Origin of the sequence: Dinghuibacter sp. (assembly GCF_035492835.1) — a bacterium.
Classification (GTDB): Bacteria; Bacteroidota; Bacteroidia; order Chitinophagales; family Chitinophagaceae; genus Dinghuibacter.
The window spans coordinates 1-57,671 of record NZ_DATJIY010000125.1; the positions used below are offsets into that span (position 1 = coordinate 1).

The window sequence follows — 57,671 nt, forward strand, 5'->3', positions numbered from 1 at the left end:
CCCGAACGCATTTTGTCCATTTGCCGGTTATCAAAAGAAGAAGAAACACGCGTCCGCCGGCATATCGATGAATTGGGATCCCAGGGCTACCGGGTTTTAGGCGTGTGCTCCGCCCCGTTCCATGGCGACGTCTATCCCTCGGATCAAGACGCCTTCGACTGGCAATTCAAAGGCCTGCTTGCCCTGTATGATCCCCCCAAGCCCGAAGTCCGCGAAGAACTGGCCCGCTGGCTGGACGCCGGCATAGACGTCAAGCTGGTTACAGGCGACTTCCCGGAAACAGCCCGTACCATAGCCACCCTGGTGGGTTTACCCACGACCGGCGCCGTCCTCAAAGGCGACGATGTCATGGCCATGCCCCCTGCCGCCCTGAAAATCGCGGCTCGCAGCACGCACTTGTTCACCCGGATGTTTCCCGAAGCCAAATTGAAACTCATCGATGCGTTGAAGGCCAGTGGCGAGATCGTAGCCATGATGGGCGACGGCGTCAACGATGGTCCGGCCCTTCGCTCCGCCCAGATCGGCATCGCCATGGGCGGCAGGGGGACCGAGATAGCCCGCCGGGCGGCGGACCTCATCCTCACCGACGACAACCTCGCAAAAGTCACCGAAGCCATCCGACAGGGTCGGAAGATCTACTATAACCTAAAAAAGGCTATCCGCTACATCATTTCCATCCACGTACCCATCATGATCATCGCGTCCGTCCCCCTTCTGCTCAACTGGAAATACCCAAACGTCTTCACCCCTATTCACATCATATTCCTCGAATTAATCATGGGTCCCACGTGCTCCGTTTTCTTCGAAAAAGAACCCGTCGAATCCCACATCATGGAAAAGAGGCCCCGCAGGCACACCGGCGGCATTTTCACAATGAAAGAACTGGCCGTCAGCTTCCTACAGGGGGCCGCCATCGCGGCGGGCATCCTGATCGTATACTTCCATTATATGCAAACAAACCACACCCTTCCCTACGTACGCACCCTGGTATTCATCACCCTTGTCACGGCCAACGTTTTCCTCACCTTCATCAACCGTTCCTTCGAACATTCCATGCTGACGACGTTCCGCTACAAAAATCCCCTCGCCTGGTGGCTTCTTGCCGTATCCGCCCTTTTCCTGGTAATCCTCGTATTCTTTCCTCCCATCCAGCGCGTTTTTGGCCTCGTCAGGCTCAGCGGCAACGACTATCTGCTTTGCCTGTTGACCGCCATCGGAACAACGTGGTGGCTCGATTTATACAAAATCCTCGTTAAACAACATTCTCTCGAAATCCCAACTCCATGACCAAAACTGCCCTCCATACCGTCAATGGAATTACCCTCTACCGCATCTTCATCGTGCCGATGCTCCTTGTCCTGATCGTCTGGCACCATTGGACGGTTTTCCGCTGGCTCCTCATCCTCAGTTTTCTAACCGACGCCATCGACGGTTACCTCGCCAGGAAGTACCGCGTCGTCACCAAAGCCGGCGCTACCCTGGATTCCATAGGAGACGACCTAACGGTACTTGTGGCCATTATCGGGTTATTCATATTCAGACCATCCTTTATCCGTCAGCAGACCGCGATCATCATCGTGCTGGTGGCGCTTTATCTCTTAACGGTCATCACGGCCCTGGTCAAATATGGTAAACTGACGGCATACCATACCTGGCTTGCCAAGATCGCCGCTTTCCTTCAAGCTACCTTTCTCATGCTTTTCTTCTTTTTGCCGTACACTCCGATAACCCTATTCCTGATCGCCTCGATCTTCACTGCCGCGGACCTGATCGAAGAATTCGCAATGACCCTGCTCCTGCCCCGCTGGCGGCCCGATGTACGAGGAATCTATTCCCTGCTAAGAAAAGCAAAATCGGCGACTTAAAGCCGTTCACACCGGGCGGCGACAGATTTATTCGTCGTTCCATCCGTTATTTTTTATATTATGCAGGAAATTCCCCTATAGGGTTATCGATTAATCATGCAGTTATATGACGTCCTTGCTTTATTAACCGTTCTCGCCGCCCTTTTCGGATACATCAATTTCAAGTTCCTGCGGCTACCCGACACCATTGGCGTCATGTTGATTTCCCTCGTCGTGTCGCTGGCCGTCATATCGATCGGCGTCATTAAACCCGCGCTGTTTGACCAAGCCACCCAACTGATCCGGGGTATAGACTTTTATACCATCCTCGTCCGGTTTATGCTCGGTTTTTTACTTTTTGCCGGCGCTATCCACATCGACGGGCGCCAACTGAAGAAGCAAAGCGCCTACGTCCTCACCTTCTCCACCATTAGCGTCCTCGTCTCAACTGCGCTGATAGCCGTGCTGCTGTTTGCCCTTTGCCAAATGCTAGCGCAGCCGGTCGCCTTTATCTATTGCCTCCTGTTTGGCGCCCTTATCTCCCCGACCGATCCAATAGCCATCCTTAGCATCCTTCGCAAAGCCGGGATACCGGCCTCACTGGAGGTGCGGGTCACCGGTGAATCCCTTTTTAATGATGGCGTGGGCATTGTCGTTTTCCTTTGCGTCTACCAAGTCGCCAAAGCCGGCGCCGGCCATCTCCATCCAGGGGATGTATTGCTGCTGTTCACCCGGGAAGCCGGCGGTGGTATCCTGCTGGGGACCCTATTGGGTTATGCCGGTTTTTACCTGTTACGGACCATCGACTACTACCAGGTCGAATTGATGATCACGATCGCCATCGTCATGGGCGGCAACCTCCTTGCGGAATATTTGCATGTCAGCAGTCCGCTGGCCATGGTCATGGCGGGCCTTATCACGGGTAACAAAACCCGTTTTCATGGCATGACCGACTCCTCGAGGGACTACATCGACAAGTTCTGGGGCATGGCGGACAACCTCCTGAATGCGTTACTTTTTTTGCTGATAGGTCTGGAAATGATCGCCATTCCATTCAAATGGCCCCTCCTGCTCACCGGTTGCCTGGCGATCCCCATCGCTCTTTTGGCCCGCTATATCTCCGTCCTCATACCCATCAGGTTGTTACACTTCCGATCCGGCTTTGAGAAAAATGCCATCGGCATCCTTACCTGGGGAGGCCTCCGCGGCGGTCTGTCTGTCGCGCTCGCCCTTTCCGTGCCCGCTGTCATGCAAGGTCAGTTCCTGGTCGCCATAACCTATATCGTCGTCCTGTTTTCCATCCTCGTCCAAGGGCTCACGATTGGGAAATACGCCCGTCGCCTTACCGCGAACAGCCCGAACGCCGCGAAGGCCCCCGGCGCCCCAGACGCCCCATAGAAACCCTACTCCTTCACTATCTTCCTCCGATACACCCCCTCCCCCGTTTTCAAAACCATCACATAAATCCCCGGAGAGAGCCGCTCCAATCCATTCACATGGACGGTTTGGGGACCTTTGGCCAGGGCAAGCTCCTGCCGCAGCGCCACCTGTCCCCGGGTGTCCACGAGGAGCAGGACCGCCCCCTCTGCCCTGTCTTGGGCGATGTTGAAAATGACTTCCCCCTTGACTGGATTTGGCGCTACGTTAAAGGCGTCGCCTGTATGGATGGGGATGACGTCGCTGTAGGTGACGGCGCCCGTTGCCTGGTGTAATTTCAGCCGGTAAAAGAGCTGCCCGGATGACGCGTTGTCCCGGTACGTCAGGACATCACCGTCTACGGTTCCGATATCGGCAAAGGTCTTGCCGTCAGTGGATCGCAGGATGAAGATGGTATCCACCTTGCTGTCCGGTTCGAGCAACCAGTCCAGCTGCACGCCCGTCCCCTCGAAATTACCGCTAAAGCTGGCCAGGGGACCCACCGGCAGGACGATGTTGCTGTTGGGGTAGGTAAACGGTCTGAAATAAAGACTGGCTACCCGCGACGGCGGAACCTCGTTGATGTTGTTGATCACCCCAGTCCGGTATACCATCGTGGTCATACTGGGGCTGATATCGGTAAACATGACCGCGGTCGCCGCCGCGGTGGTGTCTATCCCCGGGTAGTTAGCGCCCGTGTGGGTCTGGGCGGTATACGCGGTCCCGCTTTGGGTGATCGTCAACTGGCCGCCCAGGGTATTATAATTTATATAGGATCCGGCCCCCATGTCCAGCATATCGAACTCGAACAGCGAGTCCTTACCCACGATAAGCCCGTCGATGTCCAGGGCGGTTGCGGCGATATTGGTTTGGGTCTGGGGTGTCGACGTCCCCGTGGCGACAAAGGTGATCTGGAATTCCACATACCCATTCGACAGGGCGGGGACGACGAGCGTCGGTTGAAAAGCGCTGTCCCAGCCGGTTGTCGTTTGATCCAGGGGAGTGCCCAGGCTGATGGTACCGGTGATCTTGTTGATGGTGACCAGGGCGTCCGTAGTGGGTCTTACCTTGGAGAACCGATAAACGGCGCCGGCCTTTAACGCCGTCCCCGACACCAGCGTCGGATTGGCAAAATAGTAGGTCTGGGCATATGTTCGGGCAAAACAAAAAAGCAGGCATAGATAGATCGATAGGATTCTTATCTGTTTCATAGAAGTAGGATTGTCGTAAAGATATATTTGATTTTCCCTATGCGAAATAGCCACGCCGCTACAGATCGGAGGCTTTGTAGCCGCCGTTTGTCATTGCGCAAGGATCACCTTCACGCAAATATTCCTGCCCATCTCATAGATCCCCAGCCGTCCATTGGGTGACGCCGTATAGTACTCGAAATACTGCAAACGGCTCAGGTGCGACTGGTACGCCGTATTGAACAGGTTATTTACCTGTGCCTGTAGTTGTATAGTCCGGCGCTTGCCGCGCTGCACGTCCGTATGCGCCGACACATTGAACAACGTATAAGCCGCCGTCGGCGTCTCCGTGCCATACAACCCCAGGTAACGGCCCTGCGCCCAGTTGTGGTCCATCTCCACCCGGAATGTCACCGACCGGAAAGAATACGCCACCCCACCTAGCAACCGTGGCGGCGGAATAAAAGGCAGGTACTCCCCTTGATCGCCCGCATCCTTATACCTTGCATTCCGGTTAAACCCATACACACAGGTGAACACCGCATCCGCGTACAACCCATTCCACCGCCGCGGATGCAGCCTTAGCTCGCCGTCCCCGCCATGCAACGCCGCATTGGTTTGCTGGAACTGGAACGTCTTATTCCCCGGCACGATCACCAGCGGGTTACCCGAGGCATCCAGCGCCTGGTCCTCGTATATATAGCCCCGGATCGAATTATTGAACACATTCACCCCGAACGAAACGTCGTCGAAGTCCCCGTTCACCCCCACATCCTCCTGCAGGCTGAATTCCGGGGAAAAACGCAGGTTGCCCAGGTAATAGATATGCGCCCCGGGATCCAGCCCGTTCGATGCGATCTCCGTTATGTTTGGCGAGCGGTATCCCCGGGCGATATTCGCCTTCATGCTCACGTGCTCGCTAACCCGATACGTAGCCCCCACGCTTCCCGTCCATCCCTGGAAGTGCAGCGTGAATGCCGAAAACGGCTTACTACCCGCGGACGCCTGCTGCGCAAACCCCGTTACCCTGTCCGTATCGGCATACATATCCGCGCCCCGTTCAGTCCGGTGGTCATACCGCAACCCCCCGGCGACGGTCCACCGGCCCTGTTTCCATTTGCCATAGGCATAGGACCCGACATCGAACAGGCGGTAATCCGGGATCGGGAAGTCCGTTGCCGTGCGGTCGTTGTTATTGGCCTGGTACATGCCGTTCACTCCGAACGATGGCTCGATGGCCCCCCATGACGGCGCATTGTACCGCAGCCCATAGTCCAGCGTCCGCAGGATGATATATTCCCCAGGCTGTGCCGGCGCCGTCGGGTGGTCGAACTCCCGCCTCCGGTTCTCTTCATACCCCAGCGATGCCTTGATCTCACCTGCGCCAATGCCATACGAATTATCCGTGTACAACCGGTAGTCCTGGATATGCTGCGACAACGGCGACAACCTATACGAATCCAACACCCGCCGGGACGCCACCGGCCGCTCCTTGATGTCATCGTACACCGTTTGTCCCGCCCGTTCCCCCAACGTCTCATACACCTGGTACGTAAACTCCCGCGTCAGCGAATCCCGGCTGCCGTCCGGGATACCCTGGTGGTTGTCATACCACGTCGCATTTAGGTGCGAATACCCCCGCCGCCAAACACGCCCTAAAAAAGCCGACGCATTCCCCATCTTAAAACCGGTATTATACACCCTTCCATCCACCGGGTCCGTATAGTTGCGGGCGACGCGCTCCGATCCCCGCAACGCCCAGCTCCAGTGCGTCCCGCCCCGCCACAGCATCAGGCTATTGCCGATCAGCCCGTTGTTCCCCTGATATTCCGACAGCCACCGGGTATGCAGCACTCCATCCCGTATGTGCGGCGTCGCCGGAAACAGGCTCAACACCCCTGCGATCGCATCCGACCCGTACATCAGGCTCGCCGGACCTTTGATCACCTCCGCCCGCTCGATGATATAATCGTCCATCGGCACCCCATGCTCGTCACCCCATTGCTGCGTTTCCACCCGTAGCCCATCATACAGCGTCAACACCCGGTTGTAGCCCATCCCGTTAATAAACGGCTTAGATACGTTGGGCCCGGTTTTCACCGCCGCAAAACCCGGCGCGTAGGCTGCGATGGCGTCGATCACGTTGGGGGCCGAGGTCTGCGAGAGCTGCTTATTGGTCACCGCCTCCATCGCCAGCGGGTTCTCCCGGATCGCCGTCGCCCGCGATACCCCCGTCACGATCACTTCACCCAGCTGGGCCACCGTATCGATGCCCCCCCGCTGGGCATCCACCCGCTCCCTCGCAGCCATACAAAGAATAAAAGCCAAAATGATCCGCATACGCTGTTTTTTCGACAAAACTATATTGTTAGATTATTCTAACAAAATAATTTAATGATATCGTGTCGTATCTTCATATTGATGAACTCTTTGACGGAAGAAAACTACCTGAAGGCCCTTTTCAACCTCGCCGGTGAAAAAGGGGAGGTCGGCGTGAACGATCTGTCCCGCCACCTGGACATCAAGATGCCCACCGTCACCAGCATGATGAAAAAGCTGGCGGAAAAAAAACTCGTCCATTATGAAACATATAAGCCCCTGCGCCTCACGGAAAAAGGCCGCAAGGAAGCGGCGTTGATCATCCGCAAGCACCGCCTCACCGAAATGTACCTCGTCCAAAAAATGGGTTTCGGATGGGAAGACGTCCACGAGATCGCCGAGCAGATAGAACACATCCATTCTCCCGCCTTTTTTGACAAGATGGACGAGCTCCTTGGCTATCCGAAGGCCGACCCGCACGGCGCCCCCATCCCCGATAAGAATGGCAAATTCGCCTGGATCGCCTATGACCGCCTCTGCGACTGCCATCCCGGCGACACCGTCCGATTGCTGGCGGTCGTCCACAGCGCTTCGGACTTCCTCAAATTCCTCAACCAACGCCACATCCACCTCGGGCTCCGGATAAAGGTCCACTCCGTCGAGCCTTTCGACGGCTCGATGGTCGTTGCTTACGACAACCGCCATGAAACCCTCAGCCGCATGGTCTGCGAACGCCTTCTCGTGGAAAAACAGTGAAATTCACTAAATTGGACCATGAAGAAAATTAGCCTGGTCCTTCACCTTTGCTGCCTTACCCTACTCTCGACCGCGCAATCCGCCAGAAAGTTTGCCATCATCCCGGAACCGGTTCAGCTAACGGAGATGCAGGGGGTCTATGTCTTTCCCAAAATCATTGTCGTGAGCGCCCCCGCTCAGCCCGAGGTAAAATATATAGTAAGCTATCTGCAAAAAAAACTCCCCACGGTGGTCGATCGCCCGTCCTCCGACGTGTATAGCATCAAAATGAAGCTGAACACCACTGCCGACACGGCGATCGGTGACGAAGGCTACCGCCTCAAGGTATCACCGCAACACGTTATCATCACCGCCAACAAACCCGCCGGTTTGTTTTATGGCGTGCAAACGCTGCTACAACTTTTCCCCAAGGAAATCGAAAGCCGGACCCTGGTGCGTAAAAGCTGGACAATACCTTGTGTCGACATTACCGATTATCCCCGCTTCCAGTGGCGCGGTCTGATGTTCGACGTATCACGCCACTTTTTTACAAAGGATGAGGTAAAGCAGTACATCGACTATATGGTGCGCTACAAGTTCAACCTCCTGCACCTGCACCTGACCGATGACGAAGGCTGGCGCGTCGAAATCAAAAGCCTGCCCCGCCTCACCCAGGTGGGCGCCTGGAACGTAAAGAAGGTGGGGTATTTCGGCACCTTTTCCCCGCCGGCGCCCAACGAGCCTCGCGATTACGGCGGATTCTACACGCAGGACGACATCCGGGAGCTGGTACGATATGCCAAAGACAACTTCGTAAACATCCTCCCGGAAATCGACGTCCCCGGTCATAGCCTCGCGGCCGTCGTGGCGTATCCGGAACTCTCCTGTACGCCCGGCGCCGATAGATATTCCGTCCGCTCCGGCGAACCGATTGCCGACTGGAGCAAACCCGGGGGCCCCATTGCCTTAATCGACAATACGCTGAACCCCGCCAGCGATAAGGTATACGACTTTTTGGACAAGGTGGTGACTGAAGTCGCCCAGCTATTCCCGTTCCCTTATATCCACATGGGTGGAGACGAGTGTATGAAGAACTTCTGGGCCCAAAGCGATGAGGTAAAGGCGCTGATGCAACGGGAGGGGTTGAAGACCCTGGAAGAAGTACAAAGCTATTTTGAAAAACGCGTCGAGAAGATCGTGGAGTCGAAGGGTAAGCGGTTCATGGGCTGGGATGAGATATTGGAAGGCGGTCTGGCCCCGGACGCGGCTGTAATGAGCTGGCGCGGTATGTCCGGCGGAAAAGCGGCGGCCAAAATGCACCACGACGTCATCATGAGCCCCACGACCTTTGCCTACCTGGACTATATGCAAGGCGACGAGGCCCTCGAGCCTCATATTTACGCATCGCTCTTCCTGTCGAAAGCCTACCAGTTCGAGCCCGTGCCGGACAGCGTCGACAGCAGCTACATCAAAGGCGGCCAGGCCAATTTGTGGACGGAACAGGTCTACAACATGCGCCATGCGGAGTACATGACCTATCCACGCGCCTTTGCGATCGCGGAGACCCTATGGTCGCCAAAATCGAAGAAAAATTGGGAAGACTTCACGCGCCGCGTCGAGCAACACTTCGCGCGCTTTAAGGAAGCCGATATTAACTACTCACCCGCCCTGTACGATCCCGTCATTACGGCCTCGCTCCAACCGGACAGTACCGTAGTGGTCAACGGGACGACGGAAATCCAGGGACTGGATATATACTACACATTTGACAACAGTTTTCCCGATAGCCACTATCCAAAGCTGACCGGGGCGGTGGCCATCCCCAGGGATGCGGCGCAGCTGCGCGTCATCACCTACCGCGGCGACACGCCGATAGGCAGGCTGATTACCATCCAGGTATCCGACTTAAACAAACGGGCGGGTAAAAAATGACGGACATCAATCAAAAAACACCCCGCTCATTGCCGCATTGTCCCCCCGCACCTGGTCGATCCGGAGCCTGATGCTCCCATGAAACCTGAAAACGAGGTATTTCCCGCGCCGGTAGTTACGGATCATTTGGACGGGAGCGATCAAATTCAGCGACCCAAGGTCAAAAACCTCTACGGCGCTCCGCCTGCCCTTGCCATCCCAATCCAGGAAATACAGGGCGATCCGGTGTTCCGCCGTATCGGTTGTGCCAATATCCATGGTCATGGTCTGCTGACAGGCAGTTGGATCGCGCGTGACGATGGCGCCTAAGGTATCGCCTTGCTTGTTCAACCTGATCCGCGAGACAAAGGACGGTATCCGTTCAAGATTTTTACCCTTGTCATAATAATTGAATAAGACATACCCCTCCTGGCCATATTTGCCTTTCCAATTCCCTTTGGTAAGGCTGTCCTGTTTGAATTTGGTAATCGTATAGTCCCAGCCGGCGGGTGAAGCTTTAACGGGTTTGTTCAGGGAACCATAGATCAGTTTCCAGTGATAGCGGCCGGGCGGCAATGCCCTGAGGACAAGACCGCCATCCTCCTGTCCGGCGCCGCCCAGGAGCTTGCCGTTCAACCAGGCGGCCTTTAACCTGCCGGCGAGCGGTATGACTACGGTCTCCGCCTCGGTCCCGTCCGGCACCACGAGGCTACCCGTGCCGGCAGCGACGTTCACGTCGACACAAATCAACCCATTACCCGTCGGTGTGGCGCCCCGGACAAACGTCAGGCCCGATCCGACATGCGGGATCACCTGGAACTTCTTGAATCCGGGACTCAACGCCTTTATACCCAGCACCTCTTCGGACAGCCATGGCACGACCCCCGCGCTCCACGGATGGGTAAGGCTGGTGTAACCGCACTGGTTGTTCACGGGGGCGCCGTTCCTGCCGAGGATGGCATTCCAGCTGGGTCTGTACACCTCGAAAAAGGTGGTGCCTCCGTAGGCGATCTGACCGCCCCAGCAATCCCTTATGGCGCCGAGGGCGTCATCGTACCTGCCCATATTCGCCAGCGCCTGGATGACAAAGAACTCGTTGAAGGGCGAATAGGATAACCGGTTGACCCTGCTGTCGAAGCCGCGCCGGTATAAAGCATCGTTTTCCGCGGGGGAGCACATCCCGGTATTGACCGCATCCGCGGCGGCGTGCAAACCGAATCCGCTCACCCAGGCCTTTTCGGAACGGATTTCTTCAAACTTCCGGTCCGCCCAGCGATCGTACTTCTCCCGGGAATCATCCCTCCCCAGCGCCGCCGCCAACCGGCCGAAGGCTTTCCAGCAACGGATGGCCAGCATTTGATAGGCGTGGGTGGTCTCCGGGTTGTCCGGGTTTTCAAAACCGGCGCCCAGTCGCTCATCCCATCCATAAAATCCCAAATTTCCAGGCTGTTCAAATCTCTCGTAAGCTTTGGCCAGCTTCGCTTCGGCATTCCCGAAATAGGCCCTGGCAAACGCCGTATCGCCGGAATAGCCGACATAGTCGACAAGGCTCAATACCCAGTACAGCGCATAGCTGGCAATACCATTGTCAAGGGTAGCCGTATGGGCGAGGTTCTTCTTCACCACGTCAAAATTCCCAAAGGCCACCAGCGAAGCGGCCTGTGACGGGTAGGCGTCACCCGTCCATGAGATACGGTCGCTTCTTTCCATCAATATCGCCCCGAGGTAGTCTTTCATGATGTTGAGCTTGACCGTATAGGCGCCGGTATACCAGATCCTGTTCAATATACTGTCGCTACAATCAAAGCTGCCCTGGTAGTTCGTCGGCTTGACCTGGCACACCAATCGAAAATCCCGGAGCGTCCACCGCCGCCGGTGGGTCACGACGTGCAACCAGCCAAACCGGACGCCCTCGTATAGCTCCGGATTCAGTTCTAGCCGGTAGGTATTTCCGTGCCGGACGGGCGCTAGGGTCTTGAAACGATGTACCGCCCCTTCATTGACGACCGCGGGCTCGTTGTACTCGCTGATACTAAGCTCGATACTATCGGGGACGCCGGTCGACTCGAATTCGAGCCAGCCGGCATTGGTTTGTCCAAAATCAAACCGGATGTCACCGGCGCCGTTGACGACGATGACCCGCCCGCGCTTGAAATGCTCCATATCGAAACTACCGGGCGAACCGGTATAATAGGACTTAGGCAGCAGCCAATAGTGTTCAAGGCTGTCGTCCGCCGTCGGATGGGCCCAATGGCGGTTGAAAATAGGATCGGGGGACTGCGCAAAAACACCGCCGGCACAGCCTGTCGCCCATAAAAGGAAAAAGGAAAATCGGTACATGGTATAAAATCCCAAGATAATACCCCGTTACCCGGCCAAGCTCTCCAAACCGACCAATTTATTGCATTTTTTGACATATCCGGACCCAGGAACTCGTAAATTCCGCTCATGAAAAAGATCCTGTATCTCGCGATTGTCTCCCTCGCAATGGTCTCGGCGAAAGCCCAGCAAACCGTCATCCCCCTGTACACCGGCGCCGCCCCCGGCTCCGAAAAATGGACATGGACCGAGGCCGAGAACGACAGCAATATGTACCACGCCCACACCATCTATAACGTCAGCAAACCCACGCTCACCCTCTACCCGGCCGACAGCACCGTATGGCCGACCGGAACGGCCGTGATCGTTTGCCCCGGCGGCGGTTTCCAGTCGCTATCCATCATGCAGGAAGGCTACGCCGTGGTAAAGTGGCTGCAACACAAAGGGATTACGGCTTTCCTGCTGAAATACAGGCTGAATCATACCATCGGTCATGATCCATACAAACAGGAAAACGAGGAGCGCGGTAAAAATGAACCCGAAAGGGCCAAAATCATCCAGATGGCGATAGCCGACGCCCGGCAAGCCATTGCCTATGTCCGTAGGCACGCCTCGGAATACGGCGTACGGCCCGATCGTATCGGGATCATCGGTTTTTCAGCCGGGGGTACCCTGGCAGCGTCCTGCGCATACGGCTACACGGCGGACACCAGGCCCGACTTCGCAGCGCCCGTCTATGCTTATTTCCCGCCGGAAATGCAACAAACCCCACCCGTCGACGCTCCGCCGGTGTTTATCGCTGCCGCGAGCGATGACGGTTTTAATTTGGAGACACACAGTACTGCGCTATATGACACCTGGATCAAGTCAAAACATTCCGCCGAGCTTCATATTTATGCCAAGGGCGGTCATGGGTTTGGCATGAACGAGCAGGGGTTGCCATCGGATAGCTGGAAAGACCGGTTTGCCGATTGGCTCGATCTGAAAGGATACCTGAAACCGATCACCGATAAGAAACCCAAAGCGATGGAACGGGCGGAGAATTTCGCCAATTTCCAGAAATACTTCGAGAACCTGCTCCATACCGACTGGCCCTGGCTCACCAAATATGCCGATGCCAACGCCAAAGTCCCCCCACCCACGCCCGGCGAAAAACGCGTAGTGTTCATGGGTAACTCCATCACCGAAAACTGGGGTAGTATGGATTCTTCCTTCTTTAAGGACAACGGCTATATCTGTCGCGGTATCGGCGGACAGGTATCGGCGCAGATGCTGGTCCGCTTCCGCGAAGACGTGATCGACCTGCATCCGGTAGCCGTTGTCATAGAAGCCGGGACCAACGACATCGCCGAAAACAGGGGCCCCGTTCCGCTGGAAGACGTATTTGGCAACATCGTCTCCATGTGTGAATTGGCCAGGGCCAACGGTATCAAGGTAGTCATCGGTGCGGTGCTACCCGCAAGCGACTTCAACTGGCACCACGGTCTCGACCCCGCCGAAAAGATAAAGACCCTGAATGCCATGCTGAAAAACTATGCGGAGAAAAACCACATCGTATACGTCGATTACTGGTCCGCCGTCGTCATGGACGACAAAAAAGGCATGAAACCCGAGCTGACCTTGGACGGGACGGTACATCCCAACCTCAGCGGGTATAAGATAATGGAGCCATTGGTCAAAGAGGGCATCAGGACAGCGCTACAATAACTTATCCAGTCCGAGCCTTGACCGAAGGGCCTCGCGATAAGTGCTACCAATGGGGATCTTCACCCCCGCGACCGTCACCTGGTGCACCTCGATCGTCGTAATGTGCCTGATCGCCACCACGAAGGACTTATGAACCCGTACAAAATCCGCTGCCGGCACCAGGTCGAAGACGTCGACCATGTTTTCCCGGACGAGGATATCCCTGTCCGCTAAATGGACGGTGATGTAGTTCCCCTCCTTCTCCAGAAAAAGGATATCCCGCACCCTGACCTGGTACGTCTGCGGCCCGCTTTTGATAAAAAGAGCCGGGGGCTCGCCCAGCGCGACGGCAACGCTCGCAACCGCTTTGTTTACCGCCGCCAGGAACCGCTCGAATGTAATGGGCTTTAACAAATAGTCCACCGCATGGAGGGTATAGCTCTCCACCGCATAGTGGCTATACGCGGTCGTAAAAATGACCATCGGCCTGGGGGAGAGGGTTTGCAACAGCTGCATCCCGCTCAAATCGGGCATATTGATATCCAGGAAAACGAGATCGACCTTTTCCAGGCCGAGGTATTCGACGGCCTTGACCGGTTCGCGGAAAACCGCTTTCAGATCCACGAGATCGCTCTTGGAGCAATACCGTCCGATCACCTCCAGGGCCATGGGCTCGTCATCGACGGCGATACAGGTAATCAAGCTAAATCAATTTGCAGGTTCACGGAATATTCTCTCTCCCGCGGCGCGGCCGTCAGCGTATATCTACCGGGATACACCAGCTCCAGCCTGCGCCGTACATTGTCGAGGCCGATGCCGCCCTCTTCGTCCGAAAGCCTTTTAACGACGCCGTGATCGGTATTCTCACAGGTAAAGACCAGTTTATTCCCTTCCACCATTATACCCACGTCGATCCGCGAATGGCGGCCGATCGACACGCCATGTTTGAAAGCGTTTTCCAGGAAGGGGACAAACAACATCGGGGCGACAGCGACCCCTGCGGCGAGGGCCGGCGCGGGATGACGGAACACGACGGCGACTTCACTGTCCGCATAACGCAGCTTGTGGAGCGCGATGCAGTCCTTGAGGTACGCGATTTCCCGTTGAAGGGAAACCGTCTCCGTATTGCTTTCATAGATCATGTACCGCATCATACCCGATAAAGTTGAGATGCCGTCGGCCAGATCGTCATTCCCTTTTCTTTGCGCCATCGAGAACAGGTTGTTCAGCGTGTTGAAAAGGAAATGCGGGTTGATCTGGGACCTCAGGAACCTGATCTCCGTGCTGAGCTGCTGCGCTTCGGCGTGGCTGCGACGCAAGTCGTTCCGTATCCATTCCTTGATAAAAAAATAGGCCACGGTGATCCCCAATATCGACAGAAAAACGGCTGCCATAGCCAACTGCATCCCCGTCCAGTCGCCGGCCGATAAGACCGGCGGCGCCGGGAACGGGGTACCGTCCGGAAGATAATGCACCGGCTTGGGCAGCCCCGGCGGATAACCGGCATGACCGATCAACAGCCGGATCACGATATAATTCCCGCCAAACAATAGCATAGCCCAACCGGCGACGATCGCTACGCCCGGCCCCCTGCTTTTTAGCCGAATGACCCTGGGGAACAAGAAGAGGACATTGCCATAGAATAACAGCATCAATGCAGTCAGGACCACCCACAGGTGGGGAAAGGATGTGCGACCGTCTATGCCCAGCAGGCTGCCGGATGACTTCCCGACAAGGATTTTAAAAGAGTACATCGTAAGCGCCTTCAACGCATAGTAGACCCCCGCCCAGAAAAGGGCGTGGATAACCGCCTCGATAAGGCCCCGGACTCTTTTACCGTTCATGGAGACAAATATATCATATGGCGTCAGACCCGCCTACGCAAAGATGCGAACGGCCGGTTTTTGACATCCCGGCAAAGGATAACAAAAACCCCCTATTCGCCCCGACGGCTTTTTAACGCCGGGACCATCCCGTAGACTTGCTTCAAAAAAACATGAAACTACTACTCCCCCTCGTCCTATCGCTCGCGGCCGTCAGCGCCTCCGCGCAGCGACCCGACGCCGCGCGCATCGCCATCCGTTACAAATTCCTGCACGTCCGGGACACGACCCACCGGGACAGACCCTATACCGAAAATATGATCCTGCTCGTCGGGAGCACATCGGGCGTGTATAAATCCAACGAAGGCCCCGCGCAACAACAGGTGTCGAACAATCCCGACGGTACGACCCGGACTAACATGCATTTTTTCGGGACGCACGTCGAGTACTATCAATTCCCCCACGAAAAGAAACTGATCAGGGCAGACTGGATCCCAATGACCACCTTTATCATCACCGACGCGCTGCCGGCAATCGACTGGCATATCATGAAAGACACCGCCTCCTTTGGCGGTCTCCATTGCCAAAAAGCAACGGCGCATGTCAAGGGAAGGGACTATACGGTGTGGTTCTGTCCCGACCTGCCCCTGCACATCGGCCCCTGGAAACTAAACGGTTTGCCCGGCGTCATCGTCGAGGCCTATGACGCAAAGAACGAAGTCAGGTTCACCTTTGACGGCGTCGTTACACCGGCCCAGACGGCCATCCTGCCACCGGCAAAGGGCGTTAAAACCACCGACAAGGACTTCGCCAATTTGCAGGAAACAGCCAGGAAAGACCCCGAGGCCTATTCAAAGCTGATGGCGCAGTACAACGTCGGTAACGGACCCAAAGTCGATATCAAACCCGGCTCGGGACCCGTCATCAACAACCCTATCGAGCTACCCGAGTACAAATGAAAATGATCTTGATCGCCGTGGCAATCTCGGTCTGCGCGTCCTCTTTTGGCCAGGCGATAAAGGGCACGATAAAAGACAGTACCGGCCTCGGCATCCCCAATGCCAGCATAAACCTCCGGTCGCAGGGCGTCATCGTCGCCTATACGGCCACCGACACCGGGGGTGCATACACGTTGCACCCCCCTTCCGGTCTGACGCCAAACGATCTCGCACTGGAGGTACGCTGTATCGGCTACCAGGAACAAACCATTCCCGTAAGAGCGCTACCCGCCACGATCGATTGTACGCTGGCCATGTCGGCCAGCGAGCTGGCGCCGTTGGTCATCCGGGATAACCGGCCGGTGCTGCACTCCCATGGCGACACCCTCGACTACAAGGTCACCGACTTCAGGAGCGTCCAGGACAGGGTGATAGGAGACGTGATCAAACGGCTGCCGGGCATTTCGGTCACTTCGGACGGAACCATCTATTACAATGGCAGGGCCATCTCCGGCGTATACATCGGAGGAGACAACCTCCTCGACGACAACTACAGCATCGCTACGACCTCCGTCCCGGCTGACAAGGTCGATAAGGTGCAGGTGATCGACAACATCCAGCCGATCAAGGTGCTGCAAAACAAAGTAAATACTAATGACGTGGCGCTCAACCTGGTCATGAATAAAACGGCCAGGTTGCACGTGATGGGCCAGGAAAGCATCGGCGCCGGGCTACCGGGCAACTACGATGCGGACCTGAAAGCCATGGCCTTCAAAAACGACTACAAGGCCATCAACTATCTGGAGGGTAACAATACGGGGTATGACCTCCGGCAGGAGCTGGTGTCGCACAACGCTTCGGCCGGTCAACAACGTCTGGGCGCCGATATACCCACCCCGTTACTTTCCCTCGGCGCCGCAAACGACCCGGCGCTCTCGCGCCAGCGGTATCTCTTTGACCGGTCCGGGATGTTGAACGCCAACGACCTGGTCGACCTGCGGCACGACTGGCAGCTCCGGCTGAACGCCTGGAACCTGCGGGACCGCGAGCGCCAGGACTATAGCCAGGTCACGAGCACATACCTGCCCGGCGACACCGTCCGCTATGCCGGGACGCAACACAACCAGCTAAATTCCGGTTGGCTCCGCGCACAATTCACCGCGACGCTCAACAGCAGTACATGCTACCTGAATAACGTCACGCTGGTGAATGACAACCGGTGGACTGATTATTCCCATGTCAACACCAATGGTTCGCCGATGGACCAGGCGCTCAGGGACAACGCCCTCGGCTTTTCCAATGAATTCAATTGGATGCGTACGGTCGAGTCGGACCATATCATCCAGGCCTACTCCTATGTCAGCCGCATGACCGAACCCGAAACCCGGTCGATCGGACCGTCGTACAACGACTCGCTGTTCAATCATGGCGCGCCCTACGCGCAGTTGATCCAGACCGTCGATGTACCTACCTGGTACACCAACGACTATGTCTCGTTCAAGGTCCCGGGCGATGTCATGACCCGGAGCTTTAGGGCGGGTTTCAGCGAACAATCGCAAATGCTCACCTCGAACCTGAACGCCGCCTTCGATAGCGCGGCCAACAACTTGTCCTGGGAAAAAAAGAAGGCATACGCCGAAGCCGCCTTTGACATCGTCGGCCAAAAACTCAGGGCCACCCTGACCCTGCCCTTCACCTACCAGCAGCTCCACTATGCCGATCCCGGTTATGCGCTTGACAAGAAGTTGACCCGCTGTTATTTCAATCCAGAGTTGATCGGCAAATACAAGGCCGGCCCCGAAAACTTCGTGACCTTCCGGTACGGTTACCGGAACCAGACGGGAAGTATCGAGGACGTGTATCAAGGCTACCTCCTCAAGGACTACAGGACCTTAAGCGCCAATAGTCCGGACCTCACGCTCCGCCAGAATCAGGAGGCCGCCACCGGTTATTACTACCGGAAAGCCATGAGGCTCTTTTTCTGGAGTCTGAGCCTGGCATACAATCGTATCGGCGCCAATAATATTGCCTCGGACATTATCACCGATAGCTACCAGCGGCTCGTGATGTTGCCATTCCGTAACCACACCGATTCGTGGACGGTGGATGGAACCATCAGCAAATATTCCTTTGCTTTGCAAACGACGTTTAGCGGTGAAGTCAGATGGCAGGACAACCGCTCCATACAGTTTCAGAATGGCGCCTTGCTACCCTTCAACACCACGGTCAGCGTTCTGAACCTTGGCATGGAAACGAAATGGAGCGACCCGCTCCGTTTCAGCTACCGCGTCACCGGGACCCGAACGGCGTCCACGACCCGTATAGACCAATGGCTCCAACAATCGACCATCTTCTACAACCCAAAACCAGACCTGCAGTTCAAGCTGTCCGGCGAATATTACTATACGCACAGCGGCGCGAACCCGGATCTGAATTATTTTTTCGCCGACGCCTCTCTCAGATACCACTGCACAAAACGGAATATCGACTGGGAGCTGGACGCCACCAACATCCTGGATGTGAGGACCTACAAGGCCGTTACCCTGGTAGCCAACACATTTACAGCCAGTTCATACGCCTTACCGGGGAGAATCATCCTCCTGAAAATCGTATTCACGCTGTAAACGTTTTTTGTATATTGATCACCAGTCACCTACCAGATTATCCCCCCGCCCCCTCACCTCCGCAACCTCGTCCAGTGCTTCTGGGCACCGGAGAGCACGAGTTCAGGCGGGCTTTTAACTGATCGCCTTTTGGCATTTTATCAGGTAAAACGGGAAATTCTCGGTCACCTCGGCGATCCCAAACAGGCCCACCTGGCCGAACTCCGCACTGATAGACTCTCTGTCATAAAAGTACATGTTAACCCCTTCGAATATTTCGTACCTGTCCTGGCTGACAAACCGCCCCTTTCCATAGGTGGGCGCCGTCTTTGAAATAGCGACAAAAAACATATAACCACCTTCGGCCAGTTGACTATAGCAGTCGCGTATCAATTTCTCCCGTTCCGCGCCATCCAGCAAATGGATCAACGCGTAGCAAAATATGCCATCGTACTGGCGGTCGTCGTAAGGCATATCGGCCACCGATCCATGATAGATGGTCATGGCCGGCCCATAATGTTGCCTTGCCATGTCGATGGCGGTTTGGGATATTTCAATCCCCGTTACCGCCATACCGCTGTCCCTGAAAACCTGCGCGTTTCTGCCGTAACCAATCCCGGGAATGAGCACATGCTGAACCGACTTGCCGACAAAAAAATCCCGTGTCGACACCGCGGACGCCGAAGGTTCAAAGCCCCACATTTCCTGTTTCCCGATAAAGCTCTTCTCCCAGAATTCCATACGACCGTTACCTTTGGAGCAAAGTTAGGTGTTTAACATCCCCAAACCATGCGTATAGCCATTGTACAATACGACGACGCCGTCCCCACCTGCGTAACCGGCCCCGCAGACATATGGAACGGCATGAGCCGGATGTATCCGCTGATCACCGGGAATCCCATGAAAATGCCCATCCAAACCGAATTTGTTTCCTCGTTCGAAACCAAAACCACCTACGACCTCGTCATCGTTCCCGCCATGCGTTTTGAAAAAATTGAAACCGTCCTGGCCCGCGAAACCGCCCTCGTCAAATGGCTGCAACGCCAATACGAGCAAGGCGCCGAGCTCGCCAGCATCTGTGTAGGCGCGTTCCTGCTGGCCTCCACCGGGCTGTTGACGGGAAAAAAGGCAACGACCAACTGGCTGTTTGCGGACAAGTTCCGCAAGCATTTCCCGGACGTGACCCTCGAGGACGACAAATTGATCGTCGACCAGGCGAGGCTGTATTCTTGTGGCGGGGCATTCGCCTTTACCAGCTTTATGATCTACCTGATCGAAAAGTTTTGCGGGCGCCCGGAAGCCATCATCGCCTCCAAAATTCTGATGATCAACGTACACGATCGCCCGCAAAGCAGTTTTTCCATCTTTCAGTTTCAATACGACCACGCCGACGAAGCCATCGCCAAAGTGCAGCAATACATAGAAAAGAACTACAAGCAGCCCCTGACCATGCAAGACCTGGCCGCCCGTTGCCACATGAGCGTGCGGAACCTCATCCGGCGATTCGAGCAGGCCACCGCCAACACCCCCCACGAATACCTCCAACGCGTCCGCATCGAAGCCGCCAAAAAATTCCTGGAAACCAAAAACGAAGGCATCGCCCAGATCGCTTCGCGCTGCGGCTACGAAGACGCCGACTACTTCCGGAAGGTCTTCCGTCGATACGTTTCGATGACCCCTCGCGTCTACCAGCAGCGCTACGGAAAAACCACCGGCCTGCACAGCAAATGATTTTGGCCCGCACAGCAAATAACGATCCCATTAAAATTCTAATTTTAAGGTATCGCCATGCGTCCCGTCATCCAGCAAATAGGAGATTCCTTTGTTTATTCCTGTACGTTCGACAAAGCGTACACGTATGAACAATTTGTCCCGGAACACGTACTGGCATACCAGATATCGGGACAAACGCGCATCTATCATCAGTCGGGCGAAATGGTGCTGGAAGAGGGCCACCTGTTGCTCGCCCGGAGAAACCAATTTGCCAAAAGCATCAAGATTCCCGCGGAAGGTAAAAAATACCAGTGCATCTCCGTAGTACTGAGCACTACCCGGTTGCGACAATTTTCAAAGGCAAACGGGATCGTGTGCGTTGAGAAGTATTCGGGGAAGAAAAATATCCTCTTGCGAAAGGACGACTTCTGGAAGGGCTACTTTCAATCCCTCCTCCCTTACGTAGATCGATGGAGCAATGTCAGCGCAGGACTCCTGAACCTGAAGGCCACCGAAGCCATCGAATTGCTCTTGCACCTAAACCCGGGTCTCGAGACCTTTCTATTCGACTTTGCGGACCCATATAAAGAGGACCTCGAGGCTTTCATGCTCAACAATTTCCAATATAATGCTCCCCTCGAATACTTTGCCAGGCTAAGCGGCAGAAGCCTGACGGGTTTCAAACGAGATTTCGCGGGGGTATTTAAGACTTCCCCCGCCACCTGGCTCAAAAACAAGCGCCTTTCCGAAGCGCTATACCTCATCCGGGAGAAAAAGCAAAAACCCCGGGACATCTATATCGACCTGGGCTTTGAGAACCTTTCCCATTTTTATACAGCCTTCAAGCAAAAGTATGGGAGGACCCCCGCCGAAGTAACCACCAAAAAATAATATACCATGACCATCGAGCAAAAAGTACAACACCTGGAGGACCGGACCGCCCTCCGGGAACTGATCGACGCCTACGCCTTTTGCGCGGATACCCGCGACGCCAGGGGCCAAATGGCTCTCTTCACCGAGGACACCCGTTTCGAAGTATATATGGATGAAAAACTGCCGGCGCCGACCCAGGTCGTTACCGGCAGGCAAAACCTGTTCCCCGTATTCGACGACCTGAACCAATACGCGTCCACCATGCACTTCAACGGCCAAAGCACCCTGCACGTCGACGGCGACCGGGCCACCGGCGTCACCTATTGCCGGGCCTACCACCTGAAAGTACCGGACGGCGTACAAAAGCTCATGATTGCCGGTATCCGGTATTACGACGACATGGTAAAACAAAACGGCGCCTGGTTGTTTGCCGGGCGCAAGCTAAAGGTATGTTGGATCGAGAATAGATAATTCCCTACCTTCGCCCCGCAAAGCTCTTTCTTATACTCATCAACGACGAAGGTCCCCGGTTCCGCGCCGGGGTTAATAGGGAATTGTGTGTAAATCGCAAGCTGTCCCGCAACTGTAAGTAACGCCCACCGTTTTTGCCCCGAGTTGTCCACTGCCTCCCCCGGAGGTGGGAAGGACGGCAAAAATGTTACAAGCCAGGAGACCTGCCTACGCCGAATGACAATGCTTCCGTGGATAGAAGCCGGTGTCGTGCGATGCAATACTCTCCCAACAGGGGACCCGTGCGTCCGTCAACTTCCTTTCACAGCAGCATTGTGCGTTGTAGCAAGAGCATTTTACACCATTAAAATGCAGCGAAATGCAAACACACAACCTAGGCTACCCGAGGATTGGCAGCCGACGTGAGCTCAAAAAAGCCGCCGAGCAGTACTGGGCCGGCAAGATTACCGCGACACAACTGATGGCGACGGGTAGATCCATCCGCGAACAAAACTGGAAACTTCAACAGGAGGCGGGTATCGACCTCGTACCCGTCGGCGATTTTTCCTACTACGACCAGGTGCTCGACACCAGCCTGATGGTCGGCGCCATCCCCGGGCGCTACCACGCGCTGACGACCGACAAACAGCTCCCGGACATCGACCTGCTCTTTGCCATGGCCAGGGGATACCAAAAAGACGACTACGACCTGACCGCCATGGAAATGACCAAATGGTTCGACACCAACTATCACTATATCGTACCTGAATTCACCGCCGGCCAGACCTTCCAATTGAACAGCAACAAGCTGATCAATGAATACCGTGAAGCCAAAGAAGCCGGTATCAACGCTAAGCCGGTATTGCTTGGCCCGGTATCCTATCTGCTGTTGGGAAAGGAGAAGGAAACCGGATTCGAAAAACTCGACTTGTTGAAACGCCTTCTCCCCGTCTACCTCGAGGTACTCAAAAAACTCGACGACGCCGGCGCCTACTACATTCAGTTCGATGAGCCCTGTTTGTCGCTGGACCTCACCCCCACCGAACAAAAGGCCTTCCAGAAGACCTACCAGGAGATCCACGCCAAATTCCCCGGCCTCCATATCATCCTGGCCAGTTATTTCGAATGCTACGGGGACAACCTCGACACCGCCCTCAGCCTCCCGGTGGGCACCCTTCACCTGGACCTGGTGCGCTGCCCGTCCCAGCTCGACGACATACTCACCAGGAAATTCACCACCGCAAAAACCCGCTTATCCCTGGGCGTAGTCGACGGCCGCAACATCTGGAAGAACGATACCCTTCAGAGCCTCGACCTCATAAAAAAAGCCACCGATGCCATCGGCCGGGAGCGCGTCTGGATCGCCCCGTCCTGCTCCCTCCTCCACGTCCCCTGCGACCTCGACCTGGAAACGGACCTGCACATCAAACAGTGGCTGGCCTTTGCCAAACAAAAGGTGCAGGAGATCAGCGCCCTTCGGAAGCTCGCAGAGAACCTCGCGGAGAACCCAGCCGACATAGAAATAGAAGCCGACACCCGCCGCACCTCGACACTTATCCATAACCCCGAGGTAAAAGCAAGGACCGCCGCCCTCACGGAGAGAGACGCCCGTCGGAATAACCCTTTCCCGGAACGCCGCAACCGCCAGCGCGAAACCCTGCGTCTGCCGCAATTCCCCACCACGACCATCGGCTCTTTCCCCCAAACCGCCGACATCAGGGCCCTTCGCGCTAAACTGAAAAAAGGCGAGCTGACGCAAACGGAATACGACAATAGCATCGCCAAAGAAACCGAGGAAGCTATCCGCTGGCAGGAATCCATCGGCATCGACGTACTCGTCCATGGCGAGTTCGAGCGGAACGATATGGTGGAATATTTCGGCGAACGGCTGGAGGGGTTTGCCTTTACCGGGAACGGTTGGGTCCAAAGCTACGGCAGCCGCTGTGTAAAGCCACCTATCATATATGGCGACGTTTACCGGAAGGAGCCCATGACGGTGCGCTGGTCCTCCTATGCCCAATCGCTGACTAAACGGTGGGTCAAGGGTATGCTCACCGGCCCCGTCACCATCCTGCAATGGTCTTTTGTCCGCAACGACCAGCCGCGCAGCCTGACCTGCGCCCAGATAGCCCTTGCCATCCGGGATGAGGTCGCCGACCTGGAAAAAGCCGGCATCCGGATCATCCAGATCGACGAGCCCGCGATCCGCGAAGGCCTGCCCCTGCGCAAGGCCAACTGGCAGGAATACCTCAACTGGGCCGTCCGCGCCTTCCGCATCGCTGCCAGCGGGGTCGCCGACGCGACGCAGATACACACCCATATGTGCTATTCGGAGTTCAATGACATCATCCAGGCGATCGCCGACATGGACGCCGACGTCATCACCATCGAGTGCTCCAGGTCCCAGATGGAGTTGCTCGATGCCTTCGCGACCTTCCGGTATCCCAACGAGATCGGCCCCGGCGTCTACGACATCCACTCCCCCCGCGTGCCATCTAAAACGGAAATGCTGACGCTCCTGAATAAGGCAAAGGACGTGGTACCCGCCGAACAACTCTGGGTCAACCCAGACTGCGGTCTGAAGACCCGGGCCTGGCCCGAGACAAAGGCAGCGCTGACCGCGATGGTCGAAGCCGCCGAAGCGCTCCGAAACGGCTAACTTTACCGGATGAAAATCACGCTCTTCGTCTCACTTATATGGCTCGCACAGGCATTGCATGCCCAACAGATATATAAGGACGTCCCCTACAAAGACACCCTGAAGCTCGACCTCTACGAGCCCGCTGGTACATCGCCCAGGCCCGTCGTCATCATCATACACGGCGGCGCCTGGGTGCGGGGGGACAAGTCCCTCGACGAGGGCTACTACCTGCCCCGGTTGCGCGACCAGCTCCTGCTCAACGGCTACGCCGTCGCCAGCATCGACTATACCCTCCTCAGCGCCACCGCTCACTTCCCCACGCCCATCGAAGATGGCGACGACGCAGTCCGCTGGCTAAAAACAAATGCCACGCAATACCGCCTCGACACCACCCACTTCGGTCTGTGGGGCGCCTCCGCCGGAGGACACCTCGCACTACTATGCGGCTATAAAGGCAAATTCGACTACATCATCGACAACTTCGGCCCCACTGACCTGAACATGCTTTTCAAAACCCATGCGAGTCCCATCACCACACTGATATTCAAAACCTTCCTTAGAAAGATCTACGACATCCGCAACCAGTTGATCATCGCCTTCACCAACCTCGACATCAGGCAAAAACGGGACCGTCCGGAAATAAGACGAACGCTCGCCGGCTGGTCGGTGTTAAATCAAAGCGGCCTCCACTACGTCCCTACCCTCATCCTCCACGGCACCCACGACAAGGTCGTCCCGCTGAAGCAATCGAGGAAGCTCCACAAACAGCTTGACGAAGCCTCCGCAGACAATGAATTCATCGAAGTCCCCAACGGCGACCATGGCTTCAACAACGTCGATCATCCCGGGATCGACACCATCGTCGCCAGAACAATCGTTTACATAAAGGCCCATACCAAATACTGAATTAAACATCTACTTTTGACGTCTGTCGCAAACGAATGCCTATGCTAGCCGAACTAGACACAGACGACGTCCGTATATTGAATCTCCTGCAGCACGACGCCCGCCTGACCAACAAAGAGATCGCGGCCAAGCTCGGCAAATCCGTGACGGCTATCCACGAGCGCATCCGGAAGCTGGAGGAAGCCCGGATCATCGAAGGCTATGTCGCGATCCTCAACCGTGAGCTCGTCGGCAAAAACCTCGTGGCGTATACCACCGTCCAGCTCAAGGAGCACGCACAACCAACCCTCGAGTGCTTCGCCCGGGATATTGCCCAGTTCCCAGAGGTGATGGAATGTCACCGTCTCGCCGGCCCGTTCGACTACCTGCTGAAGGTAGTCACCGGCAATATGAACGAATACAACACGTTTCTGATGAAGAAGCTGTCTACCCTGCCGAACCTCGGTTCCGTGCAGTCGTCCTTCGTCCTTAGCGAAGGACGGATGAAAACCGCCTACAGCCTACCCCTCCCCGTTAGCAAACGCAAGTAACCGCGTTTATCGCCCGGATGGTTTTGACCAGCGAATCGGGTGTCACCGAAATACTATCGATCCCTTCCTTCACCAGGAACTGGGCCAGCTCCGGGAAGTCCGAAGGCCCCTGGCCGCAGATCCCCACCTTAACCCCACATTCCTTAGCCGTACGGATGAGCTGCCGGAGCAACGCCTTCACCGCCGCGTTCCGCTCGTCGTACAAATGGGCGACCAGAGCCGAGTCCCGGTCCAGCCCCAGCGTTAGTTGGGTGAGGTCGTTACTCCCGATGGAAAACCCATGGATATGCTCCGCGAACTCGCGCGCCAGCAGGATATTTGACGGTAGTTCGGCCATCAGGAATAACTCCAGCTCGCCGTCGATACCCCGGCGTCCCGGAATTAACCCATATTCCTCCATCACGCCGCGGACCCGCAGCAGCTCCTCCACCGTCCGGCAGAACGGGATCATCACCGCCACATTGGAAAGCCCCATCACGTCCCGCACCAGTCGGATCGCCCGGCATTCGAGCCCGAACGCCTCTTTATAGGATTCGGAATAATACCGGGACGCGCCGCGCCAGCCTATCATCGGGTTCTCCTCGACCGGCTCGAAGTGCGCGCCACCCAGCAAATTCCGGTACTCGTTGCTCTTGAAATCCGAAAACCGCACGATCACCCGTTTCGGATAAAACGCCGCCGCGATCTTGCCGATCCCATACGACAGCTTTTGGATGAAATAAGTCTCCTCGTCCTTGAACCCGCGGATCAACTCCCCGATGGCCGAGCTCAACGCCGCGTCACCGGTGGAACGGTGCCGCAACAAGGCCAGCGGATGTGCCTGGATATAGTTGTTGATAATGAATTCTTCGCGGGCAAGCCCCACGCCGCTGTGCGGCAAATGCGCATACTGGAACGCCGACGCTGGCGACCCCACGTTCAACATAATGGGCGTCGACACCTCCGGCAAATCCGCCAGCTCCGTCGTCACGCACTCAAATGGCAGCGCCCCTTCATACACGTATCCATCCTCCCCCTCCGCACAAGACGCCGTCACCACCTGCCCATCCTTTAACCAATCCGTCGCATTCCCGCACCCCACAATCGCCGGCACGCCCATCTCCCGCGCCACGATCGCCGCATGACACGTCCTGCCGCCCTTATTCGTAACGATCGCGGACGCGATCTTCATAATCGGCTCCCAATCAGGGTCCGTCATATCCGTTACCAATACGTCCCCCTGCAGGAACTCCCGTCCCCCAACCCTTTTGTCCAGTGAATATAAAATATTCACCGACCCCGTCGCCACCTTATCGCCCACCGCAATCCCCTTCCCCAACAACCGCCGCTCCACGCCGGCAGCCAGCCGATACTCCGTCAAGCTCGTATCCGATCGCCGGCTGTGAACCGTCTCCGGCCGCGCCTGTACGACAAACAAACCGCCATGCAACCCATCTATCGCCCACTCCACATCCACCGGGCACCACCGGTCCTTGACCCGCGAATAATAGTCCTCGATCGCGATCACCCAGTCCGCCAGCTGCAATACCTGGGCGTCCGTCAGACAAAACCTGTACCGCTGTCCCTCTTCCGCCGGGATGATCCGCGTCCGCTGATCGCTCCGATCACCGTACACCATAATCTTATCCTTCGCGCCCAACCGACGCTCGATAATAGACGCAAATCCTTCCCGCCGCGTGGGCTTGAACACGAGGAACTCGTCCGGCGACACCGATCCCTGCACGACCATCTCACCCAGGCCATACGACCCGTTGATCACCACGAGGTCGCGGAAACCCGACTCCGTATCCAGCGAAAACGCCACCCCGCTCGACGCCAGGTCCGAGCGCACCATCTTCTGTACGCACACCGACAACCCGATCGTGGAGGCTTCGAACCCAAACTGTTTTCTATAGCTGATCGCCCGGTCCGTAAATAGCGAAGCGAAACAATTCCTCACCGCGTCGATCAACGCCGCCGGCCCCCGTACGTTCAGGTACGTCTCCTGCTGCCCTGCGAAGCTCGCCTCCGGCAAGTCCTCCGCCGTAGCGCTCGACCGCACCGCCACGTCCGTCGCCGTCTGATCATAGCGCCCCGACAACTCCTCATACGCGCCGATGATCTGTAGCGACAGCTCCTGTGGGAACCGCGCGTTCGAAATCGCCTGCCGGATCTTCAACCCGCCCCGTCTCAGCGACTCCACATTCCCATGATCGATCCCGGCCAGCTCCCGTTCCACGAACGGAAGCAACCCGCTCCCTTCCAAAAACTGCCAGTACGCCTGGGTCGTCACCACGAACCCGCCCGGGATCGCCACCCCCAAAGGCGTCAGGAACTGCAACATCTCACCCAGTGACGCACATTTACCCCCGACCAGCCCTATATCGCCCAGGCCCACCGTCTCCAGGGGAAGAATAATCCGACTCATACAACAAGCTATTTCGCTAAAACTCCAAAGAATGTCCGGATTTTCCCACGCTTCGCCCCAGCCCCGAAATCTTATCTAAATAGCCCGCTCCCCCCCGAACTTTTATAGCCCCCAGGACAAAATTTCAGTGCACCCCTGTAAATTTTTCGGGGGTAAGTCAATTTTTCAGCGGCGTCCCCGGCTGGCATTTCCTTTGTTTTGCAATTTTTATTCGTCCAACTTCCTGCAGCATGATCACCGCAACCTTCGACATCCGTTTCAACTTCGGGGTAGACGCCGCGCGGCTCAACATCCTCCTCGAAGCAACCGTCCGCGAGCACCACTCGGACGAGTATTATGTAGTCTCCGACTTCCATATTCCCGGCCACGCCAGCCGCTCGGTGTTGCCCACGATCACTATCCGGAAGCAGGGCCTCCTTTGGGTCCACACCGATAGCGGTAAGGCCACCGACCTCAGCACCGCGGTCGGGTATACCATCGAGGCAATAAAAAGGCCGCCTGGCAATACACCAGGCGGCCCAAACGAATAAACATCATTTTACAATACCAGCAACATCCCCGTCCCCACCTGGTCCGAAGTAGTAACCTTCACCACATATATACCCGCGCGTAACCCACTCAGGCTGATCGTATTGACCTGAGCATCGGGCGTCCCCGTCTGTTGCTTCAGCGTAGTCCCGCTCAGGTTCAGCACCTGGATGACATACGGTCCGTCGGCGTGGGCGACGATGGCCCTGGTCGACCCAAAGGCCGGATTGGGGCTGATCGTCAACGTAAGCGGCAGCGGGAAGGTCAGGCTGACGGTGTTGGACAGCGTCGAGTTCCCGATCGATTCGATCTCCTTGAGCCTATAGTAATCTGTGCCCGGCAACGGCAGCGGGTCCGTGAAATTATACGTCGTCGCGGTATCCGTAGCGTTGCTGGAACGAGCCGCAACCAGGCCGATCGGCAGGAAAACCCGTCCGTCGAGGCTCTTTTGCACTTCGAAAACCTTGGTGTCGTTATCGGGCGTGGTTATCCATGTCAACAACGCCGTGCTGCCCTGCTTTTGACCGGTAAAGATCAGCGGCGGCCGGATCGGCCCGGTCGCGGGTGGCGTGAACGAGAATTGGGTATATACCGGATAGTGGTCCGTCGTCGTGGTACCGTAGTTGGTCACCAGGCCCGCGACGTCCGAACGAACCGTGGCCGAAGCCGGCAGGTAGAACCGGTTCACCGTGTCGCTGATGATGACGTTGTCGATCACGCTGCTGTAATTGACGTCCGAGTGCTGGCCGGTGGGGCTCAGCGGCTGGGTCGGGAACTTGTACAGCGACGAGTCGCCGATCGTAAAGGCGCTCCAGGAAGTCACCGGCGGATTGACGCCCGCTGTGATGGTTTGGTTCAGGTCGTCGTTGAAGTCCCCCAGGATCACGACGTTATCGCTGGGGTACTGCGCTTTCAGCAGCGAATCGAGGGCCCGGGCGCCGTCGGCGCGGCGGGCATAGGCCGTCAGCACCGGCGAGGTGTTCGCCTTGGCGTGGACGTTGATAAAGCGGAAGGTCTGCGTATTGGTTCCACCCTGGTTGTCGCTCAGCGTCACGCTCGCGGTCAGCATATAGGGGAACCGGCCGCTCGACCAGTCGTTATAATAGGTAGTAGAAGGATCGAGCGGGTTGCTGGTGCCCAGGGTCAGCAACGAATCCGTCCGGATCGCGGTGATCTTAGCCGTGTTATAGACAAAGGCCAGCTTCTGGATCGTGTTGATCGGATCGGGGCCTCCGGGAATCGTCGGGTTGGAGAAAGACCCGAATTGCCCAACGATGACCGCATAACCCGGCATGGTGGCGACGATGGAGTCGAGGGCCGCCTCGTCGCATACTTCTTCCAGGGCGTAGAGATCCGCGTGCAGGCTTGGGAGGACCGTACCCACGTTCCTTTTCTGCAACGCCTTGTCGGTGGGTCCGAGCGTGGGATCGGGGGTGCCGAACCAGTTCAGGTTCCAGTCGATCACGCTCAGCGTGGAGGCGGGGTCTATGCTGTTTCCCTTGACGTTTACGACGGCCGTCGAATCGGAAATGAGGACCAGGACCGAGTCGATGAACTGCCGGTTGGATGCTTCCGGTATAAACCGGATATACACCGGCAGGGTCTTGTTGTTGGCTACCGCGGCGGTCAGGGACACCGAATCGCTGAAGTGTACGCTGTCGGTGGAGACCTGGAAGACCGACGAGCCGGTGATCGTTATCGGAGACGTAAGATCGTTCCCAGTCACCAGGAGCTTTTGCGTGGCCACGCTGCGGAAGGCCGTATAGCCGAACTCGAAGTTGTCCGTGCTCAGGGTGAGGCTCGGGGGCGGCGGGGTCAGCGAATTGACCAGGCTGACATCGTCCACCGTCCAGCGCGAGCCGTCCTGGTCGGACGATGTATAAACGAAGGCAAAGTAGACGGTGCTGTCCTTAAGGGTGGACAGGTCGATGTTGGAGGACAGGGTCCAGACATCGGAAGCCACGCTGGGGAACTTGCCGTTCAGCACGGCCCAGTGGGCCAAGGTGGGGTTGCCCGAACCGGTATAATCGGTTGAGACCTCCAGCGTCAGCGGCGCGCCGGTGAAGGCGTTGCGGCTCCAGAAGTTCAGCAGCGGGTAGGTCGTCCCTGCCAGGTTGAACCGGGGCGAGATCAGCCAATCCTGGTTGGGGTTGTTGACGCCGCCAGCAAAACCATTGATCTCAATGGCGTGGCCAAAAGCCGTCGTACCGGCCAGATTGCTGCTGTCTCGGCCAAAGGTGGTGCAGTCCCATACCTGGGCGCCCGTCACGCTAAAGGCGGTGAACCCATTGGGCAGCAGCCCGCTCCCGAGACAACTGTCAAAGCTGGTGGCGTAAGGCAGCGTTTGGGCGATGGTATTGTTATACGTACTGAAGCTCCAGCCACTGGAAAGACCGGCAAAAGCGTTACCAAAGGCATCCACGAAAGTGCCCGCGCCGATGCGGATTGCGTACGTATTCCCGCCCACCAGCGACACATGCAGCACGACCGAGTCGTTGCTCACCGCGATCCGGGTGTCGCTCACCGGGATGACGGTGCTATCGGTTCCGTTGACCACCAAAGTAATGTTACCGACGCCTTTGGCAACCGGTTTGGTAAACACCAGGACCGGAACGACGCTCGACGGTATCGATGCCGCGCCGTTGACCGGCACAAGGCTCTGCACCATCGGCGGCGCCGTGGTATACGTGCTGTTCCTCGGGTTGGGCGTATTGACCTGGAAGTCGGTGGCGTTGTTACCCGAGTCCCCACCGTCTGGGACGCGCACATCCGCAGTGGAGTTGGTCAGCACCGGCGCGGGAGCGCCTTCGAAGCCGGTGGCGCCCGGCCCATAGCCGACGAGGTCGATGACCGTCGCGCCCGAAGGATCGGCGCCCGTTTGGGCGGCGGCTGCGTTGCTCAAAAGGACCTTCCCCGTCGTCGCGCTCATGGCGATGGACCCGATAACGTCCGGTGCCGGCAACGGCGTGTTGGGGCTCGCGCCAACCGCTTCCTGTACCAGGAAAAACCCGTGCGGCGGAATCGTCCCGGTCAACGGCGTTACCTGCCAGGAAGTGCCCGCAGAAGAGGAATATTGAACCGACCAGCCGTTGAGGTTTACGGCCGTGTCCGCGTCATTAAAGAGCTCGATAAAGTCATTGGAAAAAACGGAGCCCGAATTCCCCCCGCCGCCATACACCTGGTTGACAACCACTTTCGCAGCGGGCGAGGTTACCGAACCCGTGAGTTGTACCAGGGTGGAGTCTGCGCCCGCCGAGCGGAGCGTGACCGTCCCGTTGACGACACCCGAGGGCGCACCGGCGGCCAGCCGTACCAGCAAGGCGGTATCCGCCACCGTCCCGCCCGTTTGGGCAAGTCCGACGGTAGCGCTGAAATTGCTCCCATCCCGGGAAAGTTCGAATCCCGCGGATGCCGTCGCCGAAATACCTGCCGTCAGGTTGACCCCACCGACGGTGATCGTTTGCGCCGGCGAGGCGCTCCCCGCCACCGCGGCAAAGCCCGATAGGGAGGCGGGAAAGACCGTTATCGCCGGGACCGGCACGTTGCCCGATGCCGTAGCCAGGACACTGAGGTCGTCGATCCGCCAGTTAGCGGTGTTCTTCGACGCGTTACCCGTGCCGTTATACGCGTAAATGCGGATAGTGATGGCTTGTCCCGGGGTGCCCGGGAGCGCCGTAGGACTACTGATAAGCGCCCACGCGCTGTTGTTGGCCAGCGACCCCGTGGCGGCCGGAGCGGCAAAATTGTCCAGGCTCGTACGGATGTCGTACGCCTGCGGCCCGGTCCCCGTGGAGCGGCTTCCGAAGCTAATCTGGGTGACGGTAACCGCCACACCCGCGGCGGGTGTCAGCGTCCATTCGAAATAAGTCGTAGTGTCCGGCCTGTACCCGCCAACGTTGGCGGCGGCCCCGGCGTTGTTACCGCCGGTAGCGCCCGGATACGCCGAAGACGCCGAAGTCGTCGTCAGCAACGTGGTCGTGCCGTTATTGTTTCCCTGCGACACAGCCGACACGGTGATCCCGGCCGGCACGCCCGACAGCGGCGTAGCCGTAGAAAAGTCCCAGACGATCTGGGCGTTACTGACAAAAGGCAATAAGAGGACGCAAAGGAGTGAGTAGAGTTTCCCCATGTTGAACGATTTGGTGGGAAACAAATGTAGCCGCAGTTCGCCGCTCCCGGTTTGAAGAAATTATTAAGTATTCCTCGCCTCCGGCCGCGTATCCGCCTAAGATAGCTCGTCTTTGTATTCCAGCAAATCCCCCGGCTGGCAATCAAGCGCCTTGCAAATCGCCTCCAGCGTACTGAAGCGCACCGCCTTGGCCTTCCCCGTTTTCAGGATCGACAAATTCGCCAGCGTCAGGTCCACCTTCTCCGCAAGCTCGCCGAGCGACATCTTCCGCCTGGCCATCATCACATCCAGGTTTACGATAATAGGCATCGGTTATACGGTTAGCTCGTTTTCGGTTTGCAACTCCACGCCTTTCTTAAAGATTTGCGCAAAGACAAAGACAATGCCGGCCGTAATAATAAAGTCCCCGGAAAATGTCGCGACCTTCAGACCCGGCACCCGATCTTCCAGCCAATGGCTATGGATATCCTTGAGCATCGCCACGACCCAGGTCGCCACCAGGAAATAGCTGATCCGTTCCAGTCGCAGGGCGATGTCCATAGTGAACGGGTTCGATAGTTTTATCCGCGACAATACCAGGATCACCAGGTAGGCGGTATATCCGGCAAAAAGCATCACCGCCGCCGTCAGGAAAACCGCCACGGAAAACTGCGCCAGGCTGAAATCCCGCAGCAAATGATAGTCCTGGTGCGGAAAAATATCGTTAGCCGCCAGGGGCTGCCAGAAACTATACACCCAGCCGAAAAGAACCCCGCCGGCCTCGACCATGCAGCCGATAAATACGATCCAGGCCAGTACGTTCATGACCGCCAGGATCCAATCTGTTCTTGTTTTTTTCATAAAATAATTTTAATCGATTTGTAAAAAAGCCAGCACATTCCCGTCCGGGTCCGCGATATAGAATTCCTTCCCATAGGGCATTTCCCGGAGTGGTTGCGCAATGGTCACGCCGTCCAGCGCCGCATAGGCGCCCTCCACATCCGGAACCGAAAAGGTCAGCTCGAAGTCCTTTCGCCCTTCCCCGCACTTCAGGTGTATCGAGACGCCGTCCTTGACAATGCCCGCATAAAAGTCTTCATACCGGAAGTCCAGCCGGAAACCCAGCTTCTCCGTATAAAAGGTTATAGCCCACTCCAGGTCGGCGACCAGCAACTGCGGGCTCATGGTTTTGATGGTAAACGTACTCATATTACAATATATGTTTCATGCTCAATTTTTCTCAAATATAGATAAATATTTATCGAAATACAATAAATATTTATTGACCCCCTTTTCGACTACTATAAACGTAGAATCGGTTAAGCGTACCGGAAACCGCCGGTGGACATTTGTAAAAAAAACAAATGAAGCTCATCCTCACCGGCTCCCTCGGCCACATCGGCCACCCCCTTACCACCCTCCTGACCCAACAGGGCCATACCGTTACCGTCATCACCACCAACCCCGCCAAACAAAAAGAGATCGAAGCCCTGGGCGCAACAGCCGCCATAGGCCGTATGGAAGACACCGGCTTCCTGACAACCACCTTCAGGGGCGCAGACGCCGTCTATTGCATGGTTCCTCCGGCCCAGCATACCGCCCCCGATCGGGTCGCGTACTACCGCGAGACCGCCCGGAACTATGCCCGGGCCATACAAGACGCCTCGATACAACGCGCCATCCACCTCAGCAGCATCGGCGCCGACCTGGACAAAGGGACCGGTATCATCCTCGGCGCTTACGAGGCGGAACAGGTATTCAATGCGCTCGACGGCGTATCCGTGACCCATATACGGCCCACGTATTTCAATTACAACCTATTGAACTTTGCGGGCATGATCCGCAAAACCGGCCGCATCATGGCGAACTACGGCGGAGACGACATCATCCCGCTGGTCGAACCGGCCGACATCGCCCCTGTCATCGCCGAAGAGCTCCAGAAAACCGGGAAAAGCATCCGCTACGTTGCCAGCGAAGAGCGGAGCGGCAATGAAATTGCGCGTACCTTAGGGGAAGCCATCGGAAAACCCGACCTGTCATGGACCGTCATCACCGACGACCAGATGCGTCAGGGAATGGAAGCAAACGGGATGCCCGCCGGGCTGGCCGCCGACCTCACCGAAATGTACTCCAGTATGCACAAGGGCGACCTGGGCAGGGACTTCCAGAAGCACAAGCCCCAAACCTGGGGAGCGACAAAGCTGGAAGCATTCTTACCCACCTTCGTCGAGGCCTACAATAATGCATAAGACATGCCAACAAAGATTAAATCCATTGCCGACTACCACCTGTTCAGGGGGCTCCCCAAACCGGAGCACCCCCTGATCAGCCTGATCAATTTCGCCAGCGCGCCCGTGATGCAGAACACCGACCAGGACATCAACCTCGATTTCTATATGATTTCGGTCAAAAGGAATTTCGAGGGCCGGATGAAATACGGCCAGCGGGAATACGACTTCGACAACGGCACAATGTTCTTCCTCGCCCCCGGCCAGGTTTTTTCCATTTATAAAAACAACGGCAAACCCGAGGGCTGGATACTCCTCGTCCATCCGGACTTCCTGTGGAATACGCCCCTGGCTAAAACCATTCGCCAGCACGAATACTTCGACTACGCCGTGCACGAAGCGCTGCACCTCTCCGAAAAGGAAGAATCCACGATCAACGACCTCATGCTCCACATCGAACAGGAATACCGCTCGAGCATCGACGCCTACAGCCAGGACGTCATCGTCGCCCAGCTCGGGCTCCTGCTCACCTACGCCGAAAGGTTCTACCACCGCCAGTTCATCACCCGGAAGATAGCCAACCACCGCGTCCTCGAACGTTTGGAAAAAATGCTCACGGACTGGTTCGACAGCGACGACCTCGTAACAAAAGGGCTCCCCTCCGTACAGCACATCGCCGCCGAATTGAACGTCTCCCCCAATTACCTCAGCGGTCTGCTGCGGGTATTGACCGGCCGGAGCACCCAGCAGCACATACACGACAAGCTCATCGAAAAGGCCAAGGAGAAACTATCCACCACCGCCCTTACGATCAGTGAGATTGCCTACGACCTGGGCTTCGAGCACCCGCAGTCCTTTACCAAGCTGTTCAAGACGAAGACCAGCCTTTCGCCACTTGCCTTCCGGCAAACCATCCTATCACCCCTAAAGGGATAATCATCAATATCCAGCCGCCCGGGCACCCAAACAAGGCCGTCAAAAGCCCCGCCATGGTACAGGCGCCGAGTACGCCCGGCATGCGCCAGGTTTTTATCTTTTTGCCCATAAGACTATTCCGCTGATTAAAACACCGATCGCGACCAGGTCGAAAACCGCCCAGATCACCTTGAGCGGCGTCCCGCCGTAGTCGCCGAAGTGTAATGGTCTCGACACTTCTATGGCCCTCAGGTAAAACGGCATGCGAACCACCACGTCGAGCTTCCCGGTTCCGGCATCCACCAGGGCCGGGCTGAACAGGCGGGAACTGAATGCCTCGCTGCCTTTTGCCCACAACAAGTAGTGATAGGGGCTGCCGTAGGGATTCCCGGGAAACACCACGCTCGTGACCCGCATGCCCGGCAATGCACGCTGCGCCTCGACGTAAGCCGAATCCACCGAAGACAATACAACCGGCGAAGACCGCCCTTTGTATCCATCCAGGAGCTTTTTCACATCCGTCACCTGCCAAAGCCCGAACAACGGCGTCGATAGTTCATTGAGCACGCCGGTCAACCCGACGACCAACAACCACACCGCCGTGGCGATCCCCAGCAGGTTGTGCAGGTCGAGCCACTTCAGCCGGCGGCGGACCGTTCCGAAGGCCGCCTTTTTCATAAAGGGCCCGTAGAGCACGATACCCGACACGATGGAGATCGCGAAAAGCGCCCCCATCACCCCCAGGAACAGCTCCCCGGGCAGGTCGAGGAACAGCCCGCGGTGCAGGTCGAGCATAACTTCGGTAAACGTTCGTTTTTTATGGACAAAAGGCGGTTCGTCCTCCAGTAACCGGCCCGTGCGAGCGTCATATTGGAGCGAATGCCGTAGCGGATCGTCCCAGCACCACGTGGGCGCCATATTCACCAGCACCTGCGGCTCATCGTCGTCGACAAAGACCGAAGTCACGCGCTGGTCCGGGTACAGGGTCAGCGACCGCTGCACCAGGGAATCCAGGTCCGTGAGCGGCGTCGAGGCCGGCAGGTCCTCGTAGTGCGTCGGGTTCAGCCAATGGTCGATTTCATCCCCGAAGATCAGCGGCAACCCGGTGACGCACAGCATCAACAGGAACAGCGTGCACACCAGGCTCGACCAACGGTGCCACCAGAACCAACGCTTAGAAACGGAACGCGATACTTCCATTGACGCTACGGGGTTGTTGAGGATTCACCGTATACCAGCCGATCCAGTACTTCTTGTCGGTCAGGTTGTTCACGCCGGCAGACAACCGGAACCGGCCCGCGTCGTAAAACAAGCTCGCGTTGAGCAGCGTATATTCCGGGACCCAGAACTGCCCTTCGCTCCGGCTGCTTTCCACCAGGGCTTTGCCGGCGTAGTTGCCACCGAAACCAAAGCCTAGCCCCTTGACGGCGCCCGTAATGAAGCGATAGCTCAGCCAAAGGTTGGCCATTTCCTGCGGACCCGAGCTGTTCGGGCGCAGGCCATTGACGTCCGCGTCCGCGTTGGTGTACTTTGCGTCGTTGTGCGCATACCCCGCCGTGATATTGAACCCGGCGAAGGGGTTGGCCTGGAGTTCGACTTCGATGCCCTTGCTGACCTCGGTGCCGTTCTGCACCTGAAAATTGGGGTGGTTCACGTCCGTCCGCAGGATGTTGCCGACGCGGATGTCGTAATAACTGACGGTACCGCTTAAACGTCCGTCGAAAACGTTCGCCTTTACGCCGCCTTCCCACTGGTTAGCCTGCTCAGGCTTGAAGGCGTGACCCAGGTAGTCCGTGCCGGTCTCGTTGGTAAAGCCGTTCTGATAATTTCCGAACAGCGACAGCCTGTTCTTGAGCAGCTGGTAGACCAGACCGAACTTGGGCGAGAGCGCCGTCTGCTGGTATCCCCCGCTGGTCGTGCCGTCTTCGGGGCTGTAGTTCCCCTTGAAGTCGAAGTGATCCAGCCGGAGGGCGGCATTTACGATCAACCGGTCCGTGACGTTGATCACATCCGACGCATAGGCGCTGGAGATATAGGTCTTGTTGAAGATCGTATACGGGTATGGGTCCGCGGGGCTGTTGGCATAGGCCGAGTCGACCTTTGCTTTGTCGAAGTTGTAGTAGGCGGGGATCGAACCGGTTGTGGGGATGATGTCGAACAGGTCCGCGGCGGTTTGCCCATCCACCGTGCCCATGAACTCATGATAACGGACGCTGGCGTTGTAATTATAAAAGTCGGCGCCCAGCAACAGGCGGTGCTTCAGGAAACCGGTGCTGAACCGTCCCACTACGTTCTCCTGTATGTCGAGCGTCTGGTCCGAGCCGTCTATGGTCCAAACGTTCCGGGATATCTCGTTGTTCCCGGGCAGCAGGTACATATACGGCATGGGTCCATAGGAACGCGTATGCACCGACGTGACGTTTGTCTGCGACGTCCAGGAAGACGAGAGCTTGTAGTTCATCTGCCCGGTAAAATTGAGGTTCGTGGAATTCATCGACAGGTCGTTGCTGATGTACGAACGGTTATAGTCGAGGTTCAACTTATCCGCGCTGTTTACGCCCAGCTGGGCGACGGTAGAATTAAAGAAAAACAATTGCGGCGTCGTCCCCTGCGCCGCATACATCTCCGCGTCCAGGGAAAAGGACAACCGGTCGCTGGCCTTATAGGACAGGCTGGGCGCCACGAAAATATCTTTGTGGAAGCCCGCGTCCTGCCAGGAATTCTGCGTATTCAACGCAGCGTTGACCCGGAGCAGCAGCTTTTTCGCGGAATCCAGGGGCGTATTCACGTCTGCCGTCAGGCGGTTGAAACCATAGCTGCCGCCGGTATAGGCAATCTCGCCCCCTACGGAGGAGAAGGGCTTTTTCGTCACCCGGTTGATCAGACCGCCATACGACGTAACGGCGCTCCCGAACAGCGTGGCCGAAGGCCCTTTCAACACTTCGATGCTTTCGATATTGGCGTTGTCGATAGTGGTGCTGACGTTTGCCGGTATGCCGTTCCGTAAATAGGTATTGAGCTGAAAACCCCGCAGCACGAAGGAACTCCCGTTCCCGAACCCGGACCGGTCGGTAGCCGCCCACAATTTGCTCGCGCCCGGCACGTTCCTGAGGGCGTCATCCAGGGTGTACACCGACTGGTCCTTCAGCAACCCGGCGCTCACCGTCGTATACACCTGTGCGTTCTCCAGGTCGTTCAGCGGCATCTTGGCCATGTCGTCGCTCTTGAGCACCGTATACCGGCCCGCTTTGCGGATATTGATCGTCACGTCGTTGAGCTGACGGCTGTTCTCCCCCAGGACGAAGTCGACCGTAACGGTTATCCCCGCCGTGACATCGACCGTTTTGTATTCAGGCACGAGGCTGACCAGGCTGGCCTCCAGGCGATAGGACCCCGGCTTGACGTTATGGATCGTATAGTGCCCGGCGGCGTTCACCGATACCGTCCTACCCGCCCCGGCCAGCGTCACGCTGACAAACTCGGCGGGTTTCCCATCCGCCGTTTTCACCGTCCCCGTGATCGTGCCGGCCGTCTGTTGCGCCCTTGCGCCGGAAAAAGCAGTAAACAGAAAAAATAGAATCGTGGTATATTTAGACATAGCAGTTTATTTTCACCGCAAAAGTCCCCGACCAGCAACAGACATCATGGACGAATCAGGAAAACCATTTTCTATATCCGGAAAAAATCCGCTCTTCGACGAACCCAACTTCGTCGCCCGCGCCGAAGCCCTCGACGAGCTGGAGCTCCTTCGCTCCGCCCTTGAAGCGGTCGATGATCGTCTCTTTGAACGACTTCGCCCCCGGGCGCGCCGCCATTTGCGCGAGCTCATCGACACCTACGTACCCCCTCCTTACGAACCGGGCTACGGCGTCCTCGATCTCTTCCTCCAGAAACTCCTCCCCGGCGGCCCCCTCCCCGAACCAACGATAACACCCGGGCCCGACATGGTCTACTACCAAAAGACCCCCGCCCACCTCATCCTCGAGCTAACCCAATACCTGAAACCCACCGACGTCTTCGTCGACCTCGGTTCCGGCCTAGGCCAGCCCTCCATCCTCGTCAACCTCCTCACCAATATCCCCGCCATCGGCGTCGAGATCGACCCCGCTTTCCACGCCTACGCAACGCGCGTCGCCGAAGCGCTACAACTAGACGATGTAACCTTCATCAATGCCGACGCCCAAAATGCCGACCTCGAACGCGGCACCGTCTTCTTCCTATACACCCCCTTCCGCGGCGCTCTCCTCCAAACCGTCCTCCAACGGCTCCCCAAAAACTGCCGCCTGATCACCTATGGCCCCTGCACCGAAGACCTAAGGCACGCAAGCTGTTGGAGGCCCGTACCGCATTTCGACCGTGTTTTGCCGACGGCAATGCACGGTCGAAATGCAGTACGGGCCTCCAGCAGCGATGCCTTAAGCCTCTTCGAAACCCGCTAATTCAAATATGCGTAACATAAGGTTGCGGGATTTTCCTCAACTTTGCTCCACAAAAACGCTAACAACATGATAAAGGTCAAAGGCTACGCCGCCCAAACCCCCACCACCGACCTCGCCCCCTGGGACTTTCAACGCCGTGACGTCGGCCCCCACGACGTCCAGTTCGACATCCAATTTTGCGGGGTTTGCCACTCCGACCTCCACCAAATTAAGAACGACTGGTTCGAGGGCATTTTCCCGATGGTGCCCGGCCACGAGATCGTGGGCCGTGTCATCAAAGTAGGCGACAAGGTTACCAAATTCAAGGTAGGCGACCTGGCCGGCACCGGTTGCATGGTCGATTCCTGCCGCGAATGCGAAAACTGCAAACGGGACTTGGAGCAATACTGTCTGAAAGGCAATTCCCAGACCTATAATGGTTTGGAACAGGACCACAAAACGCCCACCTACGGCGGCTATTCCAATACGATCGTCGTAAACGAGGACTTCGTCCTCCATATACCGGAAAACCTGGACCTGGCCGCCAGCGCACCCCTGCTTTGCGCGGGCATCACCACCTATTCCCCCCTGCGACACTGGAAGGTGGGCAAAGGGCACAAGCTGGCCGTCATCGGCCTCGGCGGTCTCGGCCACATGGGTGTAAAGTTCGGGGTCGCCTTCGGCGCCGAAGTAACGGTGCTGAGCACCTCACCTAAAAAGGAGCAGGACGCCAAAAAACTGGGTGCCCATCACTTTCTGGTCACCTCCGACCCGGAGCAGGTCAAGGCCGCGCAACACACCTTCGATTTTATCCTTGACACGGTCTCCGCCGAGCACGACATCAACATGTATATGTCGATGCTTCGGACCGACGGCACCCACATCTGCGTTGGCGTACCGCCAAAGCCCTCCATGATAAAAGCCTTCAGCCTGCTAGGCGGTCGCAAGAGCCTGTCCGGTTCCGGCATCGGCGGTATCCTGGAAACTCAGGAGATGCTGGATTTCTGCGGGGAGCACAACATCGTTTCCGACATCGAGATGATCGACATCAAGGACATCACGACGGCATATGAGCGCATGCTCAAGGGCGACGTGCGCTATCGCTTCGTCATAGACATCGCCACCCTGTGACCGATATCTCGCTTTGCTAATCTCACACAACCCGGATGAGAGGCCCTTTGGTGAAGGGCTCCAACCGCCCCAGCGCGTGACGATACCCCTCGGGTAACAGCAGCTCCACGGCCGGGGCGGCCTCTTCGGTTACCGCTATCAAAAGCCCCCCGCTGGTTTGCGGATCGGCGAGTATATACCGCTGCTCGTCCGTAAGCGGCCCGATCTTACTGCCATAGCTGGCCCAGTTACGGTGCGTCCCCCCGGGTATACAACCCTGCGCCAGGTAACCCGCCACCGACGGGATCACCGGTACCCGGTCGAACACGACCGTGGCCGAAACCCCGCTCCCCTCGCACATCTCCGAAAGATGACCGAGCAATCCGAAACCCGTCACGTCCGTCAAAGCCCGTACGCCGGCAATGGTCCCCAGCGTCTCTCCCACCTTGTTCAGGGTAACCATGCTTTGTAACGCCACGGCCGCGTCGGCGTCCGAAAGCAACCCGCGCTTCTGCGCGGTGGACAGCACGCCCACGCCGAGCGCCTTGGTCAGGTAGAGCCTGCACCCCGCCTGGGCCGTCGAATTTTGCTTCAACCGGTCGAGTCCCACCAGGCCGTTTACCGCCAAACCAAAAACCGGTTCCGGACAATCGATACTGTGCCCCCCGGCCAGGGCGATCCCCGCCTCCGCGCACACCGCGCGCGCGCCTTCCAGTACACGGGCCGCGGTCTCGGGCGGCAGTCTATCCACCGGCCAACCAAGGATGGCAATGGCCAGCACGGGCTTGCCCCCCATGGCGTAGACATCGCTGATGGCGTTGGCCGAAGCGATCCTGCCGAAATCGTATGCGTCGTCTACGATCGGCATAAAGAAATCCGTCGTCGACACCAGGCCTGTCCCATTTCCCAGGTCCAGCACCGCCGCGTCGTCGCGTTTGTCGTTCCCTACCAGCAACCGCGGGTCCGCCGCCATAGGTGTCGCGCTGTGCAATATCCGGTCCAGCACCGCGGGGCTGATCTTGCAGCCGCAGCCGGCCCCGTGTGAAAATTGTGTCAATCTATCCATACTCGGGTAATGTCGCTGTCAAAACGATCGCTGAATTCACCACTGCGTCCACGCCATCGACGGGGACCGCCACCATGTCCACGCGGTCGCCCATACCGGTCCGGTACGTCTTATCATAATACACCAGCAACTCCCGGACAAAGTCTTCCATCCGTCCTTCGCGGATGGCCGCCACCGCCCGTTTGGTTTGTTCCGGCCCCAGCCGTTTGCGGATGCGTTCGGTACACTCCACGAGAAAATCCCGGTCGAGCATCCCATAGGTCTCCGTCAAAGACGACACCCGGGCTTCCGGTGGCGGCTGGACTTCGAACAGGACGGCCGAGCGCATACGATCCCAAAACGCGCGGGGGATCAACCGCTGCCCGATGGTCCGGCTTTCATCCTCCACCCATATCCGCCGCCCGCGGTCCAGCGCCAGCAACCGGGCCGCGAGGTCGTTCTCAAACTGCTCCTGGGAGGGCTGTACCAACCGGTTCAGCGTCCCATAGGTCGACCCCTGGTGTTGCGCAAGGTCTTCCAGATCGACCACCTGCTCGCCCTTACGCTCCAGCTCGTGGAGTATCCGCGTTTTGCCCGAACCCGTCATCCCCCCCAGCACCACGAGCGACCAATCGCGCCCGAACTGGTCCAGTACCCAGCGCCGGTATCGCTTGTATCCGCCCTCCACCACATACACCTGGAACCCGTACAGGTCAAGGGCCCAGGCCATGGCGCCGCTGCGCATCCCGCCCCTCCAGCAATGGACCACGATCTTTTTGTCCGGCGCCAGCGCCAACGCCGACCGGATAAACCCGGACCACTTCGGCCCCGCCAGGTCAAAGCCCAGCAGGATGGCCGCTTCCCGGCTTTGCTGTTTGTAGGTCGTCCCCACCTGTACGCGCTCCTCATTGCTGAACAAAGGCAGGTTGAAAGCCCCCGGGATGTGCCCTTGCGCGAATTCCGCCGGCGTGCGCACGTCGGCGATGGGGATGCCCCCCAGACCCATGAGGTCCGCTATGGTCACTTTCTTTAGCATGCCCCGATAAAATTACGGAGCCTGCCAGCAAATCAGCGGGAGCCCAGGTATTTATTTACCATACCCATTAACTCCTCGATCTGGAAGGGTTTGGGTAGCCAGTCGTCCGCGCCGGCCTCCTCGGCCAGCGCCTGGATGGACTCTTCTTCTGTAAAATAGATCACGGGGATATGCCGGTACTCCGGGTCCGACTTGAGACCGCGGGTAGCCTCGGTACCCATGACGTCGGGCATGCGGTGGTCGATGAAGATCAGATCGGGGGAAAACTGACGGACGGTTTCCACCAGTCTTGCGGCGCCATTCAGGGTGTACACCATATAACCCCTCCTCTCCAGTACAAGTCTTGTCATTCGCAAAAGGTCAGGATCATCGTCGACGCACAAAATTCGTTTCAGTTGGCTCATGTGACGTTACTAGGTTGCAACCAAGGGTTAGAAATATCGGCGCAATTTAGCCCTGGCAGCGGATTCTGGCGGGATATGAAGAAATCTTAATCCCGCGCGTGCGTATGTAGAAATAATTCCGCAAAATGCTATCCTTTTTATGAGTTCCCGTCACTGGCAAATTTTGGGTAAATTAGGTAAAAGCCAAGTGTATGTCAGAGCACACCGAGACCCGGCGGGATTTTCTCAAACAATCATCCTTGCTCTCCGCCATGGCGCTCACCCCGGGCGCCCTCCTGAAGGCGGCTGAGCAAAAGTGGGATGAGAAGTTTGCGGACGCCTTCGAAAAGGTTCCCCTTCATCTGGAGGTAAACGGGGTCGCGCACAGCCTGATGATAGAACCCAGGATCACCCTCCTGGACCTCCTCCGCGAGCACCTCGACCTGACCGGGACCAAAAAGGGATGCGACCGCGGCCAGTGCGGAGCCTGTACCGTACACGCCGACGGGGTCCGCATCAACTCCTGCCTGAGCCTCGCGGTCACCAATGAGGGAAAGAAGATCGCCACCATCGAGGGTTTGGCCCGGGGTGAAGAGCTGCATCCGATGCAGGAAGCCTTTATAAAACATGACGGCTTCCAGTGCGGTTACTGTACTTCCGGCCAGATCATGTCGGCCGTGGCGCTGCTCAGGGAGGGCCGACAGGATGTCCGCGAATTCATGAGCGGCAACATCTGCCGTTGCGGGGCCTATTCCAACATCGTCAAAGCCATAGAGGACGTCAAAAACAACCAGGTATGAACCCTTTCAGCTACGCAAGACCCACCGAAACCGGTACGGCCATAAAGACACAGGCAAAGGAATCCCAAGCCTTTTTCCTGGCGGGGGGCACCAACCTGATCGACCTCATGAAGATGGGTGTGGTGAATCCCAGCACGCTCATCGACATCAACCGGCTCCCGCTAAAGGGTATCGAGCCCCACGCGGGCGGGCTAAGGCTTGGCGCGCTGGCTACCAACAGTGAAGTAGCGGATCACCCCGCCGTCCTGAAGGACTACCCCCTTCTTTCGCTGGCCTTCAACGCCGGCGCGTCTCCCCAACTCCGCAACATGGCGACGGTGGGCGGTAACCTGATGCAACGGACCCGCTGTTCCTATTTTTTCGACCTTACCATGCCGTGCAACAAACGCGAACCGGGCAGCGGTTGCGGTGCCATCGACGGCATCAACCGCATGCACGCCCTTTTCGGCGCGAGCGACAAATGCATCGCCGTCAACCCGAGCGACATGAGCGTGGCGCTGGCCGCCCTGGACGCCACGGTCCGCGTGAGGGGCGGCGCGGGAGAAAGGGCCATCCCCTTTCATGAATTCCACCGCTTGCCCGGCGACCAGCCGGAGCTGGACAATACCCTCCGCAAGGGAGAACTGATCACCGCGGTGGACCTGCCCCCGGCCGTCTTTACAAAAAACGTGTACTACCTCAAGGTGCGTGACCGTACATCATACGCCTTTGCCCTGGTGTCGGTGGCGGCTGCCCTTGACCTCGACGCCGCTGGCCGCATCCGGGACGTTCGCCTGGCCATGGGCGGTGTGGCGCACAAGCCCTGGCGGTTGTACAAGGCCGAGGACTTCCTGAAGCACAAAGCCGCCACGGCGGAGAACTTCCGCGCGGCGGCGGCCATAGCCATGGAGGGCGCCAAGGCCTACCGTTATAATCAATTCAAGCTGCGACTCGCACCGAACACCATTCTCGAGGCCCTTACAAAGGCCGCGGGTACAAACACGCCATCATGAAAAAAAGCCAGATAGGAGATCCTTTGGACCGCGTGGACGGCCGGCTAAAGGTCACGGGCGGCGCCAAATATTCCGGCGAATGGAAACTGCCGGACCTCGCCTATGGGGTCCTCGTCCCCGCCACCATTGCCGGGGGCAGCGTCACCGCCATCGATGCCAGGGCCGCCCAACGCGCCCCCGGCGTGCTTGCAGTCATAACGCCGTTCAACTTCCCCGGCGTACCCGGTTTCAAAACCGACGCGCCCCAACCCGTCCGGGGGCTAAAGCTCTTTAACGACAACATCGTCCACTTCAACGGTCAGCCCATCGCGCTGGTGATAGCCGACACCTTTGAACGGGCCACCTACGCCGCCAGCCTCGTCAGGGCGGCTTACCAGAAGGAGTCGTTCGACACCGACTTCCACGCCAGTATCGACAAGGGCGTCGTCCCGCAGGGCGGCCGCTATAAGGACTATGTGCGGGGCCAGGCAGACGCCTACAAAGGGGCACCCGTCGTCGTCGAGCAGGAATACATCCAGCCCTCCGAAATGCACAACCCCATGGAACTGCATGTGACCATGGCGGTATGGGATGGGGACGACAAGGTGACCGTCTATACCAAGTCCCAGGGGGTGATAGGTACCCAGCGCAGCATAGCGGGGGCCTTTGGTTTGAAGCAGGAAAATGTCCAGGTGAATTCCCGTTTTGTCGGGGGCGCGTTTGGTTCTTCGCTCCGCACCTGGCCCCACGAGATCGCCGCCGTGATGGCAGCCAAGCTCGTGGGACGGCCTGTCAGGCTGACCCTTACACGGGAACAGATGTTCACCCTGGTGGGCTACCGGCCCCTCACCGTCCAGAAGATCGGACTGGGCGCCACCCCTGACGGACAACTCGTCGGCATCACCCACGAATCTCATTCCCAGACCGCCGGGTACGAGGAGTTTACGGAGAACTCGGTGGGTTGTTCCCGATTCCTGTACGCCAGCCCCAACGCCAATACCCGGTACAAGGTTATTCCTCTTAACGTCGGAGTGCCCGCGCCGATGCGGGGCCCGGGAGAGGCTACCGGTTCCTTTGCCCTGGAGTCCGCCCTGGATGAGCTCGCCTACGCGTTAAAGATGGACCCTATCGAGCTCCGGCTTAAGAATTACGCGGACACCGATCCCGAAAGGAGCCTGCCCTGGTCGAGCAAGTACCTCAAGGAATGCTACGCCCGGGGAGCGGAACGCATCGGTTGGAGCAACCGTCCCGGCACGCCCGGCAGTCTGCGCGAAGGCGACTGGCTCGCGGGCTATGGCCTCGGTTGCGGCGCCTTCGGGGCCTATCGCAGCCGTGCCATGGCCAGGATCAAAATGACTTCCGACGGAGCCGTCAATATCCAAAGCGCCACCAGCGATATAGGCCCGGGTACTGGTACCGCCATGACCCTGATTGCCTCCGACCTCCTTGGGTTGCCCGTGGAAAAGATCACCTTCGAGCTGGGCAATTCCGCCTACCCGATGGCGCCTACCCAGGGCGGCTCTTCCACCGTCTCTTCGGTTGGCTCGGCCGTTCACGACGCCTGTCTGGCCTTCAGGAAAAAATGCTACGAGCTCGCGGGGCAACCCGGGGATAGCACGACCCCCATCGACTACACCACGCTTCTCCGGCAACACAACCTGCCCTACCTGGAGGTAACCGAAGCCTCCCAGGGCGGGGACCAGCCTCAGCACTACTCGATGTACTCCTTCTCGGCCCACTTTTGCAAAGTGCACGTACACCCGCTCACCGGTGTCGTGCGGGTAAAACAGCTGATTGCTGTCGTCGACGCGGGCAGGATCGTCAGCCATAAGACCGCCAGCAGCCAAATGATCGGGGGCGCCGTCGGTGGCATCGGGATGGCGCTGACCGAAGAAGCCGTTTTCGACAATAGCTACGGACGCTATGTCAACGGCAACTTCGCGGACTACCACGTCCCCGTCAATGCTGATATACCGGACATAGAGGCCATCTTTATCGACAAACCCGATCCGTACATCAACCCCATCGGGACAAAAGGTATTGGTGAAATATCCCTGATCGGCGTCGCCGCCGCCGTCGCCAACGCCGTTTACAACGCCACCGGCAAACGGGTGCGCGAGTTGCCTATTACACCGGACAAGCTGGTTTGACATGAAAGAAATCACCGACATCCTACAGGCATACGACCAGGCGGAACGGGAGGGCCGGCGCTGCGCCCTGGCCACCGTGGTACACGTCGAGGGCTCTTCTTACCGGCGACCCGGCGCCCGGATGCTGGTCACCGAGGACGGCCGCCTGACGGGCGCCATCAGTGGCGGCTGTCTTGAAGGGGACGCGCTCCGGAAGGCCCTTTTTGCCATCCAGCTGCAGACCAGCAAGCTCGTCACCTACGACACCACCAACGAAGACGACCTGCGGTTTGGCGTGCAGCTGGGTTGTAATGGCGTCGTGCATATACTTTTCGAACCGGTAAAAGACGGCCATCCCATAAGCCTGCTTCGGGAAGCTTCGCGCAACCGGTCGGGCGCCGCGCTCGTCACCTTGTTTTCGCGGCAGCGTACCGCGGAGCAACCGGGAACCAGCCTGCTCTATACCGGCGGACGCGTAACCGCTACCTTACCGGATGCCCTTTGCCAAACCATCCTGAGCGACGTGGTTTGCGGCCACGGCGTGTCGCATTTTTCCCATTACGGGCCCCATGAGGCCTTTATAGAATTCCTGGTTCCGCCACCGGCCCTCGTCATCGCCGGCGCCGGCAACGACGTCCTCCCGCTGGTAGACATCGCATCGCTGCTGGGGTGGCATCTCACCATCGTGGACGGCCGTCCCCACTACGCCGACAAAGCCCGTTTCCCGAAGGCCGACCGTGTAATAGTTGCCCGTCCCGATCAGGTCCTCCCGCAACTGGACGACGATCAACAACGGCTTTTCTTGTTGATGACCCACAACTATCAGTACGACCTTGCCCTACTAAAAGCGATTTTGCCCGGGCGCTTCCCCTATATCGGTATCCTCGGTCCCAGGACCAGGCTCGACCGTATGCTGGAAGACGTAGGATACGCGCTGGACGAAGCGCAGCGCGCGTCCATCCACGGCCCCGTCGGTTTGGACATCGGCGCAGAGACCCCTGCGGAGATAGCCGTATCGATCGTCGCCGGGATCAGAGCCTTCCTGTCCGGTCACACCGGTCGCCAGCTCAAGGACAACCTTCACCCGATCCACCACCGCCCATGGACAGCTCAGGTGCAGGATTGATCGTCCTGGCCGCCGGCGGCTCCAGCCGGCTCGGCCGCCCCAAACAACTGCTGCCCTGGAAGGGCAAGCCCCTGATCGCACACATCGTCGGCGAAGGGATACACCCGTTGTTCCTAGTCACCGGCGCGGTCGATCTTACAGACCTCCCCTGGGAGCGCCCTATACATTTTGTCCACAACCGATGCTGGTCCGAAGGCATGGCATCCTCTATCCACGCCGGTCTGGACGCCCTGCTAAATGCCTTCCCCGATATACCCGCCGTTATCCTTTCCGTCTGCGACCAACCCTTTATCACCCGTAACCTATTCGAACGATTGATCGCCCAGCAGACCCGGACGGACAAAGGCATCGTCGCCAGCGCCTACGCCGATACGTTGGGCACGCCGGTACTTTTTACCCGTCGTTATTTCCCCCGGCTGCTTACCCTTACCGGCAGCCAGGGCGCCAAAAAATTACTATCCGAATACCCGGAGGACGTGACATCGGTCACGTTCGACAAAGGCGATGTGGATATAGACACGGAAGATGACTACCGCGCGCTGTAGCGGCTCGCAATATCCGCGGCAATTCGCCGCGCGTCCCGCGCGATCTCCCTGATCTGCCCGGTCGGGCTGATGTGGTATCCGCAGAAATACAACCCGGGAGCGCGTTCCTTGACTATGGAAAAATCCGGCTCGTATCCCACCGCGGCGACGATCGCATCGACGCGCTCCGAAGCCCCGCCTGAAAACGTCACCGTGTCGCCGGCAACATGCAAAATATCCCCCAGCACTTTTATCCGACACTGCCGGATCAGCCGGATCACCCCGACATCCAGCACGGGCGCCTTTCCATCCCGCGCGATCTGCTCCAATGGCCCGTAGGGCATCCGCCGAAGCCCCAGCCGCGATACGTCGCCCAACAGCAGCCGCACCAGCGGCGCGCTGATCCTGTCCGCGACGCGGGGCGGCAGCACGCTCAAAACCCTGCTCACCTCCAACACCGGGATACCGAGTATATCCCTGGGTACGACATTGACGGGCGAGCGCACCGACATCAGCGGAAATGCCCCCTGCTCGTAGAGATCGATCGCGATCTCGCAGGCGGAATTGCCAAACCCGACGATGAGGACCCGCTGTCCGCGGTAGGCGGCGCCCGTGCGATATTGGCTGCTGTGCAACACCGGGCCTGTAAAGGCGCAGGAGAACGGCCGCGGCTTGTTAAACGGTCCCGTTGCCATGATTACCGCGCGAGATACGAACTGCCTGAAAGGCGTTTCGGTGACCCATACATCGTCTTCGCGGCGCACCGACAAAACCGGCGTACCCAACAACGGTTCGATCTTAAACCGCAAGGCATAGGCGTCAAGGTAATCCACGACCTGTTGCCGGCTCGGATACCGTGGCACCCCCTCGGAAAATGAAAAATATGGGAGCCGGGAAAGACGCTTGTTCGTGTGTAGGTGCAACCGGTCATAGTGGTGCCGCCACGGCGCGCCTATCGAATCCGAGCGCTCGACCACCTGGCAGCCGATCCCTAGCCGGCCCAAACAGGCGGCGCTGGCCAGCCCCGAGACGCTGGCGCCCACGATTATTACCGGTATGTCAACCGATGGCATCCGATAAAATACGCTAATTATCCTTTTTCTTCTTGAAAAACCCCCTCAACAGGAAATTATGCTGCAAAGCCTCGAGATCCACCCGCAGCTCTTCGCTCGAGACCTCCAGGTTCTTCATCGTCCGTTGCAGCTGGTCCGCGGTAACCTGGTCGTGTAACAAAACCCCGGCAGGCGACGCCGGGTCGTTCAACCCGCGGCCGGCGACACGCAACGTATCGGCCAGCATAGAGGCCTTTGCCGTCACTTCATCGAGCCGTTCGGCCGCGGCGCGCAAACGTCCATAGATGACGGTGTCTTCGAGCAGCTCATTCACCAGACCCGGCGCGTGCTGAACGCGCTCCGAAAATCCTTCGAGGTTGGCAAGCATCCTGTCTCCCGATACCGACGCGGCCTGGAGCCTGGCCAGCGTAGCGCGTAGCTGGTCCGCATAGCTGTCATCCTTCAGCAACTTTCCCAACGTACCCCGCCCTTCCAGCAACTGGTCGCTTAGTACGCGAAAGTTCGCCGTAATCACCCGCAGGTCGCTACCGGCCCCCTGCAGCGTGCCGAACATCTCCTGGAGGGTAGCGGTATGCTCCGCCACGACCACGCCGCCATCGGCAATCACCGGCAGGCTGTCGCTCCCGCCCGTGAGCACCACGATCTTGTTCCCCACCAGGCCGTCGGTGCCGACCCTGGCCATGGCGTCCTGGTGAATATGCGACTGCGCCTGGTGCTCCACCGACAACACCACCTCCACCAGCGCACCCTTGTAGAACGACACTTTTCGGACGGTTCCGATCTTCATCCCGGATAGCCAGACGTTGTTCCCGGGCTGCAACCCCTGCACGTCCTCGAAGATGACCTTTACCTGGATGGAGCGCGTAAAAGCCTTATGCTGGCCACCGATGGTGAGCACACCGACGATAAAGATGGCGAGCCCGATCGTTATGAATATACCAAGGGTGAGCTGTCTGCGTTGGGTTGTTTCACTCATGCGCCGGAGATAAAGTTATAATTATAAAAAGCGGTGACCCTCGGGTCCGTGGCTGCGAAGACCTCTTCGAAGCTACCCTGCCTGAGGAAACAACCATCCGACAGCATCACCACCCGGTCTCCCGTCGCTTTCGCGCAGGTCAGGTCGTGTGTAATGATGACCGCGCTGGTATTGTATTGTGCCTGCACCTCGTTGATCAGCTCGTTGATCTCGACGCTGGTGACGGGATCGAGCCCGGCCGTTGGCTCGTCATAAAGCATAATCTCGGGATGCATGATCAGCGTCCGGGCGATCCCGATCCGCTTTTTCTGTCCTCCGGACAATTCCGACGGCCACTGGTATTTTGCACGCGTGAGCCCCACGTCATCGAGCACGCGGTCGATCGCGCCCTCGACCTCACGGCGGGTTAAATGCGGCTTGTTCCGCACCAACGGGAATTCCAGGTTGTCGCGCACATTCATCCCGTCATACAGCGCCGAGCCCTGGAACGAAAAGCCGATCTTGGCCCGAAGCAAGCCCAGCGCGCGGCTGTCCAGTCGTTCGATCTCCTCCCCGAGTACCCATACCGTTCCATTGTCGGGCCGGAGCAGGCCGACGATGATCTTTATCAGCACCGATTTACCACTGCCCGACCGTCCCAGGACGACGACGTTTTCCCCCTGGTGTACATCGAGGTCGATGCCCTTCAATACCTCGACCGTTCCGAAGGACTTGCGGATGTTGCGGAGCGATATGACGATACCGGCCATGGTCAGCGATAGGTATTGATCAAGGTGACGATAAGCACTTCCTCTATAAATATCAGGAACATGGAAGCCACCACCGACATATTCGCGGCGCGCCCCACGCCCACGGTTCCCTGCTCCGCACGGTAACCGTTGAAACTACCGGTCAACCCTATAGTATATCCGTAGATGGCCGATTTCAACAGGAGGACGAACAGGTCGAGGAACGTGATTTTGATAAAGGCCTGTTCAAAAAAAGCGGCAAAGCTGGTCTGTTCATTCCTCAGGACATTCAGATATGCGCCCAGCAGACCGATAAAACCCATATACACTGCGAGCACCGGGACGATCAGCGTAGAGGCAAGCACGCGGCTCACCACCAGGTATTTGAACGGATTGGTATTGGATACTTCCATCGCATCGATCTGTTCCGTCACGCGCATCGAACCGATCTCCGCCCCGATATTCGACCCCACCTTACCCGCGATGATGAGCGCCGTAACCAGCGGAGCGAGGGCGCGTAACAGGGCGATGGCCATCAGCGAAGGCAACCAGGCCGTCGCGCCGAATTCGGCCAGCGACGAACGGGATTGCTTGGTAAAGACCAACCCCGTGATAAATCCCGTCAGGGATATGATGGACAGCGATCGCAACCCCACCTGCCAGCACTGGTGCAATACCTCTTTATATTCGTAGGGTGGCACGAAAACCTCTTTCCAGAAACGCAGGTTGAACCGGTACACCTCATACACCTGTATAAAAAGAGCCTTCATACCTCATCTGGCGAAATTCTATGCCAAAATGTATCAGTTTTCCCGATTTCCGTATAACTCCCCCGGCCGCCCCCCGGCGTAGCTTTGAGGTATGAAAAAGACAATTTTTATCACCGGCGCTTCCCGTGGCTTCGGGAAGCTTTGGGCAGAAGCCTTCCTCCGGAGGGGGGACAACGTAGTCGCCACCGTCCGTAACCTGGACACGATCCAGGACCTCGTACAACAATATGGAGACAGGCTCCTGCCGCTCCGCCTGGACGTCACCGATCGGGCCGCGGTATTTGCGGCCGTGGCCACCGCCAAAGACCGCTTCGGCGGCCTGGACGTCGTCATCAACAACGCGGGTTATGGTCTCTTTGGCGCGATAGAAGAAACCACGGAGCAAGAGGCGCGCGATCAGTTCGAAGCCAACGTCTTCGGCCTGTTGTGGGTTACCCAGGCCGCGATCCCCGTCCTGCGGGCACAGGGTCACGGGCACATCATCCAGTTGTCGAGCATCCTTGGCGTAGCGACGCTGCCGACACTGGGACTGTACAACGCATCGAAATTCGCCGTGGAGGGCCTGAGCGAGACGCTGGCGACCGAGGTTAAGGCGTTTGGCATCAATGTTACCTTAGTGGAACCCAACGGCTTCTCCACCGACTGGGCCGGCGCTTCCGCCGTACACACCCAGTCCATGAAGGAGTATGACGCGATCAAGGCCGCCTTCCTCGAAGGCGTATCGCAGTCGCCCTTTGGCCAACCGGAGGCCACCTCCGCCGCGATCCTCCGCCTGGTCGACAGCCCGAATCCCCCGTTACGCCTCTTCCTGGGCAAGGTCGCCTTTCCCTGGGCGCAACAGGTCTATGCCGACCGCCTGGCTACCTGGGAATCGTGGAACGACGTAGCCGTCGCGGCCCACGGGAACTAGGCGCAGCCCCGCGGACTCGCGCAGAGGCCCGCGGACCGCGCGGAAATCAGTAACTTTACACGAGCGATGAACCACTACAAAACCATAAACGAAATGCGTCTCAGCAACGGCGTCCTCCCTTCGGAGCACCCGTTGCTGAGCGTCTATCGTTGCACGGACAACTGCACCTTCGGGGCCGTGGCCTTTACCGGTGACTTTTATGCCATCGGTTTTAAAAAGCTGAGATCGGGAGTCTTCCGTTACGGATTAACGCAGTACGACCACGCCAACGGATCGATGTCGTTTATGAGACCCCGGCAGGTCATCCAGTTCCGTGACCTGGAATTCGAAGAGGAAGGATTCCTCCTGTTTTTCCATGAGGACTACCTGGACGGCCACCCACTACACGCGGCCATCCGGAAGTACGGCTTTTTCGACTATGAAGTCAACGAAGCCCTGCACTTATCCCCCAAGGAAGAACAAACGATAAAGGAGCTGTACGAAAAGATCGAGACCGAGTACCACAATAATGAGGACGAATACAGCAGGGACATCATCCTGGCCCACATCGACTCCATCCTTAAATACGCCCAGCGATTCTACAAGCGGCAATTCCTGCACCGGGCGCCGCTGGTGGGCGCGATGGTATCGAAGTTCAATGAAACCCTTTCCGAATATGTGGCCGGCGGCCAGCTTACAGGCGACGGGCTTCCGACCGTGAGCCTTTTGGCGCAGCGCCTCCACTTGTCCCCCCGGTATATGAGCGATCTGCTAAAACAGGAGACGGGCAAAACGGCGATCGAGCTGATCCATCTCTTCCTGATCGGAGAGGCCAAGAACCTGCTTCGGGGCGAAGGCCAGAGCGTTAGTGAAATCGCCTATGGACTTGGTTTTGAGAACCTGCCCTACTTCTCGCGGCTATTCAAACGGGAAGTGGGCGTCAGCCCCAATCAATACAAACGACAATTGTTAAACTGATTTCTTCAGGGGCATCATCCAAAACCCCACGAAGAAACTAACGGTTCCCACTGCGCCGCCGCCCAGCAACACCCGCTCCAGGAGCGCGCTCTCGACGCCATCCATAAAAAGGTATGTCACCAATCCCAGGGATACCACCCCAAACAGGGACATCCATATCCCCACTTTCTTGCGTTTCATAACTTAGCTATAACAATTCGCATTCCAGAACGGAATAATTCGCGCCACAGGCGATTGTTGAATTCTTTCCACGTTACAGCCGCGCCTGTGCATCATAGCTGAGCATCCAGGTAATCCCGAACCTATCCGTCACCACCCCGAAAAGCCCGCCCCATTGTTGCGCCATCACCGCGGACACTACCGTCCCCCCCGTGGACAGCCGTCTGAAGAACAATCGGATATCCGCTTCGCTACCACAGCTGAGGGAAAGGGATATGCCGTTCCCCCGGGCGAAAGCGCCGGGGCCCTGCATATCGGACCCCATCAGGAGCAGGTCGTCCTTGACCAGCGAGGCATGGACGATGCGCCCTCCCTCTTCTGCCGGCGCCATTTCCAGCTCCGCCCCCAGGCTTTCCTTATAGAACGTCATGGCCTCCCGGCAGCGGCCGTTGAAGTGTATATAGGGGTGTATTTGCATCATCGGCCGCCGTTTTGTGCAAAAATACCCACGGCACCTGCTGACGCCACTGGCGTATCGCGACAACTTAACGGTGTATTCCGGCCATATGTTGTGCACGGGCAAACCAAATAAAAACCCCCGGGGAGCTCCCGGGGGCTTTGGCAGTATTTACCGCCACACTATCTTCAATAACCTAGTTCGCGTTGATATATAACGTCATCTGCTTCAGGAAGGCAGCGTCGACGCTGTCATAACGGTGTTCCTTCAGGAAGTCGAGCATCTTCTGATTCCCCACCGCCACGGTTTCCTTCATCGTCTTCACCTTCATCGGCATCAGTTTCAAGGTCTTCCCGTCGGGCATCAGCAGGAAGTAGTCGTCTGTATCCACATACTGATCGTACGGATTTCCGCTTTCCACCATACCATCGGTATGATAGTCCGCCTTGACGAACTTCGTCCTGGTCATCTTGTAGAGGCTGTATTTGCCGGCATCGCCCTTGACCAGGACCTGGAAGAACGGGCTCCCGTCGATGACCACGTCGTTGATGCGCTCGAAGGTCATTTCGCCGTCGTCGCCGCCCTGGAGGGTAAACGACTTCACGTCTTCGTTCGATACGTTGACCATGTACTTGCCCTCCACGTTGAGCAGCAGCGTATGGTTCAGCTTGTCGTAGTTATACAGATATCCTTTTTGATCCACCGTCGCATTGCTGCTGTTTATGGCGGTACCCTTCACCCAGCGGTTGAAAAGGTAGGGACTACCCTTGGTTTCTTCCTTATGGTTGAAAGCCAGGATCGTCGTACCCGTACTGGCTGCCTGTCCGTTGGCCTGGACAGACGAGAAGGTGGCGAAATTGTCCGCTATTGCCTGGGACGAGGCATCTCTGGTGTCCATCTGCGCGAACCCGCCGGTTGCCAACAGCACAGATGCAAGGCTAAAGATATAGTGCTTCATGATATGATAAATATACTAAAAAGGTTTCGTTTTTACACAGACTGGCCGGTCATTTTCAGACCGGCCAGTATTAAAAAAATGCAAAATTTATACGACTGGCGCCCTATTGCTGAACAAAGGTTTCGTCGATGATCCGATCCGCCGGCGTGCCATTCGTGTAGTAGGACATGATGTGGAACTGGCACTTTACACCCGGGCTCGGAGGCGTATAGCTGATCAGCCACGAAGCCAGGTTCGATACCGCGGACGTGAAGTTAAAGTCGATACTGGTCATCTGGCTGTAATCGGACGAGGTGGTCAGGTTGTACTGGTACCCGCTCGAACCCAGGTTGGCATAGTCGATGGCGATTTCCGTAGGACTGACCGGGGAAGCGAACTTCGGGCTGGGGGAAGCCGCCGTGGTATACCCGGACGGAATGGGGTCCGTGGGACCTGCCCAGGAAATCCGGCCGGGATAGTTATACCGGGTCCCGGTACACGTATAGTTACCCGCCAGCGGGTTCCCTACGATGTGGAAATAGATCGTGCTCAGGTTGCCGCTGATGGTCAACCCACTTGCGTCCGTGATCTTGATGGGAAGCATGTAGGTGTAGGCGGGGTTGAATTCCGCGGCGTTGAAGATGACGTAGAACGTATCCAGACGCTGACCGGCCGGTATGGTCCCGGTCTTGGTCGGTATGGTGTACAGCGAATCCGGCATGACCTGGTACAAGACGTGCTTGGAGTTGTTTACGCTGTCGGCGTTGTAGGCGGCTACGATCGTGGTGTCCACCGCAATCGTGATGTTCGTCGCTTTATTCAACGGATAGTCGGAGGCGATGTTGACCGTAAAGAACTCGGTGTCCAATACCGCCCCTGCAGGAAAGCTGAGGTTCGCCGCCGTGAAAAAGGCCAGACCGCTCGCCGTTGCATTCGGCGTGGGGTTTGTGCTGGCCGTGGATATCTCCGCCACCGGGAAGATCTGACTGAAGTCGGTGTTGGGCTTATCTTTCAGACACCCCACCAGCAGCAGGCTCAAAAACGGTATGCTAAGAAGTACTTTTTTCATCTGCTCAGAT

Annotated in this window: 50 protein-coding genes and 1 riboswitch; of the genes, 26 read left to right on the top strand and 24 right to left on the bottom strand. The window is 57.6% G+C overall.

What is annotated here, in order from left to right; genetic code table 11:
- The 3 genes from VL547_RS11380 to VL547_RS11390 form a co-directional block, all read left to right on the top strand.
- On the top strand, nt 1–1,287 hold a 1,287-nt coding region (locus VL547_RS11380; protein WP_325577793.1), incomplete at its 5' end, for a cation-translocating P-type ATPase.
- On the top strand, nt 1,284–1,865 hold the full coding sequence (locus VL547_RS11385; protein ID WP_325577794.1) for a CDP-alcohol phosphatidyltransferase family protein: 582 nt from the start codon (nt 1,284–1,286) through the stop codon (nt 1,863–1,865). The genes VL547_RS11380 and VL547_RS11385, both read left to right, overlap by 4 nt.
- A gap of 96 nt (nt 1,866–1,961) precedes the next feature.
- Nucleotides 1,962–3,242 carry a sodium:proton antiporter gene (locus tag VL547_RS11390; protein ID WP_325577795.1) on the top strand — a complete coding sequence of 427 codons (1,281 nt, stop codon included), beginning with the start codon at nt 1,962–1,964 and terminating at the stop codon, nt 3,240–3,242.
- Between the two features lie 5 nt (nt 3,243–3,247).
- On the opposite strand, the gene VL547_RS11395 is transcribed toward VL547_RS11390, so the two are convergent.
- Together VL547_RS11395 and VL547_RS11400 are read right to left on the bottom strand one after the other, a co-directional pair.
- The gene (locus VL547_RS11395; protein ID WP_325577796.1) at nt 3,248–4,471 is read right to left on the bottom strand and encodes a T9SS type A sorting domain-containing protein; all 1,224 of its coding nucleotides are present in this window, start codon (nt 4,469–4,471) and stop codon (nt 3,248–3,250) included.
- Between the two features lie 90 nt (nt 4,472–4,561).
- Entirely contained in the window at nt 4,562–6,760 is a 2,199-nt protein-coding gene (locus VL547_RS11400; RefSeq protein ID WP_325577797.1) for a TonB-dependent receptor, read from the bottom strand.
- Between the two features lie 111 nt (nt 6,761–6,871).
- Between VL547_RS11400 and VL547_RS11405 the strand changes: the two genes are divergently transcribed.
- Complete coding sequence (locus tag VL547_RS11405; protein ID WP_325577798.1) at nt 6,872–7,525, top strand: metal-dependent transcriptional regulator; 654 nt, start codon at nt 6,872–6,874, stop codon at nt 7,523–7,525.
- An 18-nt stretch (nt 7,526–7,543) separates the two neighbouring features.
- Nucleotides 7,544–9,436: a beta-N-acetylhexosaminidase gene (locus tag VL547_RS11410; protein ID WP_325577799.1), complete on the top strand. Its 1,893-nt coding sequence runs from the start codon at nt 7,544–7,546 to the stop codon at nt 9,434–9,436.
- A 6-nt stretch (nt 9,437–9,442) separates the two neighbouring features.
- Here VL547_RS11410 and VL547_RS11415 read toward each other — a convergent pair whose 3' ends face one another.
- Nucleotides 9,443–11,755, bottom strand: coding sequence for an alpha-L-rhamnosidase C-terminal domain-containing protein (locus VL547_RS11415; protein WP_325577800.1), 2,313 nt, complete (start codon nt 11,753–11,755; stop codon nt 9,443–9,445).
- A 108-nt stretch (nt 11,756–11,863) separates the two neighbouring features.
- Here VL547_RS11415 and VL547_RS11420 point away from each other — a divergent pair, with 108 nt between their 5' ends.
- Nucleotides 11,864–13,441, top strand: coding sequence for a GDSL-type esterase/lipase family protein (locus VL547_RS11420; protein ID WP_325577801.1), 1,578 nt, complete (start codon nt 11,864–11,866; stop codon nt 13,439–13,441).
- Here the strand turns inward: VL547_RS11420 and VL547_RS11425 are convergent.
- Both VL547_RS11425 and VL547_RS11430 read right to left on the bottom strand, forming a co-directional pair.
- Complete coding sequence (locus VL547_RS11425) at nt 13,433–14,122, bottom strand: LytTR family DNA-binding domain-containing protein (protein WP_325577802.1); 690 nt, start codon at nt 14,120–14,122, stop codon at nt 13,433–13,435. The two genes, VL547_RS11420 and VL547_RS11425, sit on opposite strands and share 9 nt — an antisense overlap.
- Complete coding sequence (locus VL547_RS11430; RefSeq protein WP_325577803.1) at nt 14,119–15,264, bottom strand: sensor histidine kinase; 1,146 nt, start codon at nt 15,262–15,264, stop codon at nt 14,119–14,121. The genes VL547_RS11425 and VL547_RS11430 overlap by 4 nt, the downstream gene beginning before the upstream one ends.
- Before the next feature lie 152 nt (nt 15,265–15,416).
- On the opposite strand from VL547_RS11430, the gene VL547_RS11435 reads away from it, so the two are divergent.
- The gene (locus VL547_RS11435) at nt 15,417–16,202 is read left to right on the top strand and encodes a GLPGLI family protein (protein WP_325577804.1); all 786 of its coding nucleotides are present in this window, start codon (nt 15,417–15,419) and stop codon (nt 16,200–16,202) included.
- Entirely contained in the window at nt 16,199–18,805 is a 2,607-nt protein-coding gene (locus VL547_RS11440) for a carboxypeptidase-like regulatory domain-containing protein (protein ID WP_325577805.1), read from the top strand. Before VL547_RS11435 ends, VL547_RS11440 begins: the two co-directional genes overlap by 4 nt.
- A 114-nt stretch (nt 18,806–18,919) precedes the next feature.
- Here the strand turns inward: VL547_RS11440 and VL547_RS11445 are convergent, their stop codons facing one another.
- Nucleotides 18,920–19,525, bottom strand: coding sequence for a class I SAM-dependent methyltransferase (locus VL547_RS11445; RefSeq protein WP_325577806.1), 606 nt, complete (start codon nt 19,523–19,525; stop codon nt 18,920–18,922).
- A 48-nt stretch (nt 19,526–19,573) separates the two neighbouring features.
- On the opposite strand from VL547_RS11445, the gene VL547_RS11450 reads away from it, so the two are divergent.
- From VL547_RS11450 to VL547_RS11475, 6 genes are all read left to right on the top strand, one after another.
- Nucleotides 19,574–20,515 carry a GlxA family transcriptional regulator gene (locus VL547_RS11450; protein ID WP_325577807.1) on the top strand — a complete coding sequence of 314 codons (942 nt, stop codon included), beginning with the start codon at nt 19,574–19,576 and terminating at the stop codon, nt 20,513–20,515.
- Nucleotides 20,516–20,572: 57 nt separating this feature from the next.
- Nucleotides 20,573–21,388, top strand: coding sequence for an AraC family transcriptional regulator (locus VL547_RS11455; protein ID WP_325577808.1), 816 nt, complete (start codon nt 20,573–20,575; stop codon nt 21,386–21,388).
- Nucleotides 21,389–21,394: 6 nt separating this feature from the next.
- Complete coding sequence (locus VL547_RS11460) at nt 21,395–21,841, top strand: nuclear transport factor 2 family protein (protein ID WP_325577809.1); 447 nt, start codon at nt 21,395–21,397, stop codon at nt 21,839–21,841.
- 32 nt (nt 21,842–21,873) lie between these two features.
- Nucleotides 21,874–22,066: riboswitch (cobalamin riboswitch) on the top strand.
- A gap of 133 nt (nt 22,067–22,199) precedes the next feature.
- A complete protein-coding gene (gene metE, locus VL547_RS11465; RefSeq protein ID WP_325577810.1) occupies nt 22,200–24,479 on the top strand; it encodes a 5-methyltetrahydropteroyltriglutamate--homocysteine S-methyltransferase in 2,280 nt (759 codons plus the stop codon).
- A 9-nt stretch (nt 24,480–24,488) separates the two neighbouring features.
- The gene (locus VL547_RS11470) at nt 24,489–25,367 is read left to right on the top strand and encodes an alpha/beta hydrolase (RefSeq protein ID WP_325577811.1); all 879 of its coding nucleotides are present in this window, start codon (nt 24,489–24,491) and stop codon (nt 25,365–25,367) included.
- A gap of 41 nt (nt 25,368–25,408) precedes the next feature.
- Entirely contained in the window at nt 25,409–25,897 is a 489-nt protein-coding gene (locus tag VL547_RS11475; RefSeq protein WP_325577812.1) for an Lrp/AsnC family transcriptional regulator, read from the top strand.
- On the opposite strand, the gene ppsA is transcribed toward VL547_RS11475, so the two are convergent.
- On the bottom strand, nt 25,881–28,304 hold the full coding sequence (ppsA, locus tag VL547_RS11480; RefSeq protein ID WP_325577813.1) for a phosphoenolpyruvate synthase: 2,424 nt from the start codon (nt 28,302–28,304) through the stop codon (nt 25,881–25,883). The genes VL547_RS11475 and ppsA overlap by 17 nt on opposite strands.
- A gap of 230 nt (nt 28,305–28,534) precedes the next feature.
- Between ppsA and VL547_RS11485 the strand changes: the two genes are divergently transcribed.
- Entirely contained in the window at nt 28,535–28,834 is a 300-nt protein-coding gene (locus tag VL547_RS11485) for a hypothetical protein (protein ID WP_325577814.1), read from the top strand.
- 8 nt (nt 28,835–28,842) lie between these two features.
- Here the strand turns inward: VL547_RS11485 and VL547_RS11490 are convergent, their stop codons facing one another.
- From VL547_RS11490 to VL547_RS11505, 4 genes are all read right to left on the bottom strand, one after another.
- Complete coding sequence (locus VL547_RS11490) at nt 28,843–32,961, bottom strand: T9SS-dependent choice-of-anchor J family protein (protein ID WP_325577815.1); 4,119 nt, start codon at nt 32,959–32,961, stop codon at nt 28,843–28,845.
- 96 nt (nt 32,962–33,057) lie between these two features.
- Nucleotides 33,058–33,270, bottom strand: coding sequence for a helix-turn-helix transcriptional regulator (locus tag VL547_RS11495; protein WP_325577816.1), 213 nt, complete (start codon nt 33,268–33,270; stop codon nt 33,058–33,060).
- Nucleotides 33,271–33,273: 3 nt separating this feature from the next.
- Nucleotides 33,274–33,801 carry a DUF2975 domain-containing protein gene (locus VL547_RS11500; protein WP_325577817.1) on the bottom strand — a complete coding sequence of 176 codons (528 nt, stop codon included), beginning with the start codon at nt 33,799–33,801 and terminating at the stop codon, nt 33,274–33,276.
- A 9-nt stretch (nt 33,802–33,810) separates the two neighbouring features.
- Nucleotides 33,811–34,149, bottom strand: coding sequence for a VOC family protein (locus VL547_RS11505; RefSeq protein ID WP_325577818.1), 339 nt, complete (start codon nt 34,147–34,149; stop codon nt 33,811–33,813).
- Nucleotides 34,150–34,304: 155 nt separating this feature from the next.
- Here VL547_RS11505 and VL547_RS11510 point away from each other — a divergent pair, with 155 nt between their 5' ends.
- Together VL547_RS11510 and VL547_RS11515 are read left to right on the top strand one after the other, a co-directional pair.
- A complete protein-coding gene (locus VL547_RS11510; RefSeq protein WP_325577819.1) occupies nt 34,305–35,189 on the top strand; it encodes an NAD(P)H-binding protein in 885 nt (294 codons plus the stop codon).
- A gap of 3 nt (nt 35,190–35,192) precedes the next feature.
- Complete coding sequence (locus VL547_RS11515) at nt 35,193–36,104, top strand: helix-turn-helix transcriptional regulator (RefSeq protein WP_325577820.1); 912 nt, start codon at nt 35,193–35,195, stop codon at nt 36,102–36,104.
- A 93-nt stretch (nt 36,105–36,197) separates the two neighbouring features.
- On the opposite strand, the gene VL547_RS11520 is transcribed toward VL547_RS11515, so the two are convergent.
- Together VL547_RS11520 and VL547_RS11525 are read right to left on the bottom strand one after the other, a co-directional pair.
- Nucleotides 36,198–37,283 carry a PepSY-associated TM helix domain-containing protein gene (locus tag VL547_RS11520; protein ID WP_325577821.1) on the bottom strand — a complete coding sequence of 362 codons (1,086 nt, stop codon included), beginning with the start codon at nt 37,281–37,283 and terminating at the stop codon, nt 36,198–36,200.
- Nucleotides 37,258–39,681 (bottom strand): TonB-dependent receptor, encoded by a 2,424-nt coding sequence (locus VL547_RS11525; RefSeq protein ID WP_325577822.1) that lies wholly within the window; start codon nt 39,679–39,681, stop codon nt 37,258–37,260. The genes VL547_RS11520 and VL547_RS11525 overlap by 26 nt, the downstream gene beginning before the upstream one ends.
- A gap of 46 nt (nt 39,682–39,727) precedes the next feature.
- Here VL547_RS11525 and VL547_RS11530 point away from each other — a divergent pair, with 46 nt between their 5' ends.
- Nucleotides 39,728–40,522: a class I SAM-dependent methyltransferase gene (locus VL547_RS11530; protein ID WP_325577823.1), complete on the top strand. Its 795-nt coding sequence runs from the start codon at nt 39,728–39,730 to the stop codon at nt 40,520–40,522.
- A 66-nt stretch (nt 40,523–40,588) separates the two neighbouring features.
- Nucleotides 40,589–41,632, top strand: a complete 1,044-nt coding sequence (locus VL547_RS11535; RefSeq protein ID WP_325577824.1) for an NAD(P)-dependent alcohol dehydrogenase — start codon at nt 40,589–40,591, stop codon at nt 41,630–41,632.
- 22 nt (nt 41,633–41,654) lie between these two features.
- Here VL547_RS11535 and selD read toward each other — a convergent pair whose 3' ends face one another.
- From selD to VL547_RS11550, 3 genes are read right to left on the bottom strand one after another with little or no spacing between them, the layout of a single operon-like run.
- On the bottom strand, nt 41,655–42,677 hold the full coding sequence (gene selD, locus VL547_RS11540; RefSeq protein ID WP_325577825.1) for a selenide, water dikinase SelD: 1,023 nt from the start codon (nt 42,675–42,677) through the stop codon (nt 41,655–41,657).
- Nucleotides 42,670–43,692, bottom strand: a complete 1,023-nt coding sequence (gene mnmH / locus VL547_RS11545) for a tRNA 2-selenouridine(34) synthase MnmH (RefSeq protein WP_325577826.1) — start codon at nt 43,690–43,692, stop codon at nt 42,670–42,672. The genes selD and mnmH overlap by 8 nt, the downstream gene beginning before the upstream one ends.
- 32 nt (nt 43,693–43,724) lie before the next feature.
- A complete protein-coding gene (locus VL547_RS11550; protein WP_325577827.1) occupies nt 43,725–44,096 on the bottom strand; it encodes a response regulator in 372 nt (123 codons plus the stop codon).
- A gap of 191 nt (nt 44,097–44,287) precedes the next feature.
- Here VL547_RS11550 and VL547_RS11555 point away from each other — a divergent pair, with 191 nt between their 5' ends.
- Genes VL547_RS11555 through VL547_RS11575 form a run of 5 tightly spaced genes read left to right on the top strand, consistent with a single transcriptional unit; the run spans nt 44,288 to nt 49,646 of the window.
- Nucleotides 44,288–44,875 (top strand): (2Fe-2S)-binding protein, encoded by a 588-nt coding sequence (locus VL547_RS11555; protein WP_325577828.1) that lies wholly within the window; start codon nt 44,288–44,290, stop codon nt 44,873–44,875.
- Nucleotides 44,872–45,867 (top strand): xanthine dehydrogenase family protein subunit M, encoded by a 996-nt coding sequence (locus VL547_RS11560; RefSeq protein ID WP_325577829.1) that lies wholly within the window; start codon nt 44,872–44,874, stop codon nt 45,865–45,867. Before VL547_RS11555 ends, VL547_RS11560 begins: the two co-directional genes overlap by 4 nt.
- Entirely contained in the window at nt 45,864–47,996 is a 2,133-nt protein-coding gene (locus tag VL547_RS11565; protein WP_325577830.1) for a xanthine dehydrogenase family protein molybdopterin-binding subunit, read from the top strand. The genes VL547_RS11560 and VL547_RS11565 overlap by 4 nt, the downstream gene beginning before the upstream one ends.
- Nucleotide 47,997: 1 nt before the next feature.
- On the top strand, nt 47,998–49,101 hold the full coding sequence (locus VL547_RS11570; protein WP_325577832.1) for an XdhC/CoxI family protein: 1,104 nt from the start codon (nt 47,998–48,000) through the stop codon (nt 49,099–49,101).
- Entirely contained in the window at nt 49,077–49,646 is a 570-nt protein-coding gene (locus VL547_RS11575; RefSeq protein WP_325577834.1) for a nucleotidyltransferase family protein, read from the top strand. The genes VL547_RS11570 and VL547_RS11575 overlap by 25 nt, the downstream gene beginning before the upstream one ends.
- On the opposite strand, the gene VL547_RS11580 is transcribed toward VL547_RS11575, so the two are convergent.
- Genes VL547_RS11580 through VL547_RS11595 form a run of 4 tightly spaced genes read right to left on the bottom strand, consistent with a single transcriptional unit; the run spans nt 49,631 to nt 53,172 of the window.
- Nucleotides 49,631–50,698, bottom strand: a complete 1,068-nt coding sequence (locus VL547_RS11580) for an NAD(P)/FAD-dependent oxidoreductase (protein ID WP_325577836.1) — start codon at nt 50,696–50,698, stop codon at nt 49,631–49,633. The genes VL547_RS11575 and VL547_RS11580 overlap by 16 nt on opposite strands.
- A gap of 13 nt (nt 50,699–50,711) precedes the next feature.
- Nucleotides 50,712–51,674 carry an MlaD family protein gene (locus tag VL547_RS11585; RefSeq protein ID WP_325577838.1) on the bottom strand — a complete coding sequence of 321 codons (963 nt, stop codon included), beginning with the start codon at nt 51,672–51,674 and terminating at the stop codon, nt 50,712–50,714.
- On the bottom strand, nt 51,671–52,423 hold the full coding sequence (locus tag VL547_RS11590; RefSeq protein WP_325577840.1) for an ABC transporter ATP-binding protein: 753 nt from the start codon (nt 52,421–52,423) through the stop codon (nt 51,671–51,673). Before VL547_RS11590 ends, VL547_RS11585 begins: the two co-directional genes overlap by 4 nt.
- Nucleotides 52,424–52,425: 2 nt before the next feature.
- Nucleotides 52,426–53,172, bottom strand: a complete 747-nt coding sequence (locus VL547_RS11595) for an ABC transporter permease (RefSeq protein ID WP_325577842.1) — start codon at nt 53,170–53,172, stop codon at nt 52,426–52,428.
- Between the two features lie 91 nt (nt 53,173–53,263).
- On the opposite strand from VL547_RS11595, the gene VL547_RS11600 reads away from it, so the two are divergent.
- Both VL547_RS11600 and VL547_RS11605 read left to right on the top strand, forming a co-directional pair.
- Entirely contained in the window at nt 53,264–54,082 is an 819-nt protein-coding gene (locus VL547_RS11600; RefSeq protein ID WP_325577844.1) for an SDR family NAD(P)-dependent oxidoreductase, read from the top strand.
- Between the two features lie 66 nt (nt 54,083–54,148).
- The gene (locus tag VL547_RS11605) at nt 54,149–55,039 is read left to right on the top strand and encodes an AraC family transcriptional regulator (protein WP_325577846.1); all 891 of its coding nucleotides are present in this window, start codon (nt 54,149–54,151) and stop codon (nt 55,037–55,039) included.
- Here the strand turns inward: VL547_RS11605 and VL547_RS11610 are convergent.
- From VL547_RS11610 to VL547_RS11625, 4 genes are all read right to left on the bottom strand, one after another.
- Complete coding sequence (locus VL547_RS11610; protein ID WP_325577848.1) at nt 55,031–55,219, bottom strand: hypothetical protein; 189 nt, start codon at nt 55,217–55,219, stop codon at nt 55,031–55,033. The two genes, VL547_RS11605 and VL547_RS11610, sit on opposite strands and share 9 nt — an antisense overlap.
- Nucleotides 55,220–55,292: 73 nt before the next feature.
- A complete protein-coding gene (locus VL547_RS11615) occupies nt 55,293–55,679 on the bottom strand; it encodes a VOC family protein (protein ID WP_325577850.1) in 387 nt (128 codons plus the stop codon).
- A 172-nt stretch (nt 55,680–55,851) separates the two neighbouring features.
- Complete coding sequence (locus VL547_RS11620) at nt 55,852–56,613, bottom strand: hypothetical protein (protein ID WP_325577852.1); 762 nt, start codon at nt 56,611–56,613, stop codon at nt 55,852–55,854.
- A gap of 103 nt (nt 56,614–56,716) precedes the next feature.
- Nucleotides 56,717–57,661: a DUF1735 domain-containing protein gene (locus VL547_RS11625; protein ID WP_325577854.1), complete on the bottom strand. Its 945-nt coding sequence runs from the start codon at nt 57,659–57,661 to the stop codon at nt 56,717–56,719.
- Between the last annotated feature and the right edge of the window lie 10 nt (nt 57,662–57,671).

Excerpts from the sequence above, each read along its gene's own strand:
- VL547_RS11385 (WP_325577794.1), top strand. The coding sequence starts at position 1,284 with ATGACCAAAACTGCCCTCCATACCGTCAATGGAATTACCCTCTACCGC.
- VL547_RS11390 (WP_325577795.1), top strand. The coding sequence starts at position 1,962 with ATGCAGTTATATGACGTCCTTGCTTTATTAACCGTTCTCGCCGCCCTT.
- VL547_RS11395 (WP_325577796.1), bottom strand. The coding sequence starts at position 4,471 with ATGAAACAGATAAGAATCCTATCGATCTATCTATGCCTGCTTTTTTGT.
- VL547_RS11400 (WP_325577797.1), bottom strand. The coding sequence starts at position 6,760 with ATGGCTGCGAGGGAGCGGGTGGATGCCCAGCGGGGGGGCATCGATACG.
- VL547_RS11405 (WP_325577798.1), top strand. The coding sequence starts at position 6,872 with ATGAACTCTTTGACGGAAGAAAACTACCTGAAGGCCCTTTTCAACCTC.
- VL547_RS11410 (WP_325577799.1), top strand. The coding sequence starts at position 7,544 with ATGAAGAAAATTAGCCTGGTCCTTCACCTTTGCTGCCTTACCCTACTC.
- VL547_RS11415 (WP_325577800.1), bottom strand. The coding sequence starts at position 11,755 with ATGTACCGATTTTCCTTTTTCCTTTTATGGGCGACAGGCTGTGCCGGC.
- VL547_RS11420 (WP_325577801.1), top strand. The coding sequence starts at position 11,864 with ATGAAAAAGATCCTGTATCTCGCGATTGTCTCCCTCGCAATGGTCTCG.
- VL547_RS11430 (WP_325577803.1), bottom strand. The coding sequence starts at position 15,264 with ATGAACGGTAAAAGAGTCCGGGGCCTTATCGAGGCGGTTATCCACGCC.
- VL547_RS11435 (WP_325577804.1), top strand. The coding sequence starts at position 15,417 with ATGAAACTACTACTCCCCCTCGTCCTATCGCTCGCGGCCGTCAGCGCC.
- VL547_RS11440 (WP_325577805.1), top strand. The coding sequence starts at position 16,199 with ATGAAAATGATCTTGATCGCCGTGGCAATCTCGGTCTGCGCGTCCTCT.
- VL547_RS11445 (WP_325577806.1), bottom strand. The coding sequence starts at position 19,525 with ATGGAATTCTGGGAGAAGAGCTTTATCGGGAAACAGGAAATGTGGGGC.
- VL547_RS11450 (WP_325577807.1), top strand. The coding sequence starts at position 19,574 with ATGCGTATAGCCATTGTACAATACGACGACGCCGTCCCCACCTGCGTA.
- VL547_RS11455 (WP_325577808.1), top strand. The coding sequence starts at position 20,573 with ATGCGTCCCGTCATCCAGCAAATAGGAGATTCCTTTGTTTATTCCTGT.
- VL547_RS11460 (WP_325577809.1), top strand. The coding sequence starts at position 21,395 with ATGACCATCGAGCAAAAAGTACAACACCTGGAGGACCGGACCGCCCTC.
- metE (WP_325577810.1), top strand. The coding sequence starts at position 22,200 with ATGCAAACACACAACCTAGGCTACCCGAGGATTGGCAGCCGACGTGAG.
- VL547_RS11470 (WP_325577811.1), top strand. The coding sequence starts at position 24,489 with ATGAAAATCACGCTCTTCGTCTCACTTATATGGCTCGCACAGGCATTG.
- VL547_RS11475 (WP_325577812.1), top strand. The coding sequence starts at position 25,409 with ATGCTAGCCGAACTAGACACAGACGACGTCCGTATATTGAATCTCCTG.
- ppsA (WP_325577813.1), bottom strand. The coding sequence starts at position 28,304 with ATGAGTCGGATTATTCTTCCCCTGGAGACGGTGGGCCTGGGCGATATA.
- VL547_RS11485 (WP_325577814.1), top strand. The coding sequence starts at position 28,535 with ATGATCACCGCAACCTTCGACATCCGTTTCAACTTCGGGGTAGACGCC.
- VL547_RS11490 (WP_325577815.1), bottom strand. The coding sequence starts at position 32,961 with ATGGGGAAACTCTACTCACTCCTTTGCGTCCTCTTATTGCCTTTTGTC.
- VL547_RS11495 (WP_325577816.1), bottom strand. The coding sequence starts at position 33,270 with ATGCCTATTATCGTAAACCTGGATGTGATGATGGCCAGGCGGAAGATG.
- VL547_RS11500 (WP_325577817.1), bottom strand. The coding sequence starts at position 33,801 with ATGAAAAAAACAAGAACAGATTGGATCCTGGCGGTCATGAACGTACTG.
- VL547_RS11505 (WP_325577818.1), bottom strand. The coding sequence starts at position 34,149 with ATGAGTACGTTTACCATCAAAACCATGAGCCCGCAGTTGCTGGTCGCC.
- VL547_RS11510 (WP_325577819.1), top strand. The coding sequence starts at position 34,305 with ATGAAGCTCATCCTCACCGGCTCCCTCGGCCACATCGGCCACCCCCTT.
- VL547_RS11515 (WP_325577820.1), top strand. The coding sequence starts at position 35,193 with ATGCCAACAAAGATTAAATCCATTGCCGACTACCACCTGTTCAGGGGG.
- VL547_RS11520 (WP_325577821.1), bottom strand. The coding sequence starts at position 37,283 with ATGGAAGTATCGCGTTCCGTTTCTAAGCGTTGGTTCTGGTGGCACCGT.
- VL547_RS11525 (WP_325577822.1), bottom strand. The coding sequence starts at position 39,681 with ATGTCTAAATATACCACGATTCTATTTTTTCTGTTTACTGCTTTTTCC.
- VL547_RS11530 (WP_325577823.1), top strand. The coding sequence starts at position 39,728 with ATGGACGAATCAGGAAAACCATTTTCTATATCCGGAAAAAATCCGCTC.
- VL547_RS11535 (WP_325577824.1), top strand. The coding sequence starts at position 40,589 with ATGATAAAGGTCAAAGGCTACGCCGCCCAAACCCCCACCACCGACCTC.
- selD (WP_325577825.1), bottom strand. The coding sequence starts at position 42,677 with ATGGATAGATTGACACAATTTTCACACGGGGCCGGCTGCGGCTGCAAG.
- mnmH (WP_325577826.1), bottom strand. The coding sequence starts at position 43,692 with ATGCTAAAGAAAGTGACCATAGCGGACCTCATGGGTCTGGGGGGCATC.
- VL547_RS11550 (WP_325577827.1), bottom strand. The coding sequence starts at position 44,096 with ATGAGCCAACTGAAACGAATTTTGTGCGTCGACGATGATCCTGACCTT.
- VL547_RS11555 (WP_325577828.1), top strand. The coding sequence starts at position 44,288 with ATGTCAGAGCACACCGAGACCCGGCGGGATTTTCTCAAACAATCATCC.
- VL547_RS11560 (WP_325577829.1), top strand. The coding sequence starts at position 44,872 with ATGAACCCTTTCAGCTACGCAAGACCCACCGAAACCGGTACGGCCATA.
- VL547_RS11565 (WP_325577830.1), top strand. The coding sequence starts at position 45,864 with ATGAAAAAAAGCCAGATAGGAGATCCTTTGGACCGCGTGGACGGCCGG.
- VL547_RS11570 (WP_325577832.1), top strand. The coding sequence starts at position 47,998 with ATGAAAGAAATCACCGACATCCTACAGGCATACGACCAGGCGGAACGG.
- VL547_RS11575 (WP_325577834.1), top strand. The coding sequence starts at position 49,077 with ATGGACAGCTCAGGTGCAGGATTGATCGTCCTGGCCGCCGGCGGCTCC.
- VL547_RS11580 (WP_325577836.1), bottom strand. The coding sequence starts at position 50,698 with ATGCCATCGGTTGACATACCGGTAATAATCGTGGGCGCCAGCGTCTCG.
- VL547_RS11585 (WP_325577838.1), bottom strand. The coding sequence starts at position 51,674 with ATGAGTGAAACAACCCAACGCAGACAGCTCACCCTTGGTATATTCATA.
- VL547_RS11590 (WP_325577840.1), bottom strand. The coding sequence starts at position 52,423 with ATGGCCGGTATCGTCATATCGCTCCGCAACATCCGCAAGTCCTTCGGA.
- VL547_RS11595 (WP_325577842.1), bottom strand. The coding sequence starts at position 53,172 with ATGAAGGCTCTTTTTATACAGGTGTATGAGGTGTACCGGTTCAACCTG.
- VL547_RS11600 (WP_325577844.1), top strand. The coding sequence starts at position 53,264 with ATGAAAAAGACAATTTTTATCACCGGCGCTTCCCGTGGCTTCGGGAAG.
- VL547_RS11605 (WP_325577846.1), top strand. The coding sequence starts at position 54,149 with ATGAACCACTACAAAACCATAAACGAAATGCGTCTCAGCAACGGCGTC.
- VL547_RS11610 (WP_325577848.1), bottom strand. The coding sequence starts at position 55,219 with ATGAAACGCAAGAAAGTGGGGATATGGATGTCCCTGTTTGGGGTGGTA.
- VL547_RS11615 (WP_325577850.1), bottom strand. The coding sequence starts at position 55,679 with ATGATGCAAATACACCCCTATATACACTTCAACGGCCGCTGCCGGGAG.
- VL547_RS11620 (WP_325577852.1), bottom strand. The coding sequence starts at position 56,613 with ATGAAGCACTATATCTTTAGCCTTGCATCTGTGCTGTTGGCAACCGGC.
- VL547_RS11625 (WP_325577854.1), bottom strand. The coding sequence starts at position 57,661 with ATGAAAAAAGTACTTCTTAGCATACCGTTTTTGAGCCTGCTGCTGGTG.